This window comes from uncultured Bacteroides sp. (genome assembly GCF_905207245.1).
Classification (GTDB): domain Bacteria; phylum Bacteroidota; class Bacteroidia; order Bacteroidales; family Bacteroidaceae; genus Bacteroides.
In genome coordinates this window covers 1-57,671 of the sequence record NZ_CAJLKP010000014.1, presented here as the reverse complement: position 1 = coordinate 57,671, position 57,671 = coordinate 1, and the positions used below count along the sequence as shown (strand labels likewise).

55 protein-coding genes (1 of these 55 running past the window's edge) are annotated in these 57,671 nt (G+C 45.3%); 41 read left to right on the top strand and 14 right to left on the bottom strand.

The window, feature by feature from the left end; genetic code table 11:
• From QZ135_RS06625 to QZ135_RS06470, 32 genes are all read left to right on the top strand, one after another.
• Positions 1-4,519 carry the 3' portion of an interleukin-like EMT inducer domain-containing protein gene (locus tag QZ135_RS06625; RefSeq protein ID WP_294607010.1) on the top strand. Its footprint begins 938 nt before the window's first position, so only the last 4,519 of its 5,457 coding nucleotides appear in the window; the start codon falls outside the window, past its left edge; its stop codon occupies positions 4,517-4,519.
• A 55-nt stretch (positions 4,520-4,574) separates the two neighbouring features.
• Entirely contained in the window at positions 4,575-4,868 is a 294-nt protein-coding gene (locus QZ135_RS06620; RefSeq protein WP_294607008.1) for a hypothetical protein, read from the top strand.
• Between the two features lie 63 nt (positions 4,869-4,931).
• Positions 4,932-5,261: an RNA-binding protein gene (locus QZ135_RS06615; RefSeq protein WP_294607006.1), complete on the top strand. Its 330-nt coding sequence runs from the start codon at positions 4,932-4,934 to the stop codon at positions 5,259-5,261.
• Between the two features lie 89 nt (positions 5,262-5,350).
• Complete coding sequence (locus QZ135_RS06610; RefSeq protein ID WP_294607004.1) at positions 5,351-6,022, top strand: hypothetical protein; 672 nt, start codon at positions 5,351-5,353, stop codon at positions 6,020-6,022.
• 9 nt (positions 6,023-6,031) lie between these two features.
• Positions 6,032-6,982, top strand: a complete 951-nt coding sequence (locus tag QZ135_RS06605) for a hypothetical protein (protein ID WP_294607002.1) — start codon at positions 6,032-6,034, stop codon at positions 6,980-6,982.
• A complete protein-coding gene (locus QZ135_RS06600) occupies positions 6,954-7,838 on the top strand; it encodes a hypothetical protein (protein ID WP_294607000.1) in 885 nt (294 codons plus the stop codon). The genes QZ135_RS06605 and QZ135_RS06600 overlap by 29 nt, the downstream gene beginning before the upstream one ends.
• Entirely contained in the window at positions 7,835-8,395 is a 561-nt protein-coding gene (locus QZ135_RS06595) for a hypothetical protein (protein ID WP_294606998.1), read from the top strand. The genes QZ135_RS06600 and QZ135_RS06595 overlap by 4 nt, the downstream gene beginning before the upstream one ends.
• 4 nt (positions 8,396-8,399) lie before the next feature.
• Positions 8,400-10,952: a hypothetical protein gene (locus QZ135_RS06590; protein ID WP_294606996.1), complete on the top strand. Its 2,553-nt coding sequence runs from the start codon at positions 8,400-8,402 to the stop codon at positions 10,950-10,952.
• Between the two features lie 133 nt (positions 10,953-11,085).
• Positions 11,086-11,565 (top strand): hypothetical protein, encoded by a 480-nt coding sequence (locus QZ135_RS06585; RefSeq protein ID WP_294606995.1) that lies wholly within the window; start codon positions 11,086-11,088, stop codon positions 11,563-11,565.
• A gap of 241 nt (positions 11,566-11,806) precedes the next feature.
• A complete protein-coding gene (locus QZ135_RS06580; RefSeq protein WP_294606993.1) occupies positions 11,807-13,087 on the top strand; it encodes a hypothetical protein in 1,281 nt (426 codons plus the stop codon).
• A gap of 62 nt (positions 13,088-13,149) precedes the next feature.
• On the top strand, positions 13,150-14,205 hold the full coding sequence (locus QZ135_RS06575) for a metallophosphoesterase (protein WP_294606991.1): 1,056 nt from the start codon (positions 13,150-13,152) through the stop codon (positions 14,203-14,205).
• Entirely contained in the window at positions 14,193-16,526 is a 2,334-nt protein-coding gene (locus QZ135_RS06570) for an SMC family ATPase (RefSeq protein WP_294606989.1), read from the top strand. Before QZ135_RS06575 ends, QZ135_RS06570 begins: the two co-directional genes overlap by 13 nt.
• Before the next feature lie 5 nt (positions 16,527-16,531).
• Positions 16,532-17,020 (top strand): crossover junction endodeoxyribonuclease RuvC, encoded by a 489-nt coding sequence (locus QZ135_RS06565; protein ID WP_294606987.1) that lies wholly within the window; start codon positions 16,532-16,534, stop codon positions 17,018-17,020.
• An 83-nt stretch (positions 17,021-17,103) separates the two neighbouring features.
• Complete coding sequence (locus QZ135_RS06560; RefSeq protein WP_294606985.1) at positions 17,104-17,703, top strand: RNA polymerase sigma factor; 600 nt, start codon at positions 17,104-17,106, stop codon at positions 17,701-17,703.
• Positions 17,618-18,286, top strand: coding sequence for a hypothetical protein (locus QZ135_RS06555; RefSeq protein WP_294606983.1), 669 nt, complete (start codon positions 17,618-17,620; stop codon positions 18,284-18,286). Before QZ135_RS06560 ends, QZ135_RS06555 begins: the two co-directional genes overlap by 86 nt.
• Positions 18,283-19,641 (top strand): DnaB-like helicase C-terminal domain-containing protein, encoded by a 1,359-nt coding sequence (locus QZ135_RS06550; RefSeq protein ID WP_308757814.1) that lies wholly within the window; start codon positions 18,283-18,285, stop codon positions 19,639-19,641. Before QZ135_RS06555 ends, QZ135_RS06550 begins: the two co-directional genes overlap by 4 nt.
• 7 nt (positions 19,642-19,648) lie before the next feature.
• Positions 19,649-20,689 carry a toprim domain-containing protein gene (locus QZ135_RS06545; RefSeq protein WP_294606979.1) on the top strand — a complete coding sequence of 347 codons (1,041 nt, stop codon included), beginning with the start codon at positions 19,649-19,651 and terminating at the stop codon, positions 20,687-20,689.
• A complete protein-coding gene (locus tag QZ135_RS06540) occupies positions 20,686-22,389 on the top strand; it encodes a PHP domain-containing protein (RefSeq protein ID WP_294606977.1) in 1,704 nt (567 codons plus the stop codon). Before QZ135_RS06545 ends, QZ135_RS06540 begins: the two co-directional genes overlap by 4 nt.
• A gap of 7 nt (positions 22,390-22,396) precedes the next feature.
• Entirely contained in the window at positions 22,397-22,912 is a 516-nt protein-coding gene (locus QZ135_RS06535) for a BRO family protein (protein WP_294606976.1), read from the top strand.
• A 65-nt stretch (positions 22,913-22,977) separates the two neighbouring features.
• Positions 22,978-25,158, top strand: coding sequence for a DNA polymerase III subunit alpha (locus QZ135_RS06530; protein WP_308757827.1), 2,181 nt, complete (start codon positions 22,978-22,980; stop codon positions 25,156-25,158).
• On the top strand, positions 25,139-25,909 hold the full coding sequence (locus QZ135_RS06525; RefSeq protein ID WP_294606975.1) for a 3'-5' exonuclease: 771 nt from the start codon (positions 25,139-25,141) through the stop codon (positions 25,907-25,909). Before QZ135_RS06530 ends, QZ135_RS06525 begins: the two co-directional genes overlap by 20 nt.
• Positions 25,910-25,912: 3 nt before the next feature.
• A complete protein-coding gene (locus QZ135_RS06520; RefSeq protein ID WP_294606974.1) occupies positions 25,913-26,170 on the top strand; it encodes a hypothetical protein in 258 nt (85 codons plus the stop codon).
• Positions 26,171-26,233: 63 nt separating this feature from the next.
• On the top strand, positions 26,234-26,731 hold the full coding sequence (locus tag QZ135_RS06515) for a hypothetical protein (RefSeq protein ID WP_294606973.1): 498 nt from the start codon (positions 26,234-26,236) through the stop codon (positions 26,729-26,731).
• The gene (locus QZ135_RS06510) at positions 26,721-26,873 is read left to right on the top strand and encodes a hypothetical protein (protein WP_287645985.1); all 153 of its coding nucleotides are present in this window, start codon (positions 26,721-26,723) and stop codon (positions 26,871-26,873) included. The genes QZ135_RS06515 and QZ135_RS06510 overlap by 11 nt, the downstream gene beginning before the upstream one ends.
• Positions 26,874-26,882: 9 nt before the next feature.
• Positions 26,883-27,173, top strand: a complete 291-nt coding sequence (locus QZ135_RS06505) for a hypothetical protein (protein ID WP_294606972.1) — start codon at positions 26,883-26,885, stop codon at positions 27,171-27,173.
• A complete protein-coding gene (locus tag QZ135_RS06500) occupies positions 27,170-27,628 on the top strand; it encodes a glycoside hydrolase (protein ID WP_294606971.1) in 459 nt (152 codons plus the stop codon). Before QZ135_RS06505 ends, QZ135_RS06500 begins: the two co-directional genes overlap by 4 nt.
• An 83-nt stretch (positions 27,629-27,711) precedes the next feature.
• Complete coding sequence (locus QZ135_RS06495; RefSeq protein ID WP_294606970.1) at positions 27,712-27,897, top strand: hypothetical protein; 186 nt, start codon at positions 27,712-27,714, stop codon at positions 27,895-27,897.
• Positions 27,898-27,958: 61 nt separating this feature from the next.
• Positions 27,959-28,174, top strand: coding sequence for a hypothetical protein (locus tag QZ135_RS06490; RefSeq protein WP_294606968.1), 216 nt, complete (start codon positions 27,959-27,961; stop codon positions 28,172-28,174).
• The gene (locus QZ135_RS06485; RefSeq protein WP_294606967.1) at positions 28,158-28,769 is read left to right on the top strand and encodes a DUF6549 family protein; all 612 of its coding nucleotides are present in this window, start codon (positions 28,158-28,160) and stop codon (positions 28,767-28,769) included. Before QZ135_RS06490 ends, QZ135_RS06485 begins: the two co-directional genes overlap by 17 nt.
• Positions 28,770-28,773: 4 nt before the next feature.
• The gene (locus QZ135_RS06480; protein WP_294606966.1) at positions 28,774-29,577 is read left to right on the top strand and encodes a phage antirepressor KilAC domain-containing protein; all 804 of its coding nucleotides are present in this window, start codon (positions 28,774-28,776) and stop codon (positions 29,575-29,577) included.
• Between the two features lie 102 nt (positions 29,578-29,679).
• A complete protein-coding gene (locus QZ135_RS06475) occupies positions 29,680-29,898 on the top strand; it encodes a hypothetical protein (protein ID WP_294606965.1) in 219 nt (72 codons plus the stop codon).
• Positions 29,898-30,086, top strand: coding sequence for a hypothetical protein (locus tag QZ135_RS06470; protein WP_294606963.1), 189 nt, complete (start codon positions 29,898-29,900; stop codon positions 30,084-30,086). The genes QZ135_RS06475 and QZ135_RS06470 overlap by 1 nt, the downstream gene beginning before the upstream one ends.
• Before the next feature lie 174 nt (positions 30,087-30,260).
• On the opposite strand, the gene QZ135_RS06465 is transcribed toward QZ135_RS06470, so the two are convergent.
• The 4 genes from QZ135_RS06465 to QZ135_RS06450 all read right to left on the bottom strand — a co-directional run bounded on the left by QZ135_RS06465 (position 30,261) and on the right by QZ135_RS06450 (position 35,018).
• The gene (locus QZ135_RS06465) at positions 30,261-31,475 is read right to left on the bottom strand and encodes an IS256 family transposase (RefSeq protein WP_294606961.1); all 1,215 of its coding nucleotides are present in this window, start codon (positions 31,473-31,475) and stop codon (positions 30,261-30,263) included.
• 186 nt (positions 31,476-31,661) lie between these two features.
• The gene (locus tag QZ135_RS06460; protein WP_294606959.1) at positions 31,662-32,942 is read right to left on the bottom strand and encodes a hypothetical protein; all 1,281 of its coding nucleotides are present in this window, start codon (positions 32,940-32,942) and stop codon (positions 31,662-31,664) included.
• Between the two features lie 45 nt (positions 32,943-32,987).
• Positions 32,988-33,983 carry an SMEK domain-containing protein gene (locus QZ135_RS06455; RefSeq protein WP_294606957.1) on the bottom strand — a complete coding sequence of 332 codons (996 nt, stop codon included), beginning with the start codon at positions 33,981-33,983 and terminating at the stop codon, positions 32,988-32,990.
• 9 nt (positions 33,984-33,992) lie between these two features.
• On the bottom strand, positions 33,993-35,018 hold the full coding sequence (locus QZ135_RS06450; RefSeq protein ID WP_294606954.1) for a hypothetical protein: 1,026 nt from the start codon (positions 35,016-35,018) through the stop codon (positions 33,993-33,995).
• Between the two features lie 208 nt (positions 35,019-35,226).
• Between QZ135_RS06450 and QZ135_RS06445 the strand changes: the two genes are divergently transcribed.
• Genes QZ135_RS06445 through QZ135_RS06435 form a run of 3 tightly spaced genes read left to right on the top strand, consistent with a single transcriptional unit; the run spans position 35,227 to position 38,273 of the window.
• Positions 35,227-35,670, top strand: a complete 444-nt coding sequence (locus tag QZ135_RS06445) for a DUF5675 family protein (protein WP_294606952.1) — start codon at positions 35,227-35,229, stop codon at positions 35,668-35,670.
• Complete coding sequence (locus QZ135_RS06440; protein WP_294606950.1) at positions 35,660-37,243, top strand: phage terminase large subunit; 1,584 nt, start codon at positions 35,660-35,662, stop codon at positions 37,241-37,243. Before QZ135_RS06445 ends, QZ135_RS06440 begins: the two co-directional genes overlap by 11 nt.
• Before the next feature lie 10 nt (positions 37,244-37,253).
• Positions 37,254-38,273 (top strand): hypothetical protein, encoded by a 1,020-nt coding sequence (locus QZ135_RS06435; RefSeq protein WP_294606948.1) that lies wholly within the window; start codon positions 37,254-37,256, stop codon positions 38,271-38,273.
• A gap of 257 nt (positions 38,274-38,530) precedes the next feature.
• Here QZ135_RS06435 and QZ135_RS06430 read toward each other — a convergent pair whose 3' ends face one another.
• The 4 genes from QZ135_RS06430 to QZ135_RS06415 form a co-directional block, all read right to left on the bottom strand.
• A complete protein-coding gene (locus QZ135_RS06430) occupies positions 38,531-38,707 on the bottom strand; it encodes a histone H1 (protein ID WP_294606946.1) in 177 nt (58 codons plus the stop codon).
• Positions 38,708-38,812: 105 nt separating this feature from the next.
• Positions 38,813-39,088, bottom strand: a complete 276-nt coding sequence (locus tag QZ135_RS06425; protein ID WP_294606944.1) for a hypothetical protein — start codon at positions 39,086-39,088, stop codon at positions 38,813-38,815.
• On the bottom strand, positions 39,089-39,478 hold the full coding sequence (locus QZ135_RS06420; protein ID WP_294606943.1) for a hypothetical protein: 390 nt from the start codon (positions 39,476-39,478) through the stop codon (positions 39,089-39,091).
• Between the two features lie 356 nt (positions 39,479-39,834).
• A complete protein-coding gene (locus QZ135_RS06415) occupies positions 39,835-41,118 on the bottom strand; it encodes a tyrosine-type recombinase/integrase (protein ID WP_294606941.1) in 1,284 nt (427 codons plus the stop codon).
• Positions 41,119-41,902: 784 nt separating this feature from the next.
• Between QZ135_RS06415 and QZ135_RS06410 the strand changes: the two genes are divergently transcribed.
• Both QZ135_RS06410 and QZ135_RS06405 read left to right on the top strand, forming a co-directional pair.
• Positions 41,903-43,930 carry a histidine kinase gene (locus tag QZ135_RS06410; protein ID WP_294606939.1) on the top strand — a complete coding sequence of 676 codons (2,028 nt, stop codon included), beginning with the start codon at positions 41,903-41,905 and terminating at the stop codon, positions 43,928-43,930.
• Between the two features lie 130 nt (positions 43,931-44,060).
• Positions 44,061-44,813, top strand: a complete 753-nt coding sequence (locus QZ135_RS06405; protein WP_294606937.1) for a LytTR family DNA-binding domain-containing protein — start codon at positions 44,061-44,063, stop codon at positions 44,811-44,813.
• 90 nt (positions 44,814-44,903) lie between these two features.
• Here QZ135_RS06405 and QZ135_RS06400 read toward each other — a convergent pair whose 3' ends face one another.
• The 6 genes from QZ135_RS06400 to QZ135_RS06375 all read right to left on the bottom strand — a co-directional run bounded on the left by QZ135_RS06400 (position 44,904) and on the right by QZ135_RS06375 (position 52,706).
• Positions 44,904-45,257 (bottom strand): hypothetical protein, encoded by a 354-nt coding sequence (locus QZ135_RS06400; RefSeq protein ID WP_294606934.1) that lies wholly within the window; start codon positions 45,255-45,257, stop codon positions 44,904-44,906.
• 286 nt (positions 45,258-45,543) lie between these two features.
• Positions 45,544-46,683: a DUF4249 domain-containing protein gene (locus tag QZ135_RS06395; protein WP_294606932.1), complete on the bottom strand. Its 1,140-nt coding sequence runs from the start codon at positions 46,681-46,683 to the stop codon at positions 45,544-45,546.
• A 15-nt stretch (positions 46,684-46,698) separates the two neighbouring features.
• A complete protein-coding gene (locus QZ135_RS06390; RefSeq protein ID WP_294606930.1) occupies positions 46,699-49,482 on the bottom strand; it encodes a TonB-dependent receptor in 2,784 nt (927 codons plus the stop codon).
• A gap of 1 nt (position 49,483) precedes the next feature.
• Entirely contained in the window at positions 49,484-50,338 is an 855-nt protein-coding gene (locus QZ135_RS06385; RefSeq protein ID WP_294606928.1) for a FecR domain-containing protein, read from the bottom strand.
• A 303-nt stretch (positions 50,339-50,641) separates the two neighbouring features.
• Positions 50,642-51,061 (bottom strand): hypothetical protein, encoded by a 420-nt coding sequence (locus tag QZ135_RS06380; RefSeq protein WP_294606926.1) that lies wholly within the window; start codon positions 51,059-51,061, stop codon positions 50,642-50,644.
• Between the two features lie 124 nt (positions 51,062-51,185).
• Positions 51,186-52,706 (bottom strand): glycoside hydrolase family 28 protein, encoded by a 1,521-nt coding sequence (locus tag QZ135_RS06375; protein ID WP_294606923.1) that lies wholly within the window; start codon positions 52,704-52,706, stop codon positions 51,186-51,188.
• 387 nt (positions 52,707-53,093) lie between these two features.
• On the opposite strand from QZ135_RS06375, the gene QZ135_RS06370 reads away from it, so the two are divergent.
• The 4 genes from QZ135_RS06370 to QZ135_RS06355 all read left to right on the top strand — a co-directional run.
• Positions 53,094-54,134, top strand: a complete 1,041-nt coding sequence (locus QZ135_RS06370; RefSeq protein WP_294606921.1) for a polysaccharide deacetylase family protein — start codon at positions 53,094-53,096, stop codon at positions 54,132-54,134.
• A gap of 72 nt (positions 54,135-54,206) precedes the next feature.
• Positions 54,207-55,100, top strand: a complete 894-nt coding sequence (locus tag QZ135_RS06365) for a sialate O-acetylesterase (protein ID WP_294606919.1) — start codon at positions 54,207-54,209, stop codon at positions 55,098-55,100.
• A 40-nt stretch (positions 55,101-55,140) separates the two neighbouring features.
• Positions 55,141-56,592 (top strand): sialate O-acetylesterase, encoded by a 1,452-nt coding sequence (locus tag QZ135_RS06360; protein ID WP_294606917.1) that lies wholly within the window; start codon positions 55,141-55,143, stop codon positions 56,590-56,592.
• A 421-nt stretch (positions 56,593-57,013) separates the two neighbouring features.
• A partial coding sequence (locus QZ135_RS06355) for a carboxypeptidase-like regulatory domain-containing protein (RefSeq protein ID WP_294606915.1) occupies positions 57,014-57,671 on the top strand: 658 nt, incomplete at its 3' end.

Genomic DNA, 57,671 nt, shown 5'->3' with positions numbered 1-57,671 from the left:
CATTGATACAGCCACTCTTTATAATAACTACAGAACACTGAAGGTTATTCAGAATACCGCCTGTACGGACGCTAATGCAGCTAGCCAGCGCACTTACTTTATGGCTATCAACAGCCGGATATGTGCCCCGGCAAGTTTCTCCATGTATGTCAAAGGTGCGGTAGCTTCGGTTATGAAGATACGTATCGGCATCTCGGGTATCCGTACGGTGAACATCACAACCGCATGGCAGCGTATTGTCCTTGAAAACATCACGCCTACGTCCGCAGTGGTCCTCTTCGGTTTCCAAACTGTAGGGACATACTGGTGTGCCCTTCCCATGCTGGTTGAAGGCAGCAAGGCTGTGGACTGGAGTCCCGCTCCCGAAGACCTGTTTACCGGTATCACTGATGCCAGAAAGGCAGGTACGGATGCAAAGGCGGTTGCCGATGCCATTACCAACAAGGCGAATACGGAAGGTTGGGCGACCAAACTCACCTATATAGGCTCTACGGGCATCTTCACTGGAACGCTCTCTGCCAATACGGTGAATGCCGTCCGTATCAACGCTTCCCAGATTAGCACCGGGACCATTGACGCGGCGCGTATCAACGTAGCCGCCCTGAAAACATCACTGATAACGGCAGGCAATATCGAAGCATTAACACTGAACGTTACTAAAGGGAAAGTCGGCGGCTGGTCACTGGATGCGGACTCAATTTACCGTGGCACCAAGAACAACACTTCCGGAGCATATACGGGAGCTTCGGGTTCGGTTTGCATCGGCTCGAACGGCATCCGGGGCTTTAAATGGCGGCTGGACGCGACAGGTGCGGGTGCCGTAGCGGGTGGCAATATTGCATGGGACGCGGCAGGGAATGTCACGTTCGGTGCTTCGGTAACCCTGAACTGGACAAATGCTGCCAATACAGCCGCCAATAACGGTAAACTATTTATACGTGGTACAGGATTGAACCATTCCACCACCCGTTATATCTTACTGAACGGCACGAAAATCCACGAATCCTCTTCCCGGGGACTGGTACTGAGTGTAATCAACCGGAGTGACCTGAAAGCGGTGAGCCATACGCATTACGACGTTTATGCCAGCGATGCCAACTGTAATAGCCTGGCAACGGCAATGAATGCCCTCGACAGTACCAAAATTGTCATCCTGACCTCCTATGACGCTATCCGTATCAATGCGACGCTATCCGCGGCTATCCAGCGCTGTGGCGGCTCTGATTATATGGTAACCGATGCCAGGACCCCTTACGCCCTGATAGGTATTCCGGGGATAGGCAGGAATATGGGGCTGACCTCCATATACGGTCTGGAAGCCACCGCCCCGTTCGCTGAAATCTCCACCGTCATAGTGAACGGTATTCCCCAGGGAGTCAATGCGGACGGAAAACTGAAAACCTACCTGAGCGGTACGGGTATCTATACCGGCACACTAACTGCTGCACAAGTGAATGCGGTCGCTATCAATGCCGGAAGTATCACTGCGGGCATCCTTAGTGCTGACAGGATAGGTGCTAAGGCAATTACTGCCGCCAAGATTGCCGCCGGTACGATCACTGCCACAGAAATAAATGTGGCAAGTATCCAGGCATCCGTTGTCACAGCAACGGCAGTCAATGGCCTGACCTGTACGTTCAACAAGGGAACGATAGCCGGATGGATGATTAACTCTACACAAATATTCAAGAACAGTGTTTTTCTCGGTGCGGACGGTTCCATCACGAACTCTACCAAATGGAAATTTAATAACGACGGTTCGGGACAGATAGCCAACGGGAATATCAGTTGGAACGCTGCGGGAGCGGTGACGTTTTCTTCCGCGGTTTCATTGAATTGGACGGATGCAATCGAAAAAATTCAGATAGGCGGAAACAACTTGTTGAATAACTCAGGCGACTGGAGGGCTGCCGGTTGGAACGGTGGATACACAACCAATGGCGGTGGATACACAATAGACTCGTCTGTGACTTTCAATGGGAAGCCTACACTAAAAACTGATGCCGGAAACGGGATGATTCACTCGTCATGGATAAAGTTGGAGAATAATGTCGAGTACACTTATTCAGCCATGGTAAGATGTAATAAAACTATTGCAGGTAATGGAAGTACGCCCTTGCATTATTGGGCGGGAAAGGATAACAATAACCAGTCCAAAATTACCGTTTTGAAATATGATACGTCTGTTGTTGCCAACACTTGGAAAAGGATATATGTAGTCTTCAAGCTAACTTCTGACGGAGATAGTTTCCGTCCGTTCCTTTACAGGGGAAGTAACGAATCAACATTCTATAATGTAGCTTACTTCAAACTGGAAAGAGGAAACAGACCGACTGACTGGAGCCAGTCAGACAGTGACGCCAACAAGCTTTCAATTGATGCCCAGAACGCTGCAAATGCAATTATTACAGCCTTGGGAGGTTCCGGCTATCCAAAATTGACAAAAATATCTTCCACTGGAATCTATACGGGAACACTGACGGCAGCACAGGTGAATGCGGTGGCCATCAATGCAGGTAGCATTACTGCGGGCACACTCAGTGCCGACAGGATAGCCGCCGGCAGCATCACTTCCACGAAACTGGACGCGGCAAGCATCAAAGCCAATATCATTAATACCGGCTATATAAACGGATTAACCTGCACGTTTGTACGGGGAACCATCGGCGGGTGGACAATTAATTCCACACAAATATTCAAAAATAGCGTCTATCTGGGCAGTGATGGCTCTGTTACCAACGGTACGAAATGGAAACTTAATAATGACGGTTCGGGACAGGTGGCAAACGGAAACATCAGTTGGAACGCCGCAGGAGCTGTAACTTTCGGTACCTCCGTGTCCTTGAACTGGACCAATGCAGCAACGAATGCCTTGAACTCCGCAAAGAGTTACGCCGATACCAAGAAAACGGAAGCCGTCAATGCAGCGGCTTCCGATGCGACCAATAAAACCAATGCCGCCAAGGAACTGGCTCTGGCCATGGCTTTCGGCAAGATGATGTACCGCGATCCGGAGTTTCGGAACGGCAATAACAGTATAGGAGTATATAACAATAGTGGAAACGGCACGGTAACGATCACCCGGACGGGACTCTCCAGTGCGCCCAATGACAGCAAGACGGTACTGGAAATCAAGACTACCGGCAGCGCGTCACCGGGAAATGGCGGTTTTTGCTTTAGTAACGCTTGCTCCAACCGCAAGGTGTTTATTACAAGGATCATAGCTAAAATACCGGCGGGAAGAAGTATCCAGTGGGCGAGCAATTCCATCGGCACCTCTGGCAACAGCAAGTGGCTGACACCTAATGCCGGCACGGGAGACTGGGCGGAATATATATATAAAGTAACGTGCGGCACTTCGGGCTTCTCTTCAACGAACTATTTCTATCTGGACGGCGCACAGGGAACCACGGCAGCGCCTATCATCTGGCATGTCGCCTACGCAACCGTATTCGACACGACTTCTTCCGAAAGGTATACCACCACCATTGACGCCAACGGCATTTATACCGGGACGGTACGTGCAGGCCAGGTACTTATCGACAGCACGCTGGTGGTGGGCGGCAGCACGTATAACGGCAGCATCTCGGTAAGGGATGCGGGTAACAATGTGAAGGCGACGCTCGACCGTACGGGCATAACGGCTGTTGCCGGGAAGATCGGGGGCTGGAATATCATCTCCGGTGCCATCTATGCCTGCGCGCCTGCCGGGGGACACCGTGTATACATCACTTCCAGCGGATATCTCTACAATGATGACGGCACACAGGACTACTGGGGACTGCGGGCGGACGGCTCGGCGACGTTCGGCTACGGGAAGATACTGTTCGACAATGACGGTTCGGGCTATGTGGCGAACCAGAACATCAAATGGGACGCGAAAGGCAATGTGGAAATCAAAGGCAACATCACCGCCAATTCGGGACTGATCGCCGGCTTCACCATATCCGGTAACAAGCTCATCAACACGGCAGCCGACTCTTCCATCGAGTTCTCATCCATGATGGGAAACGCTTCCATGACCATCAATGGCGGTAGTGCGCTTCTCTCGCTACGTGCCGATTCAGCACGCAAGGGCATCTTTATACAGACCTATGCTACGGGAGCCGTCGGGCTCTCCATTATCGCCAACGCCGGTTCCAACTTTGCCATCGAATCATACGGGCCGGTGCAGCTCGGACAGCGTGCCGGCGAGCGGTGGTGCGTGCCGGGTGTCCTGTACATCGGTTGCAAATACAATAGCGGCAACAGTGCGAGCTTCAGCAAGATATGGGGTGAAGGATGCAATGTCACATCCTCTTACCACATGGGAAATGCCCAATATAAATTCTATCATAATCTGGGTCATACGAATTACACCGTATTCGCGCAAGGCTGCCAAAATACAGGATATTACGGTTTCTTCCGGTTGCTGGAAAGGGCGTCCTCCTACTTTGTCATCCAGAACGTGGGGAGCAACGGCGGCCCTGACGGTTCCCCTTTCGACTTCGTAATCTACGGCAGGAACAAGTGGTATTGACCTTTACTTACCTTTTTTGCCTTCAAGAGTCCTATTCATGGAAAATGACTTATCTATGGAAATAAAAAACATCGTTGTAACCAAAAGCATGACGGCCCTGACAGCCAACGCTTACTACCAGTTGGAAACGAGCGCGTCCAACGGAATCCTGAACCGTATCTCCGCCAACGTGCTGACTCCCGCATCCGCCCAGGGGCAGGAAGAGTACCTGGGAAACATCAGTTATGAGAACCATAACCTCTCCTGTAGCTTCCTCTCGGTGGAGGACGTATCGGCATACTTCCAGGACTTTGAAGGGTTTATGGCAGAGATCGGAGCACAGCAGGAACAGGAAAAGCAAAGCGAGTGACAACATCTTCGGCTTACTTTCCCTATTCCTTGAAAAACAACTTAAAGAACAAGAATCAAACTTATGGAATTACTAATCAAAGACCGGCTTTATATTCCGGCATTCCTTCCCAAAGAAGGCAGTTTCAAAGACTTCAACACGAAGAAAAGCATCCTCAGCAAGATTGAGATCACGCAGGATGAACGTGAAGCCGTAGGGCTCAAAGAAAACGCGGAAACCAAGCGCATCGAATGGGACGTGGAAAAAGACACCCCGCTGGTAGTGGACTTCTCAGCCGACGAGATGCAGTACCTGAAAACATCCTGTGAGAAAATCTCCGACCAGAGTCTCCCGGACGATATGTGGCAGACCATCGAACGCGTTTTTGACGCAATCCAGGAACAGCAAAAATAGCATGGAAAATCATTTGTAGCATAAGATTTTGATAACCCGAAAAGGATGTCCCACCACCAAAGGGGCGTCCTTTTCTTTTTTAATTAGCTATGGCAAGACAAGACATCAATATGGACGCCTCCTGCGGGGAGGTGAACCTGGCGGATAACCTGACCGACAAGCGCATTTACCCCTTTGAGTATCTGGGAACGGATACGGACAGATACGCCTACGGGGAAATCCGCGTGGCCGGTAACTTCGAGAGCCGGTACAACGACCGGGACGGCATCCGGGTGCACATCCCGTATATTCCGCAGTACAAGGAGCTGAAAATCCGTTTCGCCTTGGAAAAAGGGGACGGAAACGAATCCTACCTGAGAAACCGCAGCGACAACAGTACATGGTTTACGGTACTTTCTCCCGACCTGGGAACGGTCTATCTCTCGGCCTTCCGCACAGTCAATGAAACGAATCACTTCAACCTGATCCTGCATGAGGGGAAGCTGTTACTGTACAGCGCCAACGAAACGGACTTTATCATCAAGCCGTCACTGGAACAAACAAAGGTATTCCTTCTCAAAGCTGCCGCCGGGAACCTCTACCAGCATCCGACCACGGGTGTAGGATTAATCAGATACCTGCACGGAAACTTTGAGAACTCGAACCTGCCGGGCAAGTTGCAACAGGAGTTTGAGGCGGACGGAATGATAATAAAAAACGCCTATATGGACTCTGAAACAGGGGAACTATTACTGGATGTGGATGAAAAACAAACGGACTAAAGAAATACGATGGGAAAATACAAAATAACAGCCGGACAGAACATTTACGATGTAGCCATGCACCTGTACGGAAGCATCGAAGGCATCGTGGACTTATTGATAAACAATCCGGAACTCTCTTTGGATGACACCCTGAAAAGCGGTGAGGAACTGGAGTACACCGACGGCTTTACCATTAGCCCCGACATAATTGCCTATAACAGGATGTACAGCCTCCTGCCGGCAAACGGGGAAAGAAACGTCTATCCCAAAGAACCTTCCGGCAAGCGTTTCATGGAGCTGTACGTAGACAACAGACAGACAGCCGCTTCGCTGTTACTAAGCGGCAACGGGACACTGGAAATAGACTGGGGAGACAACACGGAACTGGAGGTATTGATGCTGACCGGTGAGGTGAAAGAGCTCCGGCATTACTTCAATGACAAGATCGCGTCTGTCCGCAGAATGAGTTTCTATGGAGAGGTAAGGTTCAGGACGTTGGACATAAGCCGTTCGCACGCGTCATCCGTTTACCTGCTCCGTCCGGTCAGTATGGAGAAGTTTACCTGTGAGAAAATGGAACTGGATATCTCCTTCTTGTCACTGGCGGAAGATACATACGAGCTTTACTTTGCCGGATTACAAACGGGCAGCCTTCTATCACTTTTACCACTGAAAAGGTTAATGAGACTGGACTTAACCGGTTCTAAAGTAAAGCCTTCCGTTCTTGACACCTACCTGAAAACATTGGTGGCACAACACTACGGCAGACGGAATACGACCATTCTCTTATCTACCTCACCGTCGGGCACCTACCGGAAACCGGAGAAAGACAGTAACGGCAACTACCTGATTGCATCGGGCATGGAAGCCGTCTGGATGCTTACCCATGAACCCGCCTGGAACGAGGGCGGCGCATGGACATTTATTATTAACAACCAAACTTATACCTATGAGCCGGACGATACGGGAAATCTATAACGAAGCCATTACGGAGAGAAACAAGCGGCTGGAACTAAGCGAGTTCTCCAGTGATTCCAAAATGAGCATCATGAACGGAATTACGTGGACGGTGGCATCCGCTATCCACAGCTTTGAAACCTTGCTTGATGTGTTTGCCGTGGATATCTCGACAGCCATCAACCTCCGTGTAAACGGAACACCCACTTTCTATGCCAACGCATTGCTCCAATACCAGAAGGGAGACGAACTCTCGGTAAGGGAAGACGGGCTGGCTTTCGGTTATGCCAACGTGGATGAGACGAAACGTATCATCACGCAGGTATCCTACATCGAGAGCACGGACGATACCAACCTGGACAGCAAGCTGATACTGAAAGTGGCTACGGGAGAAAAGGGACATCTGGAACCGTTGCCCGCCTCGGAGATGGTACCGGTCAATGCCTATATAGGTAAGATGAAGTTTGCCGGGACCCGTATCGAGGTCATCAGCCGTGAAGGGGACGTGCTTATTCCCCGCATCACCGTCTACTATGACGGCGCCATACCCGAGAGTGAAATCTATGACAGGATTGAAGAGAAGCTGAACGGATACATCATGGGGATGCCTTTTGACTCATCCGTCTATGTTTCCTCGGTTATTGAAGCGGTCCGCAGTACCGAGCATGTGACGGACGTATATATCGACGAACGGGCGACACCCGAGCAGGGAATCTTTATCGCCTCTTACGATGCGGACGGAAACCTGTTGCCACCCGGAAAAGTGCATCGCATCACCAAAACATCGTCCGGTTTTATGAAGCAGTCGTCCGCCACGGGCAAGGAACAGGAACTGCCAACATTCCGGCAGGCAATCAGGCTAATCGTTGAAGGATGAAAGAGAACCGTTATAAACTACCGACCGACAAGCTGGTGAACAGGCTGGTGCCTTATTACCTTTCAGGCAGGAAATACATCCTTTTTCTACAAAGCCTGGTTTACCCGCTGCACTCCCTGAGTGAGAAATTCCGCACCTTTGCGGCAGAGAAACACATCGAAGCACGTATGACCTCCCAGGTGATGTACTTCGAGTGGTACCTGAATCATAAGTTCGCCCGGTACCTGAAAAACAGCGGGGAAAGGCTCGTGATTTCCCAGAGCGACTCACTGGGAGTGGACATCTACCACGAAGATGCCGCGTACGGCAAGCCCTTCACCCTTTGGTACAACCTCGAAGAGGTGGCGCTGGACGTGAAACCCGAAGAGAAGCCCCGCGAGTTTCACTTCCTGGCGGAAGAGAAGGCGATCAACCGCGTAAGCTTCATGGTGCTCGTCCCTGAAATAAACATCCCTGAAAAGGAGTTCGTCTATATGCTCTCCTTTGTTATCAACACCTATAAAGTGGCGGGCAAGACCTACCTGATAAAAATAGACCAAACTAATAATAACCCCTGATACTATGAAAGAATACATTGCAGACACGGGCGGAAGGTATACCTACGTGGATGACATCCTGAACCTTCAGGAGCTTGCCCTTTCCATGACGGCGATCTTCAACGCCTGCGAGGACTTTATCATCTCGGGATGCGAGATAACGGGCAATGCCATCTCGTCCGGCTATGTCTGGATCAATGGCAAAGTCCGTTACTTTGAAGGGTGCCCTTCGGCCGCTTTCCCTTATTATATCTATGAGAAGAACGGCACCGACACGGTGGTCTATGCCGGGGACGTGAACAAGAAAGGACGGGAAAACTACCTGTGCGCAGGCAGTAGCGTCCTTCCTTCCGTAAAAGACACCCTGACAGGTAAAGTTCCCTGCCTTATTGAAATCACCAAAGCCTACGCGCCCCGCTTCCTGGATAAGTTCTTCGGGCATTACGCCGTCCTGCTGGATACTCCTTTCAGCAAACAGACCATTAAAAAGGACTTGGTTGTCACCGGAAAACTGACTACCGAACAAGGACTGGAATCCAAGACCGCCGTATCCGTTGTTTCCCCTTCGGGATATTCCCTCAAAGGGTTGGTCAAACAAAACGGGACAGCTTCCTTCGGCTCTTACCTGAGCGGCTTGCTCATCAGTGAGATTTGTATCTCAACCGACGGCAGCATTTCATTCCTAAAGGGTGGAAACGAACTGGCGCGGATGGATGAAAACGGCATGAGCTATACCCATGCTTCCTGTACCAGCTCACGCATCGGCTCCTTGCTGATTGAAAAGAACTCTATTGTCAATATCGCGGATACCACAGACGAAGGTTCGGTGGATATTAATACCGTCCGCCTGAACGAGGAAACGAGTACCTTCCGTGACTTCCGGGTATTTGACGGCAAACAGGCAGCCATTCCCTTGCTTCATGTCAAAGGAAAGACGAAAGAAGTATGTGTCAGCGGGACTTTTACCGTGGCGGGCAAATCCATTACCATCACTTCCGCAGAATCAAAAATACTATCTTATACGGATGACGAAGGCGTGGAAACGGCGTCTATCGGATTCACTTCAAGCCAAAGCACAGACTTTTCCCTTAGCAACGCCATCGGAAACATCGAGCTTTCCCCTAAAGAATCCGTAAACATTGCCGGAGACTTAAAAGTGAACGGCACCAGCCTGAAAGACATCTATGTCAGTCAGAAGAGTTTTACGGATGCATTGGCAGGGAAAGTAAATACTGTGAAGGGCAAACAGCTCTCCACCGAAGACTTTACCACGAATTACAGGAAGAAACTGGATGCCATTTCCATCGGTGAAATCCAGACCGGGGGCGAAGGATTTGTTACCGCTACACAAGTGAAAGAGGCGCTGGCAAAGAAACTGACGGCTTCCTCCAACCTTTCCGATGTACCCGACAAAAAGATAGCACGCACTTCACTGGACATCTATTCCCGGGAGGAAACAGGCTCCCTGTTCCTGAAAGTATCCGGCAACCTGCAAGAACTCGTGTCCCTAACCGCCGACGAAGTAAACGACCTCACGGCGGAAGAAGCGGCAGCCCTGAAAGCCCGGAAGCAAGCAGCAGTCCGTGACAACCTGGATGCGGAGAAGAAAGGGACTGGAGCCTTGAAACTGGCAAAAGCAAGCAACCTTTCCGACCTGTCCGATAAGGCATCCGCCCGAAAGAACATCAGCGTCTATTCAACGGCAGAGGTAGACAAACTGCTTGCCGGGAAGCTGGATACAGACTATGCCTACACCGGCGTAGTCTTTACCGAAACCATGAAGCAAAAGCTGGAAGGAATCAAGACAGGCAGCTTCGCCTACATAGACAATGACGATGTATCACACGCGGAAGTGGAAGGCTATGTGCTTCTTTCCCATGTCAGGAAAGAGCTGGCAAAGAAAGCCGACCGCTTGCTTGCCGGATATACGGAGGAAGAGAAGAAAAGCGTTGCCGCCAATATCAATGTTTACTCCAAGACAGAAACAGATACGAAGTACGCGGGCATCGCCCGTCTCTTTCAGGATTACATTGATTACCTTGTCGCCCAGGGAAAGAAAGCCGCCGATGCGCAGAAGATGCTCCGGGACAAGCTGGATGTGCTCTCGAAAGCCGATGTCAGCGGTACTTACCTGAGACGTGACGGCAAACTATCCGACCTTTCACTGCCTGATACGGCTGCCAGAAAACAGGTATGCAACGCACTGGGAGCCGCTTACGCCCCGGAATACCAGACAAAGATTGCAGACACGGGGTGGATGCAAATGGCGAACTCCGGCAACGGAACGGACACCAGCCGGCTGTTTGTACGGCAGATCGGAAACATCGTGTCCATACAGGGTGTCATCAATACGGCCCGGCGGGACGGTAGCAATATGGGAGGAACAGTCGCCGTGCTTCCGAACGGGATTTCCGCACCCCGCTACGGATTAAGGACGACACTCTGCGACTGGAACGACGACGCAAAGTACAATAGGGGGACTACCTTTATCCTGAGCGGCGGAAGCCGGAACATCCGAATCTTTGAAAGCGGGTGGTACAACGTGAACACCGACATGAACTTTACATACATGGTATAACCAATAGCATAACTAATTATGAAGAAAATCAATATCCAAAAGGATCTGGACAGCCGCCGGGAAATCTCCCGGATGGCATACCGTCCCCAAAGCGTGAGAGCAACCGAAGTAGAACCAACCACCCAGCAAACCAATGACCAGAGCGAAGAGGAAATACGGCAGCCGGCAGACAAAATTCGTACCGACACGGGAAAAAAGGGCGTTCGCCGACGGGCGTCCCAAGGGAACCCGTAAGAAGTTCCCCTTCGAACAGACACCGCTGGGGTTCCTGCTTAAATATGAGATGCCCGTCGTATATGACATCCTGCAAGACAAGTACAAGGACCCCAGGCGTTTCCACCCCGCAGCCGAGGTAGTGGAGCTGGTGTGCAGGGCATCCGGGGACCCCACCTACAAGAAGCCCAAATTCCGGCGCTGCATGAACGCGTACATCGCCGACGGGCTTTGCTGCAAAAGGGGTAAGATTCTCACACCCGGTCGGAAGGCGTACTACGAGTCGGTGCGCAGGAAGAAGATGGAGGCGTTCATTGCGGGAAACCGGAAGAAAATAAAGATTCTGGGAGAACAGGTTTTTAATAATGTATTTAAAAAAGATTCGGAAAATGATGCCTAAAAATATATGGTTCAACGGGTTGTATTCCCTATTTGAAAATTTATTTAAACACACTTGGAACGTAAGGAATAACCTCTTATCTTTGCAGCAAATAAATTGATTGCCGGGTAATTCCGGGCGGAAGAATTACTTCACTTTCCCCATTACCCACCATATTGTAAATTGAGATGCGGCATGTCTATGAACCGAAGCAGCCAGGCATCACGTTCCGATTCTTCGGTCTTTTTCAAAAAATGCTTTTATGCAGGAAGAAAAAAACAACGGCACAGCCACAGTTGTGCCTGCCGGTGAGCTGATGAGCCTATTCTCAGCCGCACAGGAGAGCTACCAGGAAGCGCAGATACGAACTGCGGAAGAAAACAAAGGATTTTCCAGAACAGATTTTTTTAAACTTGACAAGCTCGGCACGTACAGGCTGCGCATACTCCCGGCCATCCCGTCAGCGGACGGAACCATTGACCGCAAGAGCTATGAGTGCCCGGTACACCAGATGCTGCTTGAGATCCAGAAGCCCTCTTCGGGAGGCAAAGCACAGTCCGTTTATGTCAATGCGGTACGCGCCACCGATGCGGGACTTCCGGTTGACATCATCGACACCTACCGGAAAGCTGCGGTGGCGGCAGCTAAGGAGGCGGGCGACGAGAAGCTGGCCGAGAAGATTGCGGGCGGCAACTATGGCGGAGGACTGAAATACTCCTACGCGCATTGTGCCTACATCTTTGACCTGAACGAACGCGCCAAAGGGGTGCAGTTGCTCACCCTGAGCCATTCGCAGTACAAGGAACTGGACGACCGCAAGTTCAAGCTGTGGCAGAAGAAGCTGGCCAAGAACCCGGGCTACCCGTGCCCCATCTCTTCGATAAAGGATGCCTATCCGGTAGAGATCGAAAAGAAGAAGAACGGCCAGAAGACCGAGTATGTCATCTCCATTGACAACGAATCCGACACTGACGAGCTATCCATCGAGGAACTGACCGCGCTCATGAATACCCCGCGCCTTTCGGAAGCGGTGGTGCGTTACAGCCGTTACCAGTTCGGCGCTACCATCGAGTTCCTGAAACAATGCGACGTCAAGTACGGCTTGCAGGTGATGGATACGGACGAAATGAAAGAGGCCATTGCCCAACTGGAGAAAGCGATTCCCAAGACGGATACAAGCTCATTCTCCTTTGACAAGCGCAGCAAGGACGACAAGGAAACTGAGGAAAGCGGCGCGTTGTCCCTTGACATGCTGTTCGACCGCTTTGACGCGCTACAGGAGCAGTCGCTGGGCGACAAGACCGAAGGCGGACAGGAACTGCGCGGGATGATACGTACCTTTATCGAACAGGAGAAACTGGACATCCGGGTGACCCGCACCACTACCAATGCGGCACTGCTGGAGATGATCGAGAAGGAGATGCAGGGACCGGGGGAAGAACCGGAACCGGCAGAAACCGGGACACAGGAAACTCCGGTAGAAGAATCCGCCGCACCCGTAGCGGCAGCGTCTGAAGAAACTACGCCCAGACGCAGGAGATAATCGATAATTTTTCCATCTGTAAGGGAGAGGCAAATGCCTTTCCCTTCCTAACTTATACCCTTATGAATCAACATCAACCCTGTATGTTGTTGCTCAACGACATACATATATCCAAAGACAACATCCCCGATTTTTCCCTGAACTGGAACGAAGCGCTCTCACACTGCAAGCGTCTGGACATCCATACCATTGTACTGGGCGGAGACTTGTTCTTCTCACGCTCGGCACAGACGCTGGATGTGCTGCTGGCTGTACATGATGCCTTGCTGGCTGCTGCAAAGCTGAACATAGATGTCATTCTTGCCAATGGCAACCATGATTTAGTGAACCGGGAAGCCGTACGCGGCTACTGCCATGTTTTCGACCAACACGACAATGTGCTGGTGATTGACGAATACCACACCCTTTCCAACCCGGAGTGGAGTTTCATGCTCCATGTCATACCGTACTTTCCGGAAGACGGAAGCTTTGTGGAGAAGCTGGATGAAGTCATTCTAAATGAGGTAAGCACCGGCAAGCTTAACTACCTCTATATCCATGAAGGCGTCAATGGCGCACTTTCCCGTCCCGCCGAAAATGAACTGCCGGCAAATATCTTCGGTGACTTCGACAAGGTGTTTGCAGGCCATTACCACAACCGTTGCACCGTGGCTCCCAATATCGAGTACATCGGCTCGGCACGCCAGCATAACTTCGGTGAAGACGAGGAAAAAGGCTACACCGTCCTTTATGCCGACGGTGCGACCGAATTTATAAAGAACCGTGCCAACAGGCGCTATATGGTGCTCGATGTCCCGGATGACAAGGTGGACATTCACCTGACCGACCATCTGGAGGAACTCAGGGAAGACGGCAGGTACAAGGTAAAGGTACGTGTCCACTCGTCCCTCGCCGGTGCAGCCGCCATTGACAAGGATAAATTACTGGAAGCCGGAGCGGGCAAGGTGGAAGTCGTTGTCGCGGAACTGCAAGCCGTCCGGTCTGCCGATGCGGGAGTACTGGAGAAGTTTGACGGCGGAAAGATACGCGATAACTACCGCCAATTCTGTACGGAGAAAGGAATCAGTGATTGCCTGGGATTGTCTTACCTTAAACCGGACGCGTCATGTGGAAACTAAATAAGATCACCGCAGAGAATATCTGCTCGTTCAGCAAACTGCATTACGTACTGAATCAGGGCGTTACTACATTAGTCTTCGGCAACAATCTCGACAATGACAGCCAGGGTTCCAACGGTTCGGGCAAGTCCGCATTGATAGAGTGCATCGCTACCGGCATCACGGGCAGCCCGTTGCGCAAGGTCAAGAATGAGGAAATTATCAATGATGCCGCAGATGAGTGCAGCATTCAACTGGAGTTCTTCAATGACACTTCGGATGAGGTCTTTACCATTTTGCGACGCATCCTGCGTAAAGGCGGTTCCACGGTAGAGTGCCTGATTGAACGTGAAGGCAAGGCTGTGACAACCGATGAAGCGATATGCCCCGGTATAGATGCCTATAACAAGTATATCCTTGAGAAGTTGGGCATTACCAAAGATGAACTCTACAACAACTTCCTCCTTTCCAGACATAAATACCAGGACTTCCTTTCTTCTTCCGACAAGGACAAGAAGGAAATCATCAACCGCTTTTCCAATGCCAACCTTGTGGATATAGCCATGGAGAAGGTACTGGAAGACAAGAAGCCGGTGGATGAAGCGTTGCGCAAGGCGGAACTGGAAGTTGCCGGGCTGGACGGGCGCATTGAGATGCTGGCTGAACAGATTCTCAAAGAAGAGGATTCGGCCCAGGAAAAAGCACGTACGAAAGCCCAAAGGCTGGCGGATATGGAAAAGAGCATCGCCGAGAAGCGTTCCCTGATACGGGACTGCAACGAAGAGATGGAAATCCTGAAAGCTTCCTATCAGGGGATTGAAAAAGCGGATAAACAGATGCAGGAACTGGAAAACGGTGAATCCTCCATCGGGGAGTGCCTGAAAGAAGTCACCGCCCTGCTCTCTCCCCTGCAATGCGGTTCATTATCGGACTGGAACGGGATAATCACGGACAAGAAAGGCAGGATTGAAAAACTGAACGGGGAGCTTTCCGTTTGGGACAAGGCTTTGGAGGAAGCGGAAAAGAAACTGCAAGAGGTAACACGGATGCGCAGCTCCCTATTCGAAGAATACCGTGTCTTCTTTGAAAACTTTAAAGTAAAATCGGACGGATACGATGCAGAACTGGAGCGCATGGATAAGGATATAACAGCTCTTACCGACCGTATCACTGAACTGGGCGGGCAAAGGGCTGCTCTTATATCCGCCATCGAAAACCTGAAGAACAAGCTGGCGGGGACAATCGTTTGCCCGGCCTGCCGCCACCCATTCATTTTATCAGATGAAAACTTCAATGTACAGGCTGCCCGTAAACAGGTGGAAGACAACGAGACGGAAAAGGGAAAACTGGACAACCTGCTGGCGGATTGCCGCAAACAATCGGAAAGCATTGAAGAATCGGAGAAGGAAATCCGTACAAGCAAACGTGCCCTTACCGGACAAAACGCCTCCTGGGAGGAAAAACTTCAGCAAGCGGAAAAGTCGGGACGGACCGCCATCGGGTTGCAGGAAGAAGCCGGTCAGGGCAAGGAACGGGTCATTCGCCTGATAAGTTCCCTGCAAACGGAACTGGATGGCATCCGCCGCAAGCTTTTTGACGAGGCGTTCTCACTTCTGGACGATGCCTATAAAAGCATCAGGCGGAATATCGGTAGCTGCGGGGAGGACATCAAAGCGGCCCAAAGTGCCATTCTGGTGCTCGAAAATACGATGAAGGAATTGAAGGAATCATCCCACGGCGATATTCTCGTCTCCCTGAAAGCCTCGCTCAAAGAGTACCGTAACCAGTCCTCGGAAGCGGTTGCCGTATTGGAAAAGCTGGAGAAACAGTCCGGGGAACTGATGTGTCAGGCGGAAGTCTTTGCACAGTTCAAGTCCTACCTTGCCAATACCAAGATCGCGGCGCTGGCACAAGTTACGAACGAGTTTCTGGAGAGTATCGGCAGCGAAAATCGCCTGCAACTCTCCGGCTTTACCACCCTGAAATCGGGAAAGATACGCGAGAAAATATCGGTCAGCCTGTTGCGCTCCGGCATGGATTGCGGCTCTTTCGACAAGTTCTCCGAGGGGGAAAAGTGCCGGGTGAACCTTGCCACAATCCTTGCCATGCAGAAACTGGTGAACGGGAACTGCGAGGGGGACAAAGGGCTGGGCCTGATCGTACTGGATGAAATTCTCTCTCCGGTGGATGAGGACGGGCTGGCAAGCATGTTCGGAGCCCTGAACAAGTCCGGCATCACCGCACTGGTCGTATCGCATGGGAACATCAGCGAAAGCTACCCTTACAAGCTCATTATCAACAAACAGGATGGTAAATCCTATATCAATCACCCAAACCAATAACCACTATGAAAAAAGAAAAACCAAAAGCCGAAGAACTCAGGCAGGAGCATATACTGGCTCTCGACATGGCTACCCTTTGCGGCTATTACAGCGTGCATGAATCTGGCACGTGGAACTTCACCGAAGGCAAGCACCGAAACGACAACAAGCAACACCTCGCACTGAAGAACACGCTGACGGACTTTATTGTGGGATACGGCATCCGCCGGATTGTGACCGAGGACGTGTCGGTAAACAAGCACTTCTTCGACATGCGCAAGCTATCGGAGTTCCGGGGCGTATTGCTCTGCGTCTGTGACGAGCTGAACCTGCCCGAACCGGAGTTCATCAACCCGAAGGCGCTCAAGAAGTTCGCCACGGGCAACGGGAATGCCGGGAAACAGGAGATGGTGCAGGCTTACGTGCAGCGTTTTGGCCGGCAGCCGCTGGATGACAACGAGGCGGACGCCGCCTGGCTATACTACTATTACATCAGCAAATACCGTATCAACTAAACCTTGGACATCTATGCAGAACAACCTTTATTTCAATGAATTGACAGCTACAGATTATATTCTGAAACTTAGCGGCTGTCACGATGGGGAAGGCAAATAGCTCGCCTTACCTGACGGATGAAGAGTCCGTACGCACCCGCACGGCCCTGTTCCATAAATACGTTTACCCGTACCGGAACCTGATCTACCACATCTGTATCAGGCAGACCCGTGACAAGGAGAATATCGACGACAACTACAACGAAGTGCTGATAAATTTCTACAAATATGTCAGCTCTTATGACCCCCGGCGGGAAATAAAGACGTGGCTTTACGCGATCACCGTCAGGATGCTGGCGGACCTGGAACGGAAGAACAACCGGTTCACCCGCGAAGGGGACGTGGGGGCGATGAGGATGGAACAGTTTCCCGATACACCCTGTACGGAAAGCATAACACTCGAAAACTACCGGGACATGCTCGGCGATGAAGTGCTGGGAGCCCTGGAAGAAATCGGCCCCCTGTACAGCGAGGCGCTCCTATTGCAAGTGGAAGGATACAAGCTGGAAGAGATAACGGACATACTCTACCGGAGGGGATGTCTCAGGACAAGGAGTGTTGAAACGACCAAAAGCAGGATTTTCCTGGCAAAGAAGAAACTTAGAGAAAGGCTTACAAGAGATGGAAAACGAAAAGAAAACTAAAGAGATGATGAAGGTGTTCGCCTTCCTGATGAACCGGGTGTATCCCGGCTTTGCTTTTCCGGGAGGCGCCGCTTCCCGGCGGGCTGTGGCTTCCTGCCTCCGCTCCCTGGAAAGCTCCGGGCAGCCGGACGCGGAGCGCATGGTAGACTTCTGCGTCTGCCAGGTGTATGCCCTTTCCAACTTCGGGGAGGAATATAAGAACCGCTGGAGGGTGACCCATTCCTTCGGGAAGAAGGCGCTCAGGCGTTACGCCGAATCCAAGCGGGAAGTACGCTATTACGAGGACAAGTGGTTATGCGGGAATGAGTTGAGCCGGGAGTTGCTGTGCGAGCTCATCCGTGACCGCACCTTCCACCCGCAGGCAAAGTTCATCTATCCCCGGTATGAGGACCGGACGAAGAAAAGGCTGGTGGGGACGGCGTTAGGATATTACATCTGCGGCGCTTCCACGCTTTTGTGGACTCCCTTTTCCCCCGTCTGCACCGACTGCCCGAAAGCCGCCGCCTGCGAGCAAAGAACCCGTACCGCCTACCCGGAACTCTACCGTATCCGTGTGGAAGAATTTAAAGCGTCCCTGAAATGATAAAGGACGGAATGAACCCGATGTCCGTGGAGTTCCTTTACGAGCTGTTCGCCACCGCCCTGCACTCAGAGATGATCTGCGGGGTGGTGGCAAGGCACGTGAAAAAGGAATACCTGCCGGACAGGGCGTTCCAGAAAATACTCCTGGCCATTTCCACCCATTACCGGAACTATAAGGAACCGCCATCGTATGCGGTGCTCAGCCAATTATTCAACGGCGACTACGATACGATGGAACTGGTGAATACCTTTCAGGAAAGCGAGGGTGAGAAGAACTCGGAAGTGCTGCTGGATATGCTGGAAGCCTATATCAAGGGGGTACGCTTGCAGATGACCTACTCGGAAGTAGGCAAGCTGTACAACCTGAACAGGCAGCCGGAGGCAGAGGGAAAGCTGAAAGAGTACGCGGAGTGGTTGTCGGGTTTTACTCTCAAGGCCACCGCCTTTGTGAACGTGGCGGAGACATTTACACAGCGTTTCTACCAGAACCGGCAGAAGGACATTGACAACCGGAACTCCCCGCTGGCTCCCGTTACCCGTTTCTATATTCCGGATCTGGATGTGATGAACAGCGGCAGGAACCTGCGGGGGCAACTGACCTGCTTCCTTGCCAGCACCGGCGTGGGCAAGTCGCATCTTGCCAAGCATATAGGCATTCGTGCCAACATTGACGACGGCTTGCATGTGCTTCACTTCCAACTGGAAGGCAGCGAGGAAGAGGCGCTGGACGCGTACTCGGGAGGGCTTATCAGCAAGAACGCTTTCTACTATGAACGCGGCAGGATATCGGATACGGAGATGAAACACTTCGAGCAGCAGGTGGCGGCTTATAAGGGCAGCATCACCGTCCGTTCCTTCCCACGGTTCAATAGTAGAATCTCCACGCTGGATATCAAGAACGGGATAGCCGAATACAGGAAGCTCAATGCCCGCTCACCGGACATTGTGATTATTGACTCGATGGACTTGCTGACGGATGCCAGCCGGAGAAACTGGGGCGAAGACCACGAACGGAGCAAACGCATCGCCGTGGCAAACGACCTCAAGGACCTGGCGGCGGACGAAAAGGTCTGGATGGTAGTAACGTACCAGGCGACGATTGAGAACAGGGACTGGCTGAATGACGAGAAAAACGTGCTCACAGAGTATAATTGCTCGGAAAGTAAAGGACTCGCACGCCCCTGTACGCATCTGATCTCCATGAACCAGTCCTCGGCGGAAAGAAAAGAGAACGTGATGCGCCTGCATGTCGCCAAAGCCCGGTTCTTCAAGAAGGGGGAAACGGTGAAGATAGCCACTGACTATGACAACGAGGTATTCTATGACGCGCGGCGGAGTATGAACTTGAAAAGGTAAAACGAATATGGTACTGTCCTCAAACGATAGGGAGTTTCTCATCCGGGAGATTACCAAAGAACTGGATGCAAAGGCGGACGGTGCGGGAAAGAACCTGATTGCCCGGTGTCCCCGTTGCGGGAAAGAAGGAAAGTATGGCGTCTATGTAGGGAAAGAGACACAGCGGAAGAAGCCGTTCATGTCGCACTGTTTCAGTTGCGGATGCTCGACCTACACGCTGGAGGCATTGCTGGACTTTATAGGCAGGCCGGATTTGATGGTGGCTCCAACGGCTGACATTGACGCCCGGCTGGATACGAACCTGCTGTTCCCGCTGGAAGAAGGTGAAGAGATAGACGACGCGCTGGGTGTGGTGGAACTGCCGGACTTTTACCGGAGATGCTTTGCCCACCCTTACCTGAAATCCCGTGGATTCACCTTCGATGACTACGAGTATTTTCCGGTGGGAACGACAAGGGGGCTGAATTTCCGCTACGATGATTATGTCGTCTTTCCCATTATTGACGAGGGCGACGTGGTGGGATACGTCTCACGCCACACCTGGAACAAGGACGAGATAGACAGGCATAACAGCCGGGTAAGGTGCAAGGGCGGATACCGGATACTGCGCTTCAGGAACTCGACGGAGAACGACTTTGTAAAGCTATTATACAACTATGATGCGGTAATTGAAGGCGTTACGGATACGGTAATTATCACGGAGGGGATATTCGACGTGATAGCATTAACAAGAAAACTGGAAATCTATGACAATGAGCATGTGACCGCGGTCGCCACCTTCGGAAAGAAGATATCCCGCACGCAGATTTACAAGCTGCAATGCAAAGGAGTTAAGACCGTAATACTTGGATACGATGGAGACGCTGTTGAAGCCATAAAGAAGACAGCCGGTGAATTGAACGCTTACTTCCGGGTATTTATTGCCGACATACCGGATGCAGGAAAAGATTGGGAAGACCTCGGGATTGAAGAGATATACGGCATATTCTCTTACCGGTTGAGGACTCCCGCCGAGTACCGACTTTTAAAAGTTCAGGAATTAAAATGAAAGAACTAATCAAATGGCTGGAAGCCAACAAAATCAAGTATCGACAGATAGACAATGAAGTAGTGGAGATGGAAGGGTTGGGAAAGCTCTATGTAGCTGACCTGACGGAGGTGAGATCGGTGTTCCGGGTGACCGGTGAAGACATCCGGTTCAACCTGATGGAGAGCCCGGAGGTACTGGTTGCCGAGGGGATATTCCATGTGGCGTTCCCGTTCGGGGACAACTGGTATTATTATAACCTGACCGAAGGGTTCCGGTTTAATATCCTCAAGTATGCGGGGGTACGGCAGCCTTGTAAAATGCAGGTACCTTTCGTGAACCTGGGCGTGCATACACCTTTTGAGTTGCTCAACGGCAGCGGAAGCATTGCCGACTGGGTACGGAAGGCAAAGTATCTGGGGCATACGGCACTGGGTATCTGCGACAAAAATACAATGGCGGCCACGCTCAATCTACAGAAGGAATGTGCGGCACAGGAAATGAAGCATGTATTCGGATATACGCTGGAAATGGAATACGATGGGGAAAAGGTGGAGATGAAAGTTTATGCGCAGACACAGCGGGGAATGAGGAACCTACTCAGAATACAGAAGGAAATCATGGTGGATTCGGATAGCCGGACACTATCGCTTCAGGGACTGCTCACGCACGGGGAAGGTAATGTATTGGTACTGGGAAAACTTGCTTCCTACTGGATGAAGAAGAGCCCGCATATCCTGGGAGCGATGGGGATTGCATTTGAAAAAGTGTTTTATCAGGTGGATTTGAGCGAATACAAGGCTGAACGTATCGACGTGGAAGTCCTGAAAGCTACCAAGTTCTTTTTTGATAATTTCTATGACGTACAGACCGGCTCATTTCAGATCGAGCCCATTCTGCTTTGTGACACGTATTATCTGGACAAGGACGATGCACGCAACAAGATTATCCTCAATAAGATAGCTACCGGGGCGGCCCACCGGCAAAGTGACGACCAGTATTTCAAGGATATAGACGAACACTACGCACTGTTTACTTCTCTCTTTGACGGAGATAAGTGGGAACTGGACAGCCTGTTCAGGGGGATGTGCGCCCATACGGTAGGAATTGCCGAGGGGGTGGTTGCCCGTTATGAGACGGACAGGAACTTCATGCCGCAGTATGATATGACTGACAAGGAAAAACAGAGGTACGGTAACAGACACCGGATGTTTCTTGAGTTGCTGGAGGAAGGATTCAGGAAGCTGGTTCCCGCCGGACAGGAAGATGAGTATCGCAAACGGCTGGACTACGAAGTGTATATCCTTGAATCCACCAATAATGTGGATTATATCCTGAATCAGTATGATACGGTGAACTGGGCACGGGAGAACGGTATTCTTGTGGGCTGCGGCCGTGGCTCGGCGGGCGGTTCACTGGTACTCTACCTGCTGGGTATCACACTCATTGACCCGATTAAGTACGATTTGATTTTCGAGCGTTTCCTGCTGCCCGAACGTGCGGGGCTTTATCCGGATGAGGTGACGATCATTGTTGGCGGGCTGGAATCCACAAAGATCGTGCATGTCACCTTAGCCAATGGCAAAGAGTATGTCTTTGACAAGGACGCCAAGTTCCGGGTGATGCGGGAAGGACGCAGCATGATGGTCTATGCCGACGAGTTGAAGCTGGGCGATGACATCATCTTTGATAACAGGGACTTATTGTGGACCATTAATTAATAATACTATGAATACAGAAATTCAGATCGTAGAGAAACAAGAGGTTCTCGGCAGAATGGTAAATGTGTACGGGAGCTTTGAAAATCCGTTGTTCCTGGCGAAAGATGTGGCGCAGTGGATAGATTATTCAAAGAACGGCAAAGGCGCTTACAGGGTGTCAGATATGCTGCAATGCGTGGATGAGGATGAAAAGCTAATACGAACATTATTCGTATCCGGTCAGAATCGTAATGTTTGGATGCTGACGGAGAGCGGCTTGTATGAATTGCTGATGCAGAGCAGAAAGCCGATAGCCAAACAGTTGAAAAAGGCAGTCAAGGCGGAACTCAAATCCATGCGCAAACATGGAGTCTCTTTCACGCCACAGAAACTTAAAGAAATGCTGGCAAACCCCGAAACCGTCACCATGATGCTGAACCAGCTCCACAAGCTGCAACAGGTAAGGGAAAGTGCCGGATGCGGGACGGACCGCAAGGAATCACAAGCAAAACCCATGAGTAACAATGTACCGGACATTCAATAATCAGCAACTATGAAAATCGAATCTATCAATCAATTAGAATCAGAAACAGCGGTTCAGGTAATCGACTGTTTTGTTGGGAAAGGATATGTGCAGGGACCCGGCGGGTCCCTGCCGTAAGGTCGGACATTGATACTGACTTTGCTTCAAACAGGCGCCAGGAAGTAAAGGAATATTTAGAGCGCCGTTATAACATGGCAGGAAAACAGCGCGTTTTCTCCGCCGGAACTTTTTCAACGATGAAACTGAAAGCTGCAATAAAAGACGTATGCAGGGTATATAAAGTCCCTGTCAGTTATGTGAATTACATTACCGCCATTTTCGAGGATGACAACATGAGTTGGACGGACCTGTTCAAGTTAGCGGCAACCAATAAGAAAGTGAACAAGTTCGTGCAGGATTACCCGCAGGTGATAGAGGATATACGGGGACTGATGGGGCAACCGCGTTCGGCTTCCGTCCATGCGTCGGCGATCATTGTCACTCCTGAATCGAAAGACGGTGAAGAGATGGAGTGCTTCGATTATACGCCTATCAAGAAGGTGGACGATATTCTGGTATCGGAGCTGGACGGATACTCTATTGACGAAACAGGACTATTGAAGAATGACTGCCTGGGCATCAAGGAACTTGCTAAAATACAGTCGGTCATAGATGAAAGTAACCGTGTCTATAATGCAGGCATCTCTTTTGAAGGGCTTGTACGTAGTGGACTGGATGACGAGAAAACCTACCGGATACTCGCCAAAGGGTACACCCAGAACGTTTTCCAGTTCAGCTCCGCAGGAATGACCAAGTTCCTGATAGATATGCAACCGGACTGCATCAACGATTTGATTGCCGCCAATGCCTTGTATCGTCCCGCCACATTGGAGTCGGGTTCGGCGCAAAAGTACCTGGACTGCAAGAGAGGTGAAGTGGCTCCCGTATATCTGTGGGGGACTTATAATGCGCTGCACTCGACTTACGGCATAATGGTCGGGCAGGAACAGCTTGTCCAAATGGCACGGGAGGTAGGCGGTTTCAGCCTTGGAGAGGGTATCAAACTGGTAAAATATATCTCAAAGAAGAAGGCGGACGAGATACACGCCATGAAAAATAAATTCATGGAAGGAGCTGCAAAGAACGGATGCCCCGGGGAAGATGCGAAGGAGATTTGGGATATGATAGAAGTTAGTTGTAAATATTTATTCAACTTTGCCCACGCAACGGCTTATGCCATCACATCGTATGTAGGTGCCTGGCTGAAAGCCAACTACCCGACCGCCTTCTACACCGTCGCCCTGCAATGGGCGGATGACAAGGAGCTCCCGCTTATCATGTCGGAAATGGAAGAATGCAGTTCTGCCAAGGTGGTGCCGCCCGATATTAACACCTCAGCCGAAAAATTCTTCACGGATTACCGGACGAATGAAATCTTCTGGTCGCTGGGTAAGATAAAAATGCTGGGAACCAAAGCGGTGCAATACATCATTGACGAGCGCGCCAAAGGCGGTCCGTTTAAATCAATCGAGAACTTTATACACCGTATATTCAAATACAAGCTGAAAAAGTACGAATACTGGGATGATGCGGATAATGAGCAGGAGGCCGTCAGGGTTCCCGTCAATGCCCGTCACGTAAAGAACCTGATTCTCGCCGGTTGTTTTGATAAGGTAAGTAACATCAGTGCCGTTGTGGAAAGGTATTCGATACTGGATAAGGCGGCTACGGAACTGGGATTCAAGATTCCCACCGGTGACTATCCCGACCACCTGATTAACCAGCACTACTTCTGGAGTATGCAGCAGATAGAGGTCTGTGGCATCGGGCGGATTGACTACAAGCGGATATATGATAACTCCTATTGCCGCCACCAGTTCAAAGGGCGGGCATCCTATTCTACCGTACATAACGCGCTCCTGTCCGGAAGCGAAGGAAAGAAGGTCGCCCTTTGCGCCACCGTCACGGAAATGGAAGAAATCTCCTACAAGGACAAGAAGACGGGAGAAAGGAAGCACCTCTGCAAACTGCATCTCCAGCAAAACAACGACCTGATAAAGCTCGTATGCTGGAATGACTTCTACACGGAGAACAGGGCGGAACTCCGGGATATCAAAGGTAAGATTGTCATCGTATCGGCAATCGTCAAGTACAATGACTACAGCGGAGGCAACAGCCTGAATACCTACAAGACTTCCCGATTATTCACACTTAACCAATCATCAGAAAATCAAATAAACCAAGAAGATGGCAGCACCCAAAAATGAACCTAAGATATATACCGGCGTCGGACTGGACTTCGAGACGTCCGGGCTGGATTGTGTGAAACATGCCTGTACCCAGTTGGCTATGCAGGCAGTACGTTTCGACACGTGGGAGATATTCGACAGCTATGTGAAATATTTCAAGCCGTATCCGAAGCAGGACATCGGCGGGACACCTAAACGTAAGGTTCTCCGAACCAAGCAGGAGCTGGAACAGGAAGAGCTCAAGCTGATGGAATACCAAACAGAAGCACTGACTTATTCAGGAATCACCATGGACACCTTATATAATCAGGGTGTAGACTTGAAAGAGATTGCCCGTGACGTCATAGACTTCGGAAAGAAGGCGACCCTTACTAATGGCAGACAGACCAAGCCTGTACTTATCGGGCAGAACATCACCTTCGATATCGGCTTCGTTCAGCAACTCATGTGCTATGCCGGACTGATGAAGGAGTTTGAGAAGGTCTTTGCCGGGAGCTATGATTTCTACGGGAACTTTCAGCCTAAATACATTGATACCATTGATTTGGGACGGCTTGCCTTTGCGAACGACCCGACAATGGCATCCTACAAGCTTGAACTGATTGCAGAGCGATTGGGCATCGAACTGGATGACGCCCATGACGCGGGCGCGGATGTCACTGCGACATTGAATGTAGCTATTGTTTGCTCCAACCGGCTAAGGAATGACAACGGCACCGGGGCGAATCTTCAGAGAGCGGAAAAAACACGGTTACACTTTAAAATCTAAGCGATGGAAGAGGAAGAAAAGACGGTTTCATTCAAGCCGTCGGAAAAAATGTTGTATGGCGTGCTGAATTATGACGGTAACGAACTGATGGCGACCATATCGGGGTACGACTTGTCTATCTCATTCAATATGAGGCTGATAAATTCTCTTTCGGATGCGGAAAGCTGTGCAGATGCCTTGGCAAATGTCTTTTATGAAACACTCATAGAAGAATTAATTCAAAAAAAATCTGCAATCTTTCAACCTAAAGCAACGCCATAACCCTATACCTTGATAAAGCACCGAAGTCCGGACTTATGCGCCGGACTTCTTACTCGAAACATAATGGAAAAAGAAACTAAAAAACTACCACTGACTGCACAGGAAGAACAGCTTTGCCAGCTTTTCATAAACGGAGGCATGAAGTTCGCCGGAAAGCGCACTCCCTGTTACCGGGAAGTCTTCAAGGATGAATCGCCCAAAGCGTACGCAGCAGCATACAAGGTGTTTGCCCGCCCGCAGGTAATGGCACGCATCAAGGAACTGGTGCAGGAAGTGGACAATGAAACAGAGACGATTGCCATGAAGCTCCAGATTACCGAGACACTGAAAGCGGTGATGGAAGAAACGGCAGACGCTTCGTATACGGACAAGTTCGGAATCAAACTCTCACCGGCTCCTTTACGGGCGGTATCAGTCAATGCGGCAAGGACGCTGATGGACATTTTTCCGATCAGGCATTCCACAGATTCAAAAGGTAAGAATGAAGCGAGCAGCGGAGTGACCTTCAATGTCATCGTTCCGGTACCGGTACAAATAACAAAGGAGGAAGATGAAACTTGACCGTAGAAAAGTACAATGGACGGTCTATCTGATTCTGCTGATCGGGCTTGTCATCTATGGCTTGCGGGATTCAGAAGGAGCGGAAAGGCTTATCCGGGCCATCACAGACGCATTTGCTATTTTATTCAATAACTCAACCTAACCTAAACTGATGACACAACTAAGAGAATTTGTACTTAACAACTTCAAGACGCTGACTATCGTGCTCTCATTCGCAGTGACAATGTACGTGCAGCACGTAACCAACATTCAAAGGATTAATGAATTGACACTCAGGTGCTCGTCGCTGGAAATCAAGATTGAAGACCAGTACCAGAAAATCGACGCTATCAAGCTTGACAAGGCAGTATTTGAAGCCACGATGACACAGTTTACATCCATGCGCTCTGACCTGAGAGAAATGCGCACGGATATTAAGGAACTACTAAAAAGTATGAGATGAGGATATGGTTTATAGCAGCCTTGCTCTTTTTCTCCCTGCACGTCCACTCGACAGACTTATTTGAAGATGCCGTGCAATTGATTAAAAAGTACGAAGGTTGGCACCATGCACGCGACCAGCCTTATGTGGGCTATGGACACCGGTTATTACCGACTGACACCTTTAACTCTGATATATCGGAGAGTTTCGCAGATTCGCTTCTGCGCAGTGACCTGAAAAAGAAATGTGCTGTATTCCGGCACCTTGGGGCTGACTCCCTTTTACTTGGAGTGCTTGCCTTTAATGTCGGAGAGAGTAAGGTTCTTCGCAGTAAACTGGTTCGGAAGCTGGAAGCGGGTGACAGGAATATCAAAGAAGAGTATCTGTCTTTCAGGATGTACAAAGGCAAGGTTGTCCGGTCTTTGGAACGAAGACGGAAAGAAGAATATGAATTACTAAAATCAAATTTCGAATAATATGACGCAATTAACCAAAAGGACATTAATGTCGGAGAATTTAAAATTCATACAAGGTGCTGATTATCAGATTTTGCGCAAAGATGCGCAAAACCCTAATGACGATAGACTGGGGAGAGAGTACTATCTCACTGGCTCATGTATCCCAAATGCTGCAATCCGTTGATGACGATGAAAAGGCACTCTATACAATATATAGAGTGGACGGTATTACTCACAAAGCATGGTTTACTGGAGAAAAGAGTGAAAGCAATAGAGAAGAATCGTAACTAATTAAAAATTAAGCGCAGGGATAATATCTCTGTGCTTATAAAAACAAGAACTATTGATATGATTAAAGAAAACGACATCGTAGTAATTAAGCCCTCAGACGAGCTTTCACTAATGAGACTGAACGATCTGGCAGGCAGAGAGGCTACAATCAGACAAGACCTCACATCTATCGGACGCCTGAATAAAGGCTATATGGTAGAACTGACTGAATCCTACCTGGATGAAGTAGATTGGTTTATTCCACAGGACTCCATTGATGATGACGAAGATTAACCTGAATAAAATTCTTCTCCTGATTGCCTTGGGACTTGGGGTAACAACTTACACCTTATATAACTGGGGCAACAGGATGAAAGAAGAAAGGAATACCTACCGTAGCAATACACATGCGCTACTTGCGGATGTAGAGCATGTCCGGATTGACTCAACGATGATGGCATCCACTATTCAGGTTCTCAACCTATCACTGGATGAATATGAAAAGTACCGGGCGGAAGATGCAGCAACCATTAAGAAGATGGGAGTACGTATCAAAGACCTGGAAGCTGCCGGAAGGCACGATGTGGAGGTCAATGCTCCGGTGGATGCTACAGTGAAAGATACGACAGTCGTCAGAGATACTACGACAATTATTGTAAAGGCGGTGAAGATGGATACGCCATACCTTAAACTGAACGGTATCATTGAAGACAATCATCTGAAAGGAAACATCCACTTACCAGTGCATCTGCATCAAGCATTTTGGGTAGAATACAAACACCGCTTTCTCTGGTGGCGATGGAAAGTAAAAGCAATACACCAGACAATCTCAAGCGACAATCCGTATGTCGAAATTAAGTATACGAAACTAATTAACCTAAAGAAATAATCTTATGGAACAACTACAAATTTTCAACAATCCTGACTTTGGACAGGTTCGTACCATTGAAAAGGATGGCAATATTCTATTTGCCGCAAGTGATGTAGCAAAAGCACTTGGATACTCAAAAGCACGAGATGCAATAGTAAAACACTGTAAATCAACCCACGCCACGATTTGCGGCGTAGGGGTACTTACAGGAAAAAAAGCAGATGGTACTCCAGTATTTCAAACCGTACAAATGAAATTCATCGACACCGGAAATGTTTACAGATTGATTGCTCGTAGTAAACTGCCGGAAGCTGTTAAGTTTGAAAGTTGGGTATTCGATGATCTTATACCTAACACTTTGAAGAACGGAGGATACCTTGTTATTAAAAAAGGAGACACCCCTGAAACTCTTGCTGAAAGAGGGCAGCAGGTTCTTCAAGCTTCAGTGGAAAGGCTGACAAAGCAACTTGAAAAATCCGAAGCAGAAAACGAGAAGAACAAAGCATTGTTGGAAGAGATGGCTCCGAAAGTTGAGTATTTCAATGAAGCAATGGATTATGGAACCACTTATTCAATAACAAAAATAGCAAAAGGTCTGGGAATGGGAGGACGCAAACTAAACAAGTGCTTGCATCAGCTAGGAATACAATACAGGCAAGGTGGAACATGGCTTCTTTATTCTAAATATGAGAATCTTGGTTTTACTAAGCTGGTTCCTGGACAGTTGGAGAATCGTAATGGAGATACATATCCTATAGTGAATAGTAGATGGACTGAAAAAGGACGGGCATTTATCCACCAACTCAAAAGAGAAGGTAAGATATAGTCATTACTTTCTATTAGAACTCATAGGTATTGGGGACGCCCTAAAACAAGGCGTCCCTGACTATTAGACACTTATCAATTTTCAATAAAAAACTCAATTACTATGTTATTCAGAAAATCATTCCAAACCCAAATCAACGGTACAAACCGGGTATTCATAGCAACAGTAGAGAAGTTGAAAAACATTCAGGCGGGCATCACTGCCAGAGTTGAAAAGAATCACGCTAAAGTTCAGAAGCTGACCAGCGAGAACGAAGAACTGGAAGATATGAAAGCCAAAGCGGGACGACAAATCGAAGAAATCAGTAAATTCATTATTTAATGGCAGAAATAGATTGCTACGAGCACCAGCTATTCGATGCAAGGTGGCTCAACGGTTACAGCGTTCCGTACTATAATACGCATATCAATAAGTATTACGTCAAGTCCGTTTATGACGGCAACATTATCAAAAAATCATATAGCAGTACATTGCGGGAGTTGAGACGAAAGATGAAAAAATATAATTAAAAAGGCTGTCTAATAAGTCTTGAAAAATCAAAATCACCCACGTTACAGGTATCTGTGGTGTGGGTGAAGGGGGCGTAAAATAAACTGTGTCATGCATTATTTTTCCTTAAAACTCATCGGTCGGGGATCGGCCAGCGCCAAGGGGCGGGACCACCCGTCCCGACGAGCGTAAAATTACAATAATTTAAATCGCTCTCCAAACTTTATGGCTAATTGTTGCGAGATTGTAGCCCAATTGGCAAGTGGCATGGTCCATTTCTTCCGTATATTACGATATGCAAGATAAACCAGTTTTTCAAGGGCTGTATCCGATGGAAATACGCCTTTGTTTTTTGTTACCTTGCGGATTTGGCGGTGATATCCCTCAACAGTATTTGTGGTATAGATAAGCTTACGGATAGCCAGAGTATACTGGAAGAATTCAGATAGCTTATCCCAATTGTCCTGCCAGGATTTAATAACAATAGGATACTGTTCACCCCATTTATCCTCCAGTTTAAGAAGCTCGTTTTCTGCGGATTCCTTATTGACAGCCTGATAGACGCACTTCAAATCCTTCAGGAATTCTTTCTGATTCTTGGAACCTACATACTTGATGGAATTACGTATCTGGTGTACCACACAAAGCTGTACGGCTGTGTTGGGATAAATACTTTGGATGGCTTCAGGAAAGCCCTTGAGGCCATCTATACAGGCTATGAGAATATCTTCAACTCCACGGTTTTGAAGGTCCGTCAGAACACTGAGCCAGAAGTTTGCGCCTTCATTCTTTGATATATACATTCCGAGCAGTTCCTTATGCCCCTCCCTGTCAATACCTAATACGTTGTAGATTGCACGGGGTACCGCACAGCCACGCTCATCCGTTACTTTGTAATGAATAGCATCCATCCAGACTATTGGATAGACAGAATCAAGCATCCGTGATTTCCATGACTTTATTTCCGGAAGTACACGGTCGGTGATGGCACTGATTGTATCTGCAGAGACACGGTTTCCAAGGTTCTCTTCCATCCAGTTGCTGATTTCCCTTGTACTGTTTCCCATTGCATACAGGCCGATTATACGGTCAGCAACACCTTCTGCCAGAATGGTTTCACGCTTCTTGATGAACTGCGGATCAAAACTCGAATTACGGTCACGGGGAGTAGATACAGTTACCTCGCCCAAGGGAGTCTGAACCTGCTTTTGCATCTTTCCGTTACGACGGTTACCCATTTGGCGTTCCTCGTCAGTCAGATGGGCATCCATCTCACCTTCCAGAGCTGCATTTAAGATACTTTCCAATAATGGCGCAAACGCACCATCTTTCCCTAACAAAGGCTTGCCCGCTTTCAGCTGTTCAATTGCCTTGTTCTTGATACTCTCAAAATCAAATTCTTCTTTCATAAAAAAACTGTGTTAGCAAAGTTAATATTTTATTCTTTGCTGACACAGTTTAATTTACATCCTCTGGGTGAATCGTTAAAAAGCAGGCTTGTTAGCCAGTCTCTTCTTTTTTATTCTTACTAAAAGACATTAGGGGAATACTGGGACTATAATGAGTCGATATATAAGTCATTCATAAAATGATTCTTAACTTTTTATTTTCTGTTTCAAATTTAAATAATCAGCCGCTACTGTATAAATACATTGCTGATGTAACCAAGGGCTTTTATAGCAGTATTCATCCACCAAATCTTCCTCAATACACATATATTGTAATGGACACTCCCGACTTTTACTACATAAAGTTTGTTCTATTGCAGATTGTGCAATTAACTCCAATACGTCATCCGACGAATGATTATTTTTTATACCTATGTCATCAAAATCCTTCTGCCCCTTGACTGTTGTTGGGAAAAAATACCCATTAGCTGCCTGTATGTAAGTATAGCCATAATAAGTTACAATATCCAAAAAGATTGTTCGAGTTGGAAAATTCTTATCATACATGGCAGTCAATATAGGAAAATGTTGTTTAGAAAAAAGTACTCGATTCAAAATTTCATCTATAGCATCTAAGTTAGCTACTAAATTTTTTGATAGCTCTTTCTTAAACTCATTGACGACTTCATCCATATAATTATTATTTGTGTTTTCATTTCCATTTTTATCAATCCATACTTCGTTATTAACACTTGCCACAATATCCAGTCCTGTAAATTCCGGGTTATTTTCAGCCAATTCCATTAGCGTAAAAAATGCAATTGCAGGAAAATCATCAAATAATGAAGCATAGCAAATACATATTAGTTTTTTTTTGTCTTCATATATTGAAGGATATTTTTTCTTAGCTATAATTTCAACTAATTTGTATGGTATAGCATCACTGTTAACGTCTTCGTCAAAAAAACGTTGGTACATGAATGACATCCCTTCCTTAATGTGCCAAGCGCCAAAAACAACACTTTGCTCTTTTTCTTCACTTGGAATCTTAAAGTGTATTTCACATTTTGTTCTTTCTTTATTTTCTATATCTTCTTTAAGAATATGTATTGAAACGCTTTCCTCATCAATCCAAGTATAGCTGTTATTTGTACCTAATGCTTCTTGAAAATCAATAGCCTTATTATATTCATCCTGGCTTTGACGAATCTTAATCGGTAAAGAAATCAACTGGGAACTTATTATTTGTGATTTCATTTTATACATAGTTGAATATCTATATGTACTATATTTCATACCAAATATAGTTGTTATATTTTGTAGATAATGAATATATTCATGGACAAAAAAGCCAAAGCTCTCTTGAGTCATCAAACGTAGATTCTCATTAAAATTACCATCAAGAAATATGTGGAAATAAGAATTCTTATACGATCCCTTTGTTGCAAACTCATTATCAGCCAATAAAATGTTACTATTTGTTTCCATATTCTTTAATTATTGATAGAAAAAATACAATCGTTTAAAATATGCTTACCCCTTATCTAATATTGTGAAATCTAATATTGTGAATAGAGTACGCAGATTGTATTTATTTTCTTTTGCCCAATCAACTAATCCATTAAGTTCAATTCCCTTTAGGATTAAAAAATTAATTTGATTATCATAACTATCAAAATTTTCGTCCCAATCAATAAGATTTGCACCTTCCAAAATGCAAATTTCTCCCCAAAGCTCATTCTCACTGAGATGGAGACTATGTCTCAACGCAAGAGGTAAAATACGATAACCATTTACAGTACGCTCCCCTCTATCAGCAATAATTGCTAAAAACTCTCGTGTAATACGTGGTACAGAAGCTAAGCGCCTATATAATTCAAGCAGATCCTCCAATATAACTGGTTCTCCATAAAACTCAGTAAGCTTACTCGCATTTTGGGGATGTTTATCTGGTATTCTCTCAAGTTGATTATACAAAGATGTCTCATAGTTACCCTCTCTGTCTGGCTCTTCTAATTCTATTGTTACTTGTCTGAATTCACGATTGAATAGAATATATAATGAGTCGAGAGATTCTGAGTCTAATACAACAATAGCTCTCGATAGCGAGTTTATATCCTCAATGTCAGTATCCCGTTTAAATCCTGTTTTATTCACAAGTTCTTCATCTAAAGTGTATGATGTCTGTTTTTCCCCCATAATAAAAACTTTAAACTTAGTATATTGCTCTAATTGAGGCTCAGTTATAGTTCTAAGAGTATCGTTTACCTTTTGTGAAGATTTAGTAGCTGTAATTTGATAGGCAATTTGCTGCTGAGTATCACCTAAGTCTAAGCCAGGGTTGTTTGAACGTTCCGAATTAAGGTTCACAAGGTGTAAGCTATATACTATATTTAGAACATCTTTAATAAAATCTTCTGTAAATTTAGTCAAGTCAAGTAGCCCCTGTTTGTTTCGTGCATCAATACGCATATTTAACAATGTCAAATCATCAATAATCTTTCCTATTATATACCCTCTAGTAATCATACCTTGTATTTATTGTTTTACAAATTGTGATAACACTTTTATAATAGACTCTCTGATATCATTTTTTGAATATTTTCTTCCAATTTTTTTCTCATCGGAAGTTATTTCATCGAATATCTGTTGTTTTATCCAACCGGGCATTATAGAGCCTTCTCCTCCTAAACTTACATGGATTTCATCAAGCAACTTTACTATTTGTGAGAGCTTAATATCTTTCACTTTATCTATTATTTGCAGAATAGCCTTTTCCATTTTTTCTTTTTCAATTGGAAGAATCTTTTCTTCTGTCCCCACTTTATTGATAGGTGACTGGGAAAGTTCATCCTTTATTCCATAGAAATCTTTTAATTGAATATAATTTCCTTTTAAGGAGAACAGTAAAATGTACTCATCAACCAACAATGAATAAGGATTTCTAAACAATGGATGAAAGAATAATAAAGTTGTATGATTATCAGTGAAATTAGGCGCACGCATAAGCTTATAAGATATTCTCTTTAATAATTTGTGCGACTTCATGCTCTCTTCGTCAATAGATTCTATGGAGTGTGTTAGGAATCTGTTTAATATACTTCTACAAGTTTCTTCTTCACCAGATGTTAAATGTGTACCATATTGCTTATGAATAGACATTCTCCATACTACACTCATCCAGAACAATAATCCTACAGCAGTCGAACAACCTGACTTATATACACTATCGGAAAAGTTCTTTAATGTTTTAGCATATTCTGCTTCAATTATTGAAAGTCTTTTTTCGCATGAGGAACAAAAGATATTATCCACCACTGATGGAATTTCATTCTTCTTAATTTCTTCATCAGAAACTTCTCCAAATACTTCTTCTAACTTTTCTGGTTGCAAAGAACGTCCAAAATATGATTTAGTATCATTTTCTTCTATCACAAAACCAAGTTCACGATCTCGTCCATGTTCTCCTTCCGCATTATCAATTCGTTTTAATAAAAAATGAGGTACTATATGGGACCCTTTTTTATTAGCATCATTGACTTTACAAAGTTTACATTTTTCCATTATACAAATATTAGATTATCGTTTCTACAAATATACTATAATTTTCATCATTAACATATATATATTACTCAACATAATTTTCCCCTAATTAGAATTAGGGGCATTAGGTTAACCAAACTATATAGTTACCAAAGCTTTTAATAATAACCATCTTTAAGGTAATCTATCTATTCATCAATATATAAATATAATCTAAACTACCCCAACTATGAAACTCACACTGAAACGTAAATTTCTCGGTGACAAATACACCGTCGGAGATTTGTTCATCAACGGGAAGTTCTTCTGTAATACCATTGAAGACAAGGTAAGAGAACTTCCAGCAGCTTGCCCTTATACTCCCAAAGGACAATCCTGTGAATGTAAAGGGAAGATTTATGCGGAGACTGGCATTCCAGCCGGAACCTACAAGGTGACAATGGAGCACAGTCCACGATTCAAAAAGAAACTACCACTTCTGCACAATGTACCTCACTTTATCGGGATTCTCATTCATAGCGGTACAACGGCAGTAGATTCAGCCGGATGCGTGCTTGTTGGTAATAACACCATCAAGGGCAAAGTAACCGAGTCACGTGTCACCTCTGACAAGTTGAACGCTATTCTATCCAAAGAAAAACACATCACAATCGAAATAATCAATGGCAAGTAAAAAGTTGGTCCCGCCTAAAAACCTTCACATTGACTTCAAGCCTTCACCTAAACAGTATGAACTTTGGAAACTACTTCAACCTGAATGTCCGCTATGTGGAGGTGGCATTGAGCAAAAGTTAATAGGGTATGATACAAACCATAATCCTAAATACAAACCATTTTGCATTAAATGTAGTAATTCTAACATTCCACAGTTGGTTCTTGGTGGTGGGGCCGCCGGTGGAGGCAAAAGTTTTCTTGCAAGTGTTTGGCTTGTAAGTAGTTGTATTAGATTTCCGGATGTGCGTGCTATAGTGGCGCGAAAGACGTTGAAATCTTTAAAGGAAAGTACATGGAATACAATCCGTATGATTATTAAGAGCTGGGGGCTCGTTGAAGATGTGAACTATCATATTAACAGCGTAGCCGGAACTCTTCGGTTTTGGAATGATTCAGTAATTCTGATGCTTGATTTAGCAGATTTACCCTCAGACCCAAATTTCGAGCGTTTTGGTTCAATGGAAGCAACGATTGCAGCATGTGATGAGGTTTCCGAAGTAAGTCAGAAAGCAATTGAAGTATTGTTTTCTCGTTTACGATGGAAGACACACGAGACATTCAAAGTTTCTAAAATGCTCCTTACAACCAATCCGACAACCAACTGGGTAAGAACCCGATTCGTACAGGACGAAAACGGAGACAAGACAGTTACACGTGAAGGAGAATTTTATGTGCCTTTCAGTGTATTCGACAACCCCGACATCGCCTTCCGCCAAACCTACGAGGCTGCATTGAATAAAATCAGCGATCAGGCAACGAAAGAAAGATTGTTGTATGGTAACTGGGACTTCGTAGAGGCGAATGACATGGCACTCTACAATCAGTTCGACGGGACCAAGCATTTGATTACCGGACTGAAAGAAAAGGTATATGACCCAACTAAGCCGCTGATCGTTGTGTGGGACTTCAATGTTGCACCATATATGTCTACTCTGTTAGTTCAGATTGACTATGATAAAAAGAAGGTATATATTATTGAAGAGATACTGGGAAAGGCAGAGGATAAGGAAAACAATACACCATCACTCGCCCGAAAAATCAAGAAGAAGATGTACCGTCAAAAGCACATCGGCGGATTGGATATAACAGGCGACCCAGCCGGACTCCAACGTTCAACTACCAACGAGGACGGTGTGAATAACTATACGATAATAAATGAGACGTTGGGCAAAGGTATATTGCGTCCTAAGATTAAGCTCCTGAAGAAGCAACCGCCACAGGCACCACGTTGTGAGTTTGTGAATGAAGTTTTCAAAGGTTACAACGGTTGGGAAATAATGATTGACCTGCGTTGCCGGAAACTTACACAGGACTTAATCTATCAGCTAAAGAACGAGGACGGAAGCAAAGGAAAGCCTAAAGTAACGGACTCTAAAACCGGAGTGAAGTACGAAAAATACGGCCACTTGTCAGATTGCCTTGATTATTTGCTTTGCTATTATCTCAGAGATGCGTGGTATAAGTTCAAGAGCGGTGACGATAGCGGCAGCATCCTTTCTACAGCTACCATTTCAGAAGGATTTAACTACTAAAACTATTAATATGTACAGACGTTTTCTTAATGATTCCGATTACTTGAGTCTTCTCACACCGGAAGCTCTTTCCCAGATTACCCGCAACGATACCGGACGTTTTATTCAGGCAGAAGAAGCGGCTGAAATGAGTATCGTAGAGTATTTGAGTGAGAATTACGAAGTAGTACAAGAACTGAACCGGGGAAAGTATATTGCGAAGTACGACAGACGCATCACTTTTCCGGTTGGGACGCATATCTATCTGGAGAATAGAATATATGAAGTAACCCAATCAATCAGTGGTTATAAAGTGCCTTCATTGGTTGAATACTGGGAAGAGCATCTGGACACGAACTTGGATATGGAAACGATAAATAACTACTCCCAGTTCGGAACCTACTACAAAGGGAATATTGTGAAGTACAACGACATCCTGTATATGTGTCTTCAGGATAACGGGTATAAATTCGATAACATCAGAATCCCTTTGGTTAGTGGCTGGCTGGAAGCACACTATTTCGATTGGGAACCGGTAGAGTACAACCTTTGGGATGTGGTTCGTTATGAAGGAGTTTTTTACACTTTAATGAGCCTCGATAGCTTCGACAATAATATCACACCCTTAGAGAGCAAGAACTGGGGAGCGATAGCCGATTATGATTTCAGCTATAATCAGTATGAGTTAAACGGGCACGAGTATGTGGTTTACGAAGGTAAGGTGTTCTACCCAGAACTCGATGTGAACTCGGATATTCCGGAAGTCGGAAAGAACCTGTCGTTACATGATCCGCGTAACTACAACCTGAAAAAGCACATGCTCAGGTTAGCGGTGTATGAACTTACAAAACTGATTGCTCCTAATAACGTGAGTGTTGTCCGGTTGCGAGACTATGAGGATTCTATGAAGTGGTTGAATGATGCGGCGAAGCTACGCCTCAATCCGCAGATTCCGAGAAGATTGGCAGAGGATAAGAAGCCGGTAATGGATTGGCAGCTTGCCACTTTCCAGACAAGCTATGACCCGTATAAGAATCCGTGGCTGACATAAAAAACGGTACCTCGATTCACATCGCAGCACCGTCACAACACAAACACAAAATAAAACACGACAAAACTACTATTTAATCGTTCTGCAATGTCAGGGAGACATTAGAACTAACTGTTGCGGCTATTCACATAGGCACAAAGCCCTAAGAACGATTATAATAGAAAACAAATATTTTTGTTTATTGTTCACCGAAATTAAATAAGAAAGTCGCTCTACCAAAAGATAGAACGACTTTTTAATTTTGTTCAGTTCGCTGGTTATTGTTTTGAAGCTTCCAGAGAGGCTTTACGAAATCCTTTCATCATCTTTTCGATTTCCAGTGATGCTTTGCGAGCACGGGTACCGGCTGCCTTATTATTTTTTTCTATCTGAAGATTTGCATCCTCAATAAATGCTGCGAATGATTCATTCACTTTTTCTAATAGCTCTTTCATATTCATATCGTTTAATAATGAGACGCAAAATTAAGATAAATAATCTAACTTCGCACCAGCATCACGAAAAAAAATAGCTTCAATGCAAAAGCTCCTGACCGGAAATTATTTGAGGCGGGTTGTTTTTTCGTCTTCGTTATCCACTCGGAACAGTCTTTTCAAATCCCATTTTTCATCAAGCAGGCATATAAATTTCCCCGCTTGTATTTCCAGTTCTATAACTGACTCTTCCTGTTTAAGCCCCAGTGGATTCTCAGCTTTCATACTCTGGAGTATTCCGACGATTAAGTCACTGGTTTCTTCATCTATTGCCTGAGTTGGTTCGGGAATTGCTTCCAGATGAGCTAATAATTCTTCTGATGGTGCATTTTTCTTTTTCATCTATTTTTGATATTGGTGATAAATCTTAGTAAGCCAAGTGGCGACACGAGACACTTTTAGTTTGAATATCCAAAACGCCAGACATCCGAAGCCGGGTTGCTTTTCCAGTAATTTCATCCAGTGGTATTTGTTATCCAGGTTTACAATGTGTAGCACGAAATTATCGCATAGAATATACAGGGTATTTTCGTAGATTTGAGTGCTATAGATTTGATGCAGTAGAATTGGAAAGCAAAACAAATCGCCGTCATCAAATTCTAATTCTTCAAAATCTAACCTCAAATTAAGATCGGAAGCTACAGATTGCAGCACAATGAAGTTTTCACAGATTGTTTGCCGTCGCATTGAACGGACTACTGTTTTGATAGTGTCATTTTTGGGTCTTTCCATGGTCCGATATATTATCGCACCCATATAAAAAAGGTGCGAGACTCTTCTATTACGGAGCAGAAGGCTCTGACAAAGCCTAAACCCAATATAATAGTTAAGTCCGCACCAGTTTGAATCATATACTAAAGGTATATAGTTCTGGCACGAACGTTAAACATATTATTGGGTTATGAGTAAACTGTCAGATTTTCTGCTACCAATATGTTAACGTACTACGACGTTGGAAGTGGATTTCTCCCCATTTCCAAAAGCAAAGATATAAGTTTTTTCAATTTATTCTCCACGATTAGAGAAAAAAATAAAGGACACCGAATAATACGATGTCCTTTACTTGGTGGAGAAGATGCCTTATCTTATCAGATAATATTGTTGATAGTCCTGCGGATTTCGTCCCGTTTAGTATTCTTGAAGTAATGCTTCTGGATTGCTTGAACGCTATTGCCTGCAAATTCTGCGATGGTTAAAGTTGAAAAACCGGCCTCGTCCATCTTGGTAATAAATGTACCTCGGGCGGAATACCAAGTGATTTTATCTTTAAACATTATCATACCACGCACGCGATCAAGGACTGCATTGACTTTTCTTTGGATGGCGGCAATCCGCGAATCCCTTTGCTTTTCAGTTGCATGCTTTTCTTGGAAGACTGGAAAAACAAAGTTACCGTAGCTCTTAGCCTTATATTTATTGATAATATTGAGCGCCTTGTCCGTCAGTACCATTTTAGCCTGTTTACGTGTCTTCATGCGTTCATAAATAAGCATTCCATCAGAAATGCATTCCCATGTGAGATAACAGACGTCTTTGTCTCCCATGCCTCCGGCATAAAAACTGAAGAGATATAGATCCAAATAGAATTGTTCTTCTTCAGTAAAGTAATCCCGGTCAATATTTTCGATTTGTTGGAATACAGCAAATGGAATCGTTTTTGGGACCACGTTATCCCAAACCATCTTTTCCTTAACACAGGTGAACTGGGATATTTTAGCCCCGGGTATATCTACCTTTCTCGCATTGGAACATACGCCGCGTAACATTCTCAACTTAGTGCACAGCCCACTTTTATTGCCTTTCTTTATACCTTCCTTCTCTAAATAAGCAACATAGTCTTTCACGAACTGTTCCGTTATGTCTTGAAAGAAATATGTGGAAAAGCTCTTCCCGTACTGTTCAGTTGTAAAGCGTTCTAATTGCAGTCTGAAATAATGCAAGTGTTTGGCATTTTGGGAACAAGTAAGTATGTTCCCGTTCTTAACCCTTTCAGTCTTTCGGCACGCCTCGATATAGTCTTGTATCCATTTATCGACAGTTATTACTTTAGGTTCATCTCTCTTGATAGCTTTTACATTATCAAGGCTGTGCGACCATTGAACAGGTGACCAAGGCTGATTGGTCGCTTCCCACTCTTCGACAACTTTAAGATACTGCATCTTCATGTCAAGGAGTAGTTTGTTCTTTGCAGCTGCTTCAGTGCCTTTGGATTTGAATGTCTGGGTTTCATTATCCCAGTCTTTCATTGCGCCTGTTACGTCCAAGACCTTGGATACACGAGCATATCCGCTTTGAAAAAATACCATTTCTAACTTGACAAGTTGCTTGTCTTTCGGGTTTTCCTTACCTTTGATGTTTAATGAATAAGACATAATTAGTTGTTTTTAGTTATCCATGTGATGTACCCCGCAATCTTGGGGCTTTTTCACCGTACACGGAAGAGTAGGTTAACTACTGCCTTTTTAGTTTATTTCGTGTGTCGTATATTTTGGCACATATCAAAACTTACTATAAATACACTAATAATCAATTAATTACCTCTTATCTAAAAGTGGTTATGTCTATCATTCAAAAAATAATCGTATCACAGTTGTGAAGCATGTGATTCACAATTGTAGATAGCACTGAATATTAATTGTTTGCAGAACAAGTATGTGGTGTTAATCTAATAAACATGGGCGATGACATCTACAAGTACTGTTCCCGAACCGGTGAAAGCAAGTAACAAACAGAATGAAATATGAAGAGAATTACTGAAATCCGACATCTTTTACTCCATTTATCACCCAATATCCACGTAAATCACATATTTGAGGAGAATAAATGGGAGTTTTGGAGGAAGTAGAAATGTGTGATTTACGTGGAAATTGGGTGGCAAAATGAACATAATCAACTATATATGTATTTTTTGCCCTAGTGTAGGTAAATTTACCTACACTCTGCTTTTATTTGCTTACACTGTCGCTCTAATGCCGATGGATAGAGCGATGTGGAGCCAGAGTGTAAGCGTGTAGGTAAAAGTGTGCATAAACCATTAATGAATCTTGAGTTCAAGTTATAACTGCAACAGTTTTTCCGGAGAATTTGATAAAACTATTATTATATTTCGCCGAAAAACAGTATGTTTGTACAAATAAATAGCTTAATTCTCGTACTATGTGGAAAATAGCGTGGACTGAAAGACTACTATGCATTGTAGTAATTGCATTTATTGCTTTGACTGCTTGTACACCTCACAAACAAAAAATAGAACAAGGTGAGATGCAGGCATTCGAAGCCTTTTTTGCTGCAAATGGAGATTCTGTATCCATTGCTCCCCGGAAAGTACGTACACAAGCATTGCAGGAAATGCAGGAAGTTAAGGACAGTTTGGTGCGCTATAATTATCTGGCAGTAGCCTCTAAAACTTGTATGATGTCTTCAGATATCGATTCTGCTCGGCTTTTGATACGACAGGTTGAAGATTTTGCAATGAGACAGCCTGTGTCTCCGCAACTGGCAGACTTGAGGTCGGAATGCTATAATATGAAGGGGAATATTTATGCACGTACAGGATATATGGACTCTGCAGAAGTATATTTCAGGAGAGCTTATGAACAACGGATGCAAGGTACGAAAGTAGAAGTGGTGCCTGACATCTTGATGAATCTTGCCGATGCCACCAACCGTTTAGGCAAGTTGGATGTAGGAGCAGCCTGGTATAGGAGGGCGTTATTGCTGTGTGATTCGCTAAATATTGTCTCTACCAAGAAACCGCCGATTTATTATGGATTAGCACAGATTTATGTGGCGTTGCGGGATTTTGAGCAATGTGACTATTACTATAATCTTGCAGCAAGAAGTTACGAAAGCATGTTGCCTTTTGAAAAACATTTCTATCTGAACAACCGGGGTACCTCCTATTATTATCGGGAAGATTATAAAACTGCCATCAATTATTTCAAGAGAGTCATTGATCTTGTGAAAGATTATCCGGATATGGTTTTTGAGCAAAATCTGGGATGGTTGAATTTGGGAGATTGTTTTCTGCAAATAAATGAAGCGGATTCTGCCGCTAAATATATAAGTAAATGTGAACCGTTTTTTAAGGAAACGGGAATAACGACTGCACTATATTATATTGATACACAGAATATAGAATTAGCTTTGATTCGAAAAGACTTGTCCGAAGCACAACGCATATTGACAGGAAGTGTTACTCCACCGGATATCGATCCGGATATGGTGCATATACGTAATAAGTATTTGCAGCAATATTATGAAGAAACGGAGAACTACCGGAAAGCCTATTTCTATCTGAAGGAGAACAATCGGATGGATGATTCCATCCGCAACGAGCGTGTAAAGATGCGTACGGCTGATTTGGCTTTGCGTTATCAACAAGATTCTACTGTGATGGCACAAAAAGTCTTTATTCGGGAGAAGGAGAATGAAGTGCTTGAACTGCGGCAGACGAGAACATTCTGGATTGCCCTTACCAGCATAACCTTATTGATTATAGTCTTTATCTATATGTATAACAAGAAGAAGCGTGACTTGTTGCTTGCCCAGAATCGTCGTATGGTTTCTACGCTTCGCCTGGAGAATATTCGTAATCGTTTGTCTCCTCATTTCATTTTTAATGTGCTCAATCAGGAGATGGCAGAACGGAAAGTGGAAGAACAACAGGGGCTGTCTTCTTTGGTGAAATTGATGCGTCGTAATCTGGAGCTGGCAGAACAATTGTGCGTCACTTTAGAGGAAGAACTGGACTTTGTGAAAACTTATATTGACTTGGAACGCCGTTCATTAGGAGAAGCTTTTCATCCGGTGATAGAGATTGATGAGGAGGTACATCCTGGACAAGTTTATCTCCCCTCCATGTTAATACAAATTCCTGTGGAAAATGCGGTGAAACATGCTTTGCGGGGAAAAGATGGAGAGCGCAATTTGTGGGTTATTATTGACCGTCAGGTTAATGGGATTTGCATTAAAATAAGAGATAATGGGGGAGGGTATCGTCCGAACAGCCACAGCAGAGGAACTGGCACGGGCATGAAAGTTATTATGCAAACCATTCAAATTCTGAATATGAAGAATAAGGAAACAATAGATGTTTCTGTGCATAATATCCTTTTGCCCAATGGTGAAACGGGGTGTGAAGTCACTTTTTTGCTCCCGGACAGGTATGATTATAAGATTTAAAAAAGACATTTAATCCTATTTTTAACAAGAATAGGACGAATTGCTGCAGGATAGTCTATAAAACGACTTTAATGGTTTTGTGTGGAAGTCGTATAATGCCTATATTCGCCAAAGAATACATGAAATAAACATGGATAAATATAAAGTTATAATAGTCGATGACGACGAAGTGGCACTCGAGAATTTGAGTTTCGAGTTAAGCAAAGACGCACACTTTTCTCTGGAGAAAACAGCACGGAATGGTAAGCAGGGGAAGAAAGTGATTCTCAAAACACGGCCTGATTTGCTTTTTCTGGATGTGGAAATGCCTGATATGACAGGTATGGAACTATTACAGGAAATCCGAAACGACATTTCGTGGAATATGAAAGTTGTCTTTTATACTGCTTACGATAAATATATGATACAAGCCATTCGTGAGTCTGCATTCGATTATTTATTGAAACCTTTTGAAGAACAAGAACTCAAAGATATACTTTCACGTTTTGTGAAACAGGCTGAGGCAGGACAAAGAGCAATATTGCCTGTAGGGATGCCACTGCACTGTGGAAGGACATTTATCGTATTTACACCGACTAATGATATGCGCGCGCTGCGTCCTGCTGAAATTGGCTTTTTCCGTTATTGCTCTGATCGTAAGCAATGGGAGGTAGTGCTTAGTGAGCAACCGCCATTGGTGTTGCGTCGCGGAATGACTGCGGAACAGATTATTCAGTATTCACCCAGTTTTGTTCAGATACATCAGTCCTACATTATTAATATCGATTATCTGATGATTATTAAAGATTGTAAGTGTATATTATATCCCCCCTTTGATAAGATAACAGAACTTTTTGTTTCGAGGAAGTACAAGAAGGAACTACAAGATAAATATTGTTTGTAAACAAATTGTATATTGGTTAGGGAGTCAATGCTTAAATAGTGTTGATAAAAGAAAGAAGGCACCCAACGTGATGTTCAGTGCCTTCTTTTTTTATTTAACTTCGATACCTTTATTCTGCAATGTGACGTTCAATACTTTGGCATAGTCAGAATATTGTTTGTCAGTCAGTGCTTTTTTCATCAACTTCAAGTTTCCGTAGACTGCATTTTGAAGTTTCTTCTTCTGATCTTTTTTTGCAGTTGTGGCTCGTTCCATCTGCGCAGAAAAGTATTCACAGATATTTGCAACTTCTTCGTGCTGGTCAGCGGACAATTTCAAATATTTACTCAACTTGTTTACGTTGATGTTACCCTCCCATTTTGCAGTTGTAGGCTGATTTCCTGCTGCAAATGTCGAAGCAGTCAGACATACTGCTGCCACTAATGTTAATCCTAAACGTTTCATAATACCTACTTTTAATTTGTTATACCTAAAAACAATTCTAATCCTAAAAATCTAATACCTATTGAAAATAGCTCTAAGCGCTTAGCTTTTTCTTTTTACCTGTGCAAATATAGATGTGTGTTTTATAACATAAAAGCATAAGAGGAGAAAAATGAAGTGTAAGATGTCATTTCTTGATATAGGTCAATTATCAGATGTTATTTTGCTTGTTTTAGGCTTTGTTTGTAATGCAAACGTAATATGATTATTGGATAGAAGTAATCATAATGAAAGTAGATATCTTGTTTTACCGCCATCCCCATTCCTTATCCGGCATATCTATGGTATATTGAGTTTCAGATGAAACGCCTACAAAGCCTAGTCCACCTTCTACGTTGTTAGGCAGGCTGATGGGTTCCATTATAACTTCGTCATAATCGTCATCATCCATGCAGTTCAGGGCTTTTAGATAACGATAATAGGTTTCCGGCAAGCTTAGCAGGCGCACGGTGATGGTGTGCTTCAGATAGCAACGCGTGTAATTTAGGTCTTGGAGGATATTATAGTTATCGTCATAAAGGGGGGTGTAAACTTTCAGCGTGGCCGATGAATTGGTGAAACGATTGTCCGTGAAGATGTTATACTTGTTTTCAATGTTGGGGAACATCGCATTCTCGTCGTCATCCGAGTTGGTGATATGTCCGTCGGTCAGTATCACGTCTTCACGATTGATGAGTTCGGTATACCTGTAGTTGACGACTGTATCCTTTGTCGTGGTGTAAATGTAATTCCCGTTTTCGTCCCTTATGTAGTCTCCGTTCTCGTCTTTGTTGGCAGTACGGGTGATGCAACGGAAGTCTTTGTTATTCACTATCTCCAGTCGGTAGTAATTCTTCTCGTTAGGGAGATCCTGTAAGGTGATGTGATATTGCCGGTGAGCTCTCATACTACCCCATTGGCGTATGAGTGCGGTGCAGGTGTCCACTTGCAGGCTTTGCACTGGTTGGGGAACGGTGACTTGGGAATTGACATGATATAGCCCACCTTCTGCCGTGGCTTCCAGACGGATATTGTCTCCGGGTTGCAAAACAATGGTGAGGCGGAATATCTTGAAGTGCATGCTCTTTAGCAATGTTTCATAGGAATCTTTGTCAAGCTGCCCCTTTAGATTTTCGTAGTACTCTTCGGGAGATATAGCTTGGGGAGATTCTGTTTGTTTGCCGTTTACATAGAGGGAAAGGGTTGCTTCGTTTAGGCGACCTATGTTGCTTCCTTCACTGAGATACAGATGGACGAGGTTTTCTGTTTGTCCGGCATTGAGCAAAGCGTTCATGATGAGCATCGACCGTTGTTCTCCGGGATTATAAGGTATTTCGTTCTCACAAGCTGTAAAGAGCCCGGCGACAACTATATATATAATAAGATGTAATTTCATTCTTGTTTTCATATCCGGTGTAGCTTTTTAAAATTTATAGGTATAAGTAACGGATGGTATGCAAGGTAATATCGTCACTTTCTTGATTCTGGCCTTCGACTTTATTTTCTTCGGGGCACTTGGGTTGCCATTCCCTTGATACATGTCGTTATAATAGCCATCCATATCATAGTGCTCCTTCTCCCATTTGCTGTAAACCAGATTGGGGTTCATCGCATTGTAGGCATTGTAGACGCTGATATTCCAGGTGCGCATGCCGTGCTTGGTCTTCTTGTTGAAGTTGATGCCCAGATTCAGACGATGGCTGGCGGGCAAGCGGTAGTTGTTGCGTTGAGAGATATAGGGGGCTGATTCAGTGTTGCCTTCGGGGCGGATAATAATGGTTTCCCGTTCGGGCACTGTGATGCATCCACCGGTATTGAATATCCACGAAGCTCCTACGTCAATGCGTTCGCTGAATTTATGGTTTAGGCACAGACTGATGCTGTGGCGACGGTCGTACTTATAAGGAAACCATTTACCCTGACTGATGGTACCATTCTTGAAACGGTGGTCGGTTTTTGCCAGGGTATATGCCAGCCAACCTGTAGTCTTTCCCAAAGTCTTTTGTGCCATCACTTCAAGTCCGAAAGAACGTCCTTCACCCATTTCCACTTTCTCTTCCCAGTTGGTGGAGGTGCCGAAGAAAGAGACACCATCCTGGTATTCCAGTATGTGGCGCATTTGCTTGTAGTATCCTTCTATGGAAAACTCCCAGCCGGGCAATCCGGTGTAATAGCCTCCGAGGGAATATTGGTTGGCATACATGGGGCGCACGTCTTTGGTAATCGGCACCCAGAGGTCTGTTGGCATGGAGAATGGAGTGGACGAGAGTAGGTGTACATATTGCGCCATGCACGTATAGGACGCTTTGGTGGAAAACCCCTGTCCGAAGTCATAGCGGGTGGAGAGGCGTGGCTGAACAGAATAGTAACTTTTCCCCTGCGTGGAGAACAGCGATGCTCGCACTCCTGCATTCAGGCTGAGATGTCTGCCCAGATTGAAATTATCTTCGGCATAGAGCGATACCTCTTGTCCACGCAGCGCTTGGTTATTATTGGTATCATAAATCATTTCATCCTGCGGCTTTCCGTTTTCTATTTCCTGAAGTTTGGAGGTGGAGATACCCGGACGGAAAGTATGGTGGATATACTCAGCTCCGAACTTGATGTGATGTTCCGGTGCGGGGGTATAGTCGAAGTCCATACGTGCGCCCCAGTCGCTGATACCAGAACGAAATTGGGAGAAATAGCTGTATCGGTCTGTTATCTGGCCTTGGTAGGTTTGCGTATTTTCCATATCCTGAGTGAATTTCATCAGATAGTTATTGTATGAAATGGTGGTGTTACAGAACAACTTACTGTTGAATACATAGTTCCAGCGGCCATAGGCGATGGTGTTCCCCCAGTTCAGATGGCTGTCATCCTCGTAATAGTACTTTGGCTGACTATCATTATAATAACTATTGTTGTCGGTACTGTCAAAGTGATAGTGGTCCTTTCCCTTGTAGAAACCGAGAAAGAGGCGGCTGCGGTCGTTGAACTTGTGGTTTACTTTGGCGTTGATGTCGAAGAAGTAGTAGTTGTATTTGTCGGCATAATCATCGTCTTTGTCCACAATGAGGTTCTTGAAGAAGGCTGTGTGCGTGGCTCGTGCACTAAGGCTGAAAGAAGTGTGCCCCTTCCAGATAGGTCCTTCAATGTGTAGTTTGTCGGTGAGTGTACCTATGCTGAGTGCGCCATGGTAACGATGCATATCTCCGTCGTTGGTGCGCACATCCACAATGGAGGAAAGGCGGCCGCCATAGCGGGCGGGAAAGGAGCTCTTGTAGAGTGTAGTGTTTTTTACAGCTTCGGGAGTGAATACGGAGAACACCCCCAGCAGATGATCCGCATTGTACACCGGAATGCCGTCCAACAATATTAGGTTCTGGTCCGGCCCTCCGCCACGCACATACAATCCGGAGAATCCCTCCGTTCCTGCCTGTACACCCGGCATTAACTGTATGGTTTTCAATATATCAGCTTCTCCCAGCACAGCCGGAGTATGTTGTATTTGGGTCATCGGAATTTCATGCGCTCCCATAGCAGTAGCCTGTATGCCGGCTTCTTTCTTGTCCGAAAGGACAATCACTTCCGCCAGTTCATTATTTCCATTCAGGCGGATATTGAGCACGGTGTCTTTATTCAACGGGAACGAACTGTGCCGTGTTTCGTACCCTAAATACGAAAAAATCAATTCGGCATCTCCTTCCGGCAAGGTAAGGGTATAGAAACCGAAAGGATTGGTGGCAGTGCCCACACGCTGACGACTTTCGAGAACATTGGCACCAATCAGCGTCTCGGAAGACGCTCCGTCCGTCACGTATCCGCTGATAGTGAACCGCCGGCTTACGGCTTTCTGCGGCATGGACCGCTTTTTTAGCAAAATGTGTTTCCCGGAGACTTCGAAGCCTATCGGCTGATTATTGAAAGCCTTCCGTAGGATTTCGTTAATGGTAAGGTCACGGACAGCCAGTGTGATACGTCCGTTCAGGCGTACTTCTTCTCCGTATATGAAACGGTATCCGGTTTTTTGTTCCACTTGTTTCACAAACTCTTCCAGCGTAGCGTTTTGTAGTTTGATACTGAAACGCGTTTGTGCAGGATTGGTCTTCTGTAGAACGCAATTGGCAAATACGATGGTACTCTGCAGAGTACACGTCGAGAGGAGAACCGCTCCCACCAGGAAGATTTTCCTGATGGTGCGGGATGAACAGATAGAGGATTTCATTCTAGTTTAATTTTTGTGTGATTGTTATATTGTCATTAGTTTTTGTGTATTCAAACTTTTGGTTGCGGCAAAGCAGGGAGAGAATTTCTTCCAGTGTTTCATCGTCAGAGAAAGTAGCCGTCATGCGATAATTTTCTAAGTCAGTGCTTTCAATACGGATATCTGTGTGAAATGCGTTGGATAGTTCCCGCACGATTTCCTGTAAAGGCGTGCTCTTAAAGAGCAGTGTTCCGTTTCGCCAAGCGATTTCTTGGGCTGCATTTTTCTCAGGATGCAGTGTCAGACTTTTCTTATCCTTATTATAAACAGCGCTTTCGTTGGGTGAAAGAATCAGTCGTTCTTCTGCTTTTCCAATAAGGCTGACGGCAACGGAGCCTTCGAGTAGTGTAGCCTTTACTTGGGTATCTTCCGGATAGGCATCAATGTTGAAGTGCGTGCCCAAAACTTGTACCATGATTGCTCCGGCTTCCACTTTGAAAGGGTGTGCGGCGTCTTTGCTGACTTCGAAGTATGCTTCACCTTGTAGTTTTACTTTCCTGTCTTTTCCTCTGAATCGTTCGGGATAAGTGAGGGAAGAGTAGCGGTTCAGCATAATTTCTGTTTGGTCGGGTAGTATGATACTACGAGTTTCTGCCAGTGTGGATACAGTTTGCAATGGTACCGGGGCGAACATATAGTATGCCCACCAGCCCAGTACGCAAAGCACGGCCATTGTGCGCAATGAAAGAATGCGGCGTTGCAGACGTGGTAACCGTTTTTCAAGGAGTTTCCAGCTGTTGTTCTTCGAGAAGCTTCCTCTCGGTGAGCGGGTGGAGGCAACGAGTTTATCGAGTATTTTTTCAAATTCTTGTTCCATGTTTTTCTTTCTCTTTCCTATAAAGACAGGTCAACTGGAAAAACTCCCTACGCCAATTCTTCTTTTATTTGAAAAATAGCATTATTTGCTCATTCTTTCTATCTGCTGGCGGAATTGGTTCCTTTCTGAGCGGTTATGAATCAGTTGACGAGGTTACTAGTTGACGAGGGGACAAGCTTCCTGCGGCGTAGAAACATTGCGCAGCCCCTTGTCTCCTTGTCAACTCGTTACCTTGTTTCCTTCTCTTCTGCACAGCTATGAATCTTTGAATCTTTGCGCCTACCCATCATAAATGGGTAAGGGTTACTTGGGTTCCAAGTGAACAGTAATCTGTGTCCTTTTTGCCTCTTTATCCTGTGGGGTACAGACAATACGGAACTCCGTCTTACCACTGATTCTTTTGGGAAAGATTTTCACGCGTAGATTGGCTGACTTTTTCTTTGCAGGGATGATAACCTTCTTATCTTCGATGCTAAACACAGTTCCTTGTCCCGGCATGCCTACTCCGTTGACGAGAACTTCTCTATCCTTGTTTTTCTTTTCTGCTGCGATAATCTTTACGTCAAACTCTTCCATGTCTTTCGCCTTGTCGAACGAATAGTTTTTGGTAGCTTTGTCAAAACCTACATACTCTTGAGGATAATTAGAATTGTCGTTGCCACATGCGGCGAGGATGAAGAGGATGCCTACAGCTCCTGCCATTTGCTTACAAAGTTGTTTCATACTGTTTTAATTTTAGTTTAGTTTAATATAGTTCATGATTAAAGACAGGAACTAAGAATGAACTCCCTATAAGGCAGGCAACTAAAATCTGTTAAAAGTATGAGACAACTGTCAATGCGCTATGCTAATGCTTTGAATCTTCGGCTGCGAGCTGCTCATGGGGCTGTTTCACATATTCTACCCGAATATTACTTTGCTCATTTTCTTTCTGCTTTATCGGTTGGGCATCAGGAATATCGAGTTTTACTTCTGTCATATTGAAATTTCGTGTGAAACAAACTGTTCCTGCTTTTTGTGCTTGTGCTTCAATGTCATGAAGATAAAAATTCTCTAGACGCAGTGAATCGCTTGTACCGGAAGCGGAAACGAATTCCTGTATATTGTTGGCTTTCACCTGCGATAAATATATATTCCGGAAATGAGGATATCCTTTCTCGGTAGGGGTTACCGGGGTTAGCATAACCTCCCAGTGTTCAGGAATCTCTTTGTCCTTATAAGTTTCGGGCAATGTGCTATAACTGTATTTCGGGTTCCAATTGGGGTCGGCACCGAAAACCCGGCGGACATTTTCCGCTTCTACACGCGTCACGTAGATGTTCTCTACAGTTCCACCGCGCGTCATGGCGCTTTTGAGCAAAAATACCACTGATGTGCCGATGGCTTTGAGGTCATAAGCTAGTACGTTTCGTATGCTGCCGGAAGTTTCGCTTCCGCAGGTTATAAGCCCTGCTCCTTTGTGAGCTGTGCAATTACGTATCAGTACATTTTCCGTAGGACGATTTACCCGCAATCCGTCAGCATCCCTGCCTGCTTTAAGGCAGATAATATCATCGTTGCAGTCTATGATGCAGTTTTCTATCAGGATATTAGTTGAAGAATCAATGTCGATGCCGTCTGTGCTGGGACCGTGTCCGCCGATATTGTTGTCTATATTTAGACCATCAACGGTGCAATGATCGGAATATAGAATCTGGCATCCCCAAAATCCTGTACGCATTAGTGTGAAATTGCTTAATGTAATATCCGAACTGCGTTCAACAAGAATTCCCCGGACACGTTTGCAGTCGTAATCCACAATCCAACGTAAACCTTTGGCTTCATATTCTTTTCGCATAGCCCAGTATTTATCCCAGAATACTTTTCCTCGGCAATCTAGAGTCCCTTCACCACTGACAGATGCGTTCTCTTCACCGATGATGTTGATTACTGCTGCGGGCCATACCATTTCAATGCCTGCAATGCGCGAGCGGAATTCCGGATAACAATGGATATCAGGACAGGCTATTAGGGTTACACCTTTACTTATTTGCAGATTAACTCCGCTTTTGACAAAAAGTGCTCCTGTCAGATAATAGCCCGGTTGCAGCGTAACGGTTCCTCCCCCGGAGAGTGCGCAACTGTCTATTGCTTTTTGAATGGCATCTGTACTAAGAACCGTACTATCGGCAACAGCACCGAAAGAGTTAGCGGATACCACTGTACTACTATCCGGTAATTGCCGGCTACCTACATTCTCTGTCCAAGAGAAGTCCGGTTGTTGAGGGATTGCTCCCCATTCAAAGTTATTAGTATCCAGTCGAGGTTGTGCACACGACAAAAGAAGTGCTCCTGACAAGAGCAGGGAAAAGGTATATCTTCTTTTCATATAATTAAAGTATTGATTATTAATTGTCATCTGATCTCTATGAATTCTATTGAAAAAATCACCGCTAAAGTAGGGCATTTGCACCATTTATTATATAGAGGTATGTACAGATGCATGTAATATTTGTTTTTGTACGGTATTCCTACCCTGCCCATACCTGAACCGTATCCGAACCGTACTTGCTCCGTACATTCTCCACTCAGAGGTACCTCTGCACGGAGAAAGTACGGTGTTGGTACGGAGCAAGTGTGTTTCAATAGAGGTTAGGAGTACTGGAATTTGATGAAAAACACGATTTTCTATGTTTTTGTCTGTTTTTACATTGCCTCTTTTCTTATACGGTGCTAAGTTTGCGATACATTTTAATATTATTGAAAAATAGAGGATATGAGACAGCTATTCGTGATTTTGATTGTACTGGGTATTGGGATATCGGTAAATGCCAAACAGATAACTTTCACAAAGAAGGGGAGAATTCATTACCATATGAGTGGACAGGACACTCTTGTTGTCCAGACTGCTTTAAAGAAACACTATACTTTGGCTATTGCTCCGTATAAAGGTGATAAGGCTTGCGCTATTAGTTATACATTCGATGACGGCTTGGCAGAACAATATTCGTTAGTTGCTCCTCAGTTTGAGAAAAGGGGATTCCGGGGGACATTTGCTATTAATGGTTCTAAGATTAATAGTGATAGTGGACTAATTACTGATACCACGAGGATGAGCTGGTCGCAAGTGAAAGACTTATCGGACAGAGGACATGAGATCTCAAATCATGGTTGGAAACATAAGAATTTTGCGCGATTCCCGTTAGAGGAAATCAGAGAAGATATTTATAAGAACGATAGTGCCATCTTTGCCAATACAGGAGTCGTGCCCCGTACTTTTGTGTATCCTAATAACAATAAGAAAGAAGAGGCTAAGAGGATTGCAGTTCAGAATCGGGTAGGTACAAGGACCAAACAACGTTCTATCGGTAGTAAATCTACTCCTCAGAATCTGGAAGCCTGGGTAAATACTTTAATAGAAACTAATGATTGGGGGGTAGGGATGACGCATGGCCTGACCTATGGTTATGATGCTTTTCGTAATCCACAACGCTTTTGGGATCATTTGGATCAAGTAAAAGCAAAGGAGGATAAAATTTGGGTTGGGACATTCTGTGAAGTGGCAGCTTATGTTGAAGAAAAGGGAGCGGCTCAGTTGGATATTGTATGCGAAAAAAATCATTTAAGAATAACTCCGGAATTGACTTTGGATAAGGAGTTATTTATAGAACCGTTGACGCTGGTTATTAAAGGAAAGCAGATAAAAAAGATTTCCGTCAGACAAGACGGGAAGAAACTGCCTGTGCAACTTCATACAGATAAAGCAGTTTTTGACTTTAATCCTTATGGAGGTGTGATAGAAGTAAATCTTAAATAAGTAAAATCATAAAGAACATGTCTGTTATGATATGTAAGAATCAGTAGACATAAAACTAAAAATGAAAGTCTTATGAAAAAAGTGATGATGTATTCTATTTTGTTGTTTATTCTTGTTGTAAGTAGTTGTCATGTAGCTGCTTCCAAATCGGTTCATGTAATTATTGCAGCAGGTCAGTCGAATACTGACGGACGGACCTCAAATAAGGACTTACCAGATTATATTAAAGCATTGGCAAAAGATACTGTAGAGTATTCCGAAGGGGCATATTCTTATTGCCGGATTGCACAGAATGATCCGGACGGAAAATTCATTCCTTTTTGGCCTCGGGCTGCGCGAAGTGAGCGAAATAACTTGTGGGCCTATGATGCTGTGACTTATTATTGGCTGGAACAGTTATTAAAAGATAAATTTTATGTGATTAAATGGGCAGTTGGTGGAACTTCTATTGCTCCTGATTATGATTCTGCAAAAGGAAGATATTGGTCGGCAAATCCTGAATGGCTATCTCAAACAGAATCGACATCTAAGGGAGGAAGATCGCTGTTATTGTCATTTATTCAGGAAATAGATATTTGTATTGAGCAAACTCTTTCGAAGTTGGAAGAAGGGTATAACATAGATGCTTTTCTTTGGCATCAGGGAGAGAGTGATCAGCGTAAGGGAAAAGATTATTATGATAATTTGAAGGCTGTAGTTACTTATGTGCGCACACATTTAAGTCAGAAAACAGGCAAGGATTATTCGAAACTTCCCTTTATATTCGGCACAGTTGCCAGAAGTAATAAATCTTATAGCAGTGAGGTGGAAGCAGGTATGCGCCGCTTGGCAGAGGAAGATTCAAATGCCTATTTGATAGATATGTCTGATGCGGAGCTGTTGAATGACCGACTTCATTTTAATAAGAAATCGGCAGAGCATTTGGGTAAGGAAATGTATAAGCGTTTGGCTGAAATAATGTTTTAAAGGAATTCCGGAAACGTATTGATAATTGAAATTAGTGGGTATGAAATTGATTTTACGGACTTTATTGTGTATTCTCGGAGTGTTGCTTTCCAATATGATTGCACATGCGCAGTTGTCGACACCCCAAGTGCTTTCATCAAACATGGTCTTGCAGCAGGGACAGAAGATTCCTGTATGGGGAACGGCCGAACCTAATGAGGCTATTTTAATTTCTTTCGGTAAACAGCGGGTGAAAGTACGTGCAAATGCTTCAGGACGCTGGATGGCTGAGTTGAAGCCGATGGCTGCCAATAAGAATCCTCAGCAAATGTCGATAAAAGGGAAAAGAACAAGTATTGTTTATGATAATATTGTTGTAGGTGAAGTTTGGTTATGTTCCGGACAATCGAATATGGTATATAAGATGAAACTACCGGATAATTATGCCCTTCCGGCAAAAGGAGAGAATCTGGCTGCTTTGGAGCTCCGGAAACCGACTAATGAGATGATTCGTGTCTTTGTGGTCAGGCGCGACAATAAACCGGTATCGTGGAAGGTGGCAGACGGGGAAAGTCTTGCAGAAGTTTCAGCAGTTGGTTACTTTTTCGGAAAAGCCCTTCAGGAACAGCTTGATGTACCCGTAGGTATTATAACAGCTGCCGTAAATGGATCGCGCATAGAGACTTGGACATCGAAGGAAGCGTATGAACATTCTCCGGTTTTCGGTTCGCAACTTAAAGAAGGTGAAGGTAAAATGGATGGCATGATTCCGGGAGAGCGGTATGAAACAATGATTCATCCTTTAGCTCCGTTTGCCATTAAAGGCTGTCTTTGGTATCAGGGAGAGAGTAATTGCATGATACGTGACAGGCAATATGCTGAAAAGTATCAGGTATTGGTAGATAGTTGGAGGAAGTCTTTTAATGTTCCGGGTGCACCGTTCTATTCTGTATTATTGGCTCCGCATCTCTATTCTAATAGGATGTCTAAGGATAGGCCACCGGTTACTGCCGAAGAGCTACCGATATTTCATCAGCAGCAGATAAAGGCGAGGAGCATGATTCCGAATACTGATTTTGTTGTGGTATCGGATCTTGTAGATAAGCTGAGGGATATTCATCCTTCTTATAAATGGAAAGTAGGAGAGCGTCTGGCACGTGTAGCTTTAGCTAAAGATTATGGCTTGGCGGAAGTGGTTTGGTCGGGTCCTTGTGCCGATAAGGCGGAAGTTGTGGCTGATTCCATAGTCGTATCTTTCGGGCATGTTGCTGATGGGCTGAAAACAAACAATAAAGGTCGCTTGGACTGGTTTGAGATTGCAGGAAAGGATGGAGTGTTCCGCCCGGCGTTGGCAGATATAAGAGGACGGAATAAAGTAGTCGTTTATCATCCTGAGATCGTGCAACCGGTACAGGTGCGTTTCGGTTGGCATGAAACGGCAATGCCAAATCTTGTAAATTCGGAAGGTTTGCCTGCGATTCCTTTTTCAAGGGTTTCTTTGTCAGGAAGGTGAAAAATAGAAATGGTATAATGGGTGTTTTATTTTTCTAACTGAAAAGATCTTTTTTCCCAACTGGAGAAAAATAGTTTAGTAATAGCTGATAATAGTGTAGCCATCTGCGCAAAAGGGTGTAGCCTTGGAAAAGGATGGTTATTGTACATAAGTTAATTTTTAATTATCGTTCTTCGGAAGGCCTGTTTTAAGGGTTTGTCTTTCATGGAAAATCATGTAAAAGAATGGAGAATAGTACCGGAGAATGATGGATAGGATGTCTTTTTAGTCGTGTGTCTGTTTTTACATGCTTTCGTACAATTTTACATTCAATCGCATATCCTATGTGGTTACATTTGCAATGTGTTTCAAGTAACACTTTTGATTTATCAGAAATAAATTGAGAATTAGAACTGTAATGTTAACTTAAAAAAAAGAATGCATGAAAAACAGAAGAAAAAACAATCTGTTTGGTTGTCTGCATGAGTTCAGGCAATTCTTCTTCATTACATTGCTATCGGTGCTTTCCGTGAATCTCTATGCACAGCAGAGGGGTATTCAAGGCGTTGTGGTAGATGGTAATGGAGAAACTATCATTGGAGCTAATGTCTTGTCGGAAGACGGCAAGGTTGGAGTGATTACTGATCTTGATGGGAATTTCAAATTGGATGTCCCGGTGGGTACTAACATTAAGATTTCATACATCGGTTATAAGACCAAGGTGTTGAAAGCGACTGCCGGGAATATGAAAATCATTTTATCGGAAGATTCCGAAATGCTCGCCGAAGTGGAAGTAGTGGCCTATGGCGTACAAAAGAAAGTGACGGTGACCGGTGCGCTTTCGAGTGTGAAATCGGATGATTTGGTTCGTACGCCGATATCTTCCGTGAACAATGTGTTGGCGGGTCAGCTTTCCGGTGTGACTACCGTACAGTATTCGGGTGAGCCGGGTTCGGATGCTGCCACGATTTTCGTACGTGGTCAGGGTACTTGGGCGGATTCCGCTCCGTTGATTCAGGTGGATGGCGTGGAACGTTCCATGGCGGACATTGACCCTGAAGATATCGAAAACATCACTGTGCTGAAAGATGCCTCGGCTA

What these genes read in the sequence shown, in the direction of transcription:
- QZ135_RS06620 (WP_294607008.1), top strand. Translation starts at nt 4,575, where the DNA reads ATGGAAATAAAAAACATCGTTGTAACCAAAAGCATGACGGCCCTGACA.
- QZ135_RS06615 (WP_294607006.1), top strand. Translation starts at nt 4,932, where the DNA reads ATGGAATTACTAATCAAAGACCGGCTTTATATTCCGGCATTCCTTCCC.
- QZ135_RS06610 (WP_294607004.1), top strand. Translation starts at nt 5,351, where the DNA reads ATGGCAAGACAAGACATCAATATGGACGCCTCCTGCGGGGAGGTGAAC.
- QZ135_RS06605 (WP_294607002.1), top strand. Translation starts at nt 6,032, where the DNA reads ATGGGAAAATACAAAATAACAGCCGGACAGAACATTTACGATGTAGCC.
- QZ135_RS06600 (WP_294607000.1), top strand. Translation starts at nt 6,954, where the DNA reads ATGAGCCGGACGATACGGGAAATCTATAACGAAGCCATTACGGAGAGA.
- QZ135_RS06595 (WP_294606998.1), top strand. Translation starts at nt 7,835, where the DNA reads ATGAAAGAGAACCGTTATAAACTACCGACCGACAAGCTGGTGAACAGG.
- QZ135_RS06590 (WP_294606996.1), top strand. Translation starts at nt 8,400, where the DNA reads ATGAAAGAATACATTGCAGACACGGGCGGAAGGTATACCTACGTGGAT.
- QZ135_RS06585 (WP_294606995.1), top strand. Translation starts at nt 11,086, where the DNA reads ATGACCAGAGCGAAGAGGAAATACGGCAGCCGGCAGACAAAATTCGTA.
- QZ135_RS06580 (WP_294606993.1), top strand. Translation starts at nt 11,807, where the DNA reads ATGCAGGAAGAAAAAAACAACGGCACAGCCACAGTTGTGCCTGCCGGT.
- QZ135_RS06575 (WP_294606991.1), top strand. Translation starts at nt 13,150, where the DNA reads ATGAATCAACATCAACCCTGTATGTTGTTGCTCAACGACATACATATA.
- QZ135_RS06570 (WP_294606989.1), top strand. Translation starts at nt 14,193, where the DNA reads ATGTGGAAACTAAATAAGATCACCGCAGAGAATATCTGCTCGTTCAGC.
- QZ135_RS06565 (WP_294606987.1), top strand. Translation starts at nt 16,532, where the DNA reads ATGAAAAAAGAAAAACCAAAAGCCGAAGAACTCAGGCAGGAGCATATA.
- QZ135_RS06560 (WP_294606985.1), top strand. Translation starts at nt 17,104, where the DNA reads ATGGGGAAGGCAAATAGCTCGCCTTACCTGACGGATGAAGAGTCCGTA.
- QZ135_RS06550 (WP_308757814.1), top strand. Translation starts at nt 18,283, where the DNA reads ATGATAAAGGACGGAATGAACCCGATGTCCGTGGAGTTCCTTTACGAG.
- QZ135_RS06545 (WP_294606979.1), top strand. Translation starts at nt 19,649, where the DNA reads ATGGTACTGTCCTCAAACGATAGGGAGTTTCTCATCCGGGAGATTACC.
- QZ135_RS06540 (WP_294606977.1), top strand. Translation starts at nt 20,686, where the DNA reads ATGAAAGAACTAATCAAATGGCTGGAAGCCAACAAAATCAAGTATCGA.
- QZ135_RS06535 (WP_294606976.1), top strand. Translation starts at nt 22,397, where the DNA reads ATGAATACAGAAATTCAGATCGTAGAGAAACAAGAGGTTCTCGGCAGA.
- QZ135_RS06525 (WP_294606975.1), top strand. Translation starts at nt 25,139, where the DNA reads ATGGCAGCACCCAAAAATGAACCTAAGATATATACCGGCGTCGGACTG.
- QZ135_RS06520 (WP_294606974.1), top strand. Translation starts at nt 25,913, where the DNA reads ATGGAAGAGGAAGAAAAGACGGTTTCATTCAAGCCGTCGGAAAAAATG.
- QZ135_RS06515 (WP_294606973.1), top strand. Translation starts at nt 26,234, where the DNA reads ATGGAAAAAGAAACTAAAAAACTACCACTGACTGCACAGGAAGAACAG.
- QZ135_RS06510 (WP_287645985.1), top strand. Translation starts at nt 26,721, where the DNA reads ATGAAACTTGACCGTAGAAAAGTACAATGGACGGTCTATCTGATTCTG.
- QZ135_RS06505 (WP_294606972.1), top strand. Translation starts at nt 26,883, where the DNA reads ATGACACAACTAAGAGAATTTGTACTTAACAACTTCAAGACGCTGACT.
- QZ135_RS06500 (WP_294606971.1), top strand. Translation starts at nt 27,170, where the DNA reads ATGAGGATATGGTTTATAGCAGCCTTGCTCTTTTTCTCCCTGCACGTC.
- QZ135_RS06495 (WP_294606970.1), top strand. Translation starts at nt 27,712, where the DNA reads ATGCGCAAAACCCTAATGACGATAGACTGGGGAGAGAGTACTATCTCA.
- QZ135_RS06490 (WP_294606968.1), top strand. Translation starts at nt 27,959, where the DNA reads ATGATTAAAGAAAACGACATCGTAGTAATTAAGCCCTCAGACGAGCTT.
- QZ135_RS06485 (WP_294606967.1), top strand. Translation starts at nt 28,158, where the DNA reads ATGATGACGAAGATTAACCTGAATAAAATTCTTCTCCTGATTGCCTTG.
- QZ135_RS06480 (WP_294606966.1), top strand. Translation starts at nt 28,774, where the DNA reads ATGGAACAACTACAAATTTTCAACAATCCTGACTTTGGACAGGTTCGT.
- QZ135_RS06475 (WP_294606965.1), top strand. Translation starts at nt 29,680, where the DNA reads ATGTTATTCAGAAAATCATTCCAAACCCAAATCAACGGTACAAACCGG.
- QZ135_RS06470 (WP_294606963.1), top strand. Translation starts at nt 29,898, where the DNA reads ATGGCAGAAATAGATTGCTACGAGCACCAGCTATTCGATGCAAGGTGG.
- QZ135_RS06465 (WP_294606961.1), bottom strand. Translation starts at nt 31,475, where the DNA reads ATGAAAGAAGAATTTGATTTTGAGAGTATCAAGAACAAGGCAATTGAA.
- QZ135_RS06460 (WP_294606959.1), bottom strand. Translation starts at nt 32,942, where the DNA reads ATGGAAACAAATAGTAACATTTTATTGGCTGATAATGAGTTTGCAACA.
- QZ135_RS06455 (WP_294606957.1), bottom strand. Translation starts at nt 33,983, where the DNA reads ATGATTACTAGAGGGTATATAATAGGAAAGATTATTGATGATTTGACA.
- QZ135_RS06450 (WP_294606954.1), bottom strand. Translation starts at nt 35,018, where the DNA reads ATGGAAAAATGTAAACTTTGTAAAGTCAATGATGCTAATAAAAAAGGG.
- QZ135_RS06445 (WP_294606952.1), top strand. Translation starts at nt 35,227, where the DNA reads ATGAAACTCACACTGAAACGTAAATTTCTCGGTGACAAATACACCGTC.
- QZ135_RS06440 (WP_294606950.1), top strand. Translation starts at nt 35,660, where the DNA reads ATGGCAAGTAAAAAGTTGGTCCCGCCTAAAAACCTTCACATTGACTTC.
- QZ135_RS06435 (WP_294606948.1), top strand. Translation starts at nt 37,254, where the DNA reads ATGTACAGACGTTTTCTTAATGATTCCGATTACTTGAGTCTTCTCACA.
- QZ135_RS06430 (WP_294606946.1), bottom strand. Translation starts at nt 38,707, where the DNA reads ATGAAAGAGCTATTAGAAAAAGTGAATGAATCATTCGCAGCATTTATT.
- QZ135_RS06425 (WP_294606944.1), bottom strand. Translation starts at nt 39,088, where the DNA reads ATGAAAAAGAAAAATGCACCATCAGAAGAATTATTAGCTCATCTGGAA.
- QZ135_RS06420 (WP_294606943.1), bottom strand. Translation starts at nt 39,478, where the DNA reads ATGGAAAGACCCAAAAATGACACTATCAAAACAGTAGTCCGTTCAATG.
- QZ135_RS06415 (WP_294606941.1), bottom strand. Translation starts at nt 41,118, where the DNA reads ATGTCTTATTCATTAAACATCAAAGGTAAGGAAAACCCGAAAGACAAG.
- QZ135_RS06410 (WP_294606939.1), top strand. Translation starts at nt 41,903, where the DNA reads ATGTGGAAAATAGCGTGGACTGAAAGACTACTATGCATTGTAGTAATT.
- QZ135_RS06405 (WP_294606937.1), top strand. Translation starts at nt 44,061, where the DNA reads ATGGATAAATATAAAGTTATAATAGTCGATGACGACGAAGTGGCACTC.
- QZ135_RS06400 (WP_294606934.1), bottom strand. Translation starts at nt 45,257, where the DNA reads ATGAAACGTTTAGGATTAACATTAGTGGCAGCAGTATGTCTGACTGCT.
- QZ135_RS06395 (WP_294606932.1), bottom strand. Translation starts at nt 46,683, where the DNA reads ATGAAAACAAGAATGAAATTACATCTTATTATATATATAGTTGTCGCC.
- QZ135_RS06390 (WP_294606930.1), bottom strand. Translation starts at nt 49,482, where the DNA reads ATGAAATCCTCTATCTGTTCATCCCGCACCATCAGGAAAATCTTCCTG.
- QZ135_RS06385 (WP_294606928.1), bottom strand. Translation starts at nt 50,338, where the DNA reads ATGGAACAAGAATTTGAAAAAATACTCGATAAACTCGTTGCCTCCACC.
- QZ135_RS06380 (WP_294606926.1), bottom strand. Translation starts at nt 51,061, where the DNA reads ATGAAACAACTTTGTAAGCAAATGGCAGGAGCTGTAGGCATCCTCTTC.
- QZ135_RS06375 (WP_294606923.1), bottom strand. Translation starts at nt 52,706, where the DNA reads ATGAAAAGAAGATATACCTTTTCCCTGCTCTTGTCAGGAGCACTTCTT.
- QZ135_RS06370 (WP_294606921.1), top strand. Translation starts at nt 53,094, where the DNA reads ATGAGACAGCTATTCGTGATTTTGATTGTACTGGGTATTGGGATATCG.
- QZ135_RS06365 (WP_294606919.1), top strand. Translation starts at nt 54,207, where the DNA reads ATGAAAAAAGTGATGATGTATTCTATTTTGTTGTTTATTCTTGTTGTA.
- QZ135_RS06360 (WP_294606917.1), top strand. Translation starts at nt 55,141, where the DNA reads ATGAAATTGATTTTACGGACTTTATTGTGTATTCTCGGAGTGTTGCTT.